Source organism: Neobacillus sp. YIM B06451 (assembly GCF_032667185.1).
Classification (GTDB): domain Bacteria; phylum Bacillota; class Bacilli; order Bacillales; family Cytobacillaceae; genus Bacillus_D.
In genome coordinates this window covers 1-57,671 of the sequence record NZ_JAVFKJ010000007.1, presented here as the reverse complement: position 1 = coordinate 57,671, position 57,671 = coordinate 1, and the positions used below count along the sequence as shown (strand labels likewise).

Sequence of the window (57,671 nt, the reverse complement as noted above, 5' to 3'; positions counted from 1 at the left end):
GTAGTCCGTGGCAAAATAAAGGTCTGCCCTCCACATCGCCTCTCACGTATGGATGGCAGCGCGCTTGATAACTTTTAAGGGCAGCCAATGGCTGCCCTTCCGCCATTCTTGAAGGCTAAAATTATTTACTATAGTATAGTGTTAGGGGAAGTTATAGATATACAGGGGATTTTTTATTACCGGAGGTCATTATGAAGAAAAAAGTACTAGTTGTGGACGATGAACAATCGATTGTAACGCTGCTTAAATACAATCTGGAGCAAGGGGGATACGAAGTCATCACGGCGATGGATGGAGAGGAAGGCAGGGAGCGGGCGATAAATGAACGCCCCGACATGATTATCCTTGACCTTATGCTCCCCCGGATCGATGGCATTGAAGTTTGCAAGCAGCTCCGCCTGCAAAAGGTGATGATCCCTATCCTCATGCTAACGGCTAAAGATGACGAACTTGATAAAATACTTGGCCTCGAGCTTGGCGCGGATGATTATATGGTTAAGCCTTTCAGCCCGCGTGAAGTTTTGGCGCGGGTAAAAGCTATTCTCCGCAGGACAGAGCAATACCAGGAAAAACAGCAGGAAGAACCCGAAGAGGAAGAGGCGATTCTAATTGGGGACCTGAAAATTTTTCCTGAAAGGTTCGAAGCTTTTTTCAAAGAGGAGCTTCTTGCCCTGACCTTAAAGGAATTTGAGCTTTTGAATTGCCTGGCGCAAAATAAAAACAAAGTCCTGACAAGGGACCAGCTGCTAAGCACGGTATGGAATTATGATTTCGCCGGGGATACAAGAATTGTGGATGTACATATTTCCCATCTGCGGGAAAAAATTGAGGTTGATTCCAAAAAGCCCGACTATATCAAAACAATCAGGGGATTGGGCTATAAAATGGAGGAACCGAAGGGCGAATGACAAAATATAGGACGAGGCTTTTAACCGCAATGGTCCTCCTGACAGTCGCGGTCCTTTTAGGGCTTGGCACCCTCTTGGGCCAGCTTCTTAAAAATTATTATCTTGATTCATTTTACGAGAGGCTTGAAAAGGAAAGCAGTATGCTCCGAATGTATATCGAGGATTACGGAGGAATTCTCGGCGCCGATAGGACTGAATTAGAAAAATTCGGAGACAAGCTTGGCGCAGGCATCCTTTTGGTGGACAAGGAAGGGACCATCCTTTACAACAGCCAGGAAAACGTGGCTGCTCCCCGTGATTTAATATTGGAAATTGTTTTGGGTGAAAACAAAAAAACAAGATTCTTCAAATTAAAGGACAACCAGGAAGTCCATTACCATTGGACGGAACTGAAAAAGGGGCAGGAAACGGAAGGATACTTGTTTTTGAGTCTGGCTTCGAGCGAGCTAAAGAATGCGTATAAGCATATTTGGTGGTTCATCTCCATTAGCCTTAGCCTTGCCCTTGCAATTATCGTGCTTTTGGGGATGAGGATTACACGTAAATACGCGAGGCCAATAGAATCGGCCGCAAATGTGGCAATGGAGCTTGCAAAGGGGAATTACAGGGCAAGGACCTATGTAGAGGACAGAACCGATGAGACCGGGCTGTTGAGTTCTTCCATTAACGTCCTAGCACGAAACCTTGAGGATATGGCCAAAACCCGGGACATGCAGCAGGAGAGGCTGATGACCCTGATCGAAAATATTGGCAGCGGCCTTGTCCTAATCGACAGCAGGGGAACAATCAATCTTATTAACCGGGGTTACAGGGAATTATTTGAAGTGGAGCCTGCCGATTTATTATATAGGCCATACTACGAAGCCATCCCTTTTCGGGAAATTCGTGAAATGATTGAAGACATTTTCATGACGGAACAAAAACAGCGCAGGCAGTTTATTTTGCCAGTCTTGATTGAACGTAAGTATTTCGACGTATCCGCTTTGCCCATCATCGGAACGAACAATGTCTGGAAAGGTGTACTGCTTGTATTTCACGATATAACGGAACTGAAAAAGTTGGAACAAATGAGAAAGGACTTTGTCGCGAATGTCTCGCATGAGCTGAAGACGCCCGTTACTTCAATCAAGGGCTTTGCCGAGACACTGCTTGATGGGGCGATGAAGGATGAAAAGGCGCTCCAGGAGTTCCTGTCAATTATCCTAAAGGAGGGTGACCGGCTCCAAAGGCTGATCGAGGAACTTCTTGAACTTTCAAAATTGGAACAGCATAATTTCAGGCTTGATATCTCCGTATTTAGCCTCGATACAATGGTTAAGGAAATTGTGGCGATTCTTGAAGGTAAAGCAAGTGAAAAAAATATCAACCTTGTTGTCCATCCTGTTCCTGCCGAATTTCAAATGGAAGGCGATCCTTTCAGGATGAAGCAGGTATTAATCAACCTCATCTCGAATGCAATCAATTATACTCCGGCTGGAGGGAAGGTTGAACTCACTATTCGTGAATCCGGAAATGATGTCGTGATTTCTGTCAAGGATACGGGCCTAGGGATAGAGAAAAAAGAGATACCCCGGATTTTTGAACGCTTTTACAGGGTAGACAGGGCGAGAAGCAGAAATTCAGGAGGAACAGGCCTTGGGCTCGCGATTGTAAAGCATATCGTTGAAGCCCACAAAGGAAGGATTTCAGTAAAAAGCAAACCGGGGAAAGGGAGCGAATTTATCCTTGAATTCCGCAAGCTGGCCCGGGGAAAATAACCAAGGAAAAAAGGCTCCTGAATTGTAAAAGGAAGTTTTAACCATCAGGGCCGGTTTTGCAAAGGAACAGGAGGAAAAAATTTGGAAAAAAAGAAGCTCGTTTTAATTGATGGAAACAGCATTGCCTACCGTGCTTTCTTTGCTTTGCCTCTCCTCAATAACGATAAGGGCATCCATACGAATGCCGTCTATGGTTTCACGATGATGCTGATGAGGATTCTCGAGGATGAAAAACCGACACATATGCTCGTGGCATTCGATGCCGGAAAAACGACATTCCGGCACGCTACATTCAGCGAATACAAAGGCGGAAGGCAAAAGACTCCGCCTGAGCTGTCCGAGCAATTTCCGTTTATCCGCGAATTATTGGATGCTTATCAGATACCTAGATATGAGCTCGAAAATTATGAGGCAGATGACATTATTGGCACCCTTTCGCTCGAGGCCGAAAAAGAAGGCTTTGAAGTAAGGGTCATATCGGGGGATAAGGACCTTACACAGCTGTCATCCGATAAAACGACCGTCGGCATTACAAGGAAGGGCATTACAGATATTGAGGAATATACTCCGGAACATATTAAAGAAAAGTATGGCCTTGAACCATGGCAAATCATTGATATGAAAGGCTTGATGGGGGATTCCTCGGACAACATCCCAGGGGTTCCCGGAGTCGGTGAAAAAACGGCAATCAAGCTTTTGAAGGAATATGAAACACTGGAAAATCTCCTTCAGTCCACAGACAAGGTGAGCGGGCAGAAGCTGAGGGAAAAGCTTGAGGAATTCAAGGAACAGGCAGTAATGAGCAAGGAGCTTGCGACCATTACGAGGGAGGCACCCGTAGAAGTAAACCTATCCGAGATTTCCTATGAAGGCTTTGATAGGGAGAAAGTCCTTTCCATTTTTAAAGAACTTGGCTTCAACTCGCTGCTGGATAAGCTTGGGGAAGATACCGGAGAAAATGAAAGTGGGGCGGAGTTGGCAGAAGTCGATTTCGAAAAGCCTGCTGAAATCAGTGTAGAAATGTTTGCTGACGAAACCGCCTTTTTTATTGAAATCCTTGAGGATAATTACCATTATGCAGAAATCATTGGGATGTCCGTAGCAAGTGAAAAGGGCCGGTTTTATTTTTCAGAAGAAAAAGCCCTTCAGTCATCCGCCTTCAAGCAATGGGCTGAGGATGAAACGAAAAAGAAAATTGTGTATGACGCAAAAGCGACCGAGGTGGCATTAAGAAGACGCGGAATCCACCTTAAAGGGATTGTATTCGATGTGTTTATTGCTTCCTATATCATCGACCCGTCCGCGAATATTGATGACCTTTCCACGATTGAAAAAAGATATGGATTCAGGAATGTCCAGGCTGATGATGCTTTTTACGGAAGGGGAGCCAAACGGAAGGTACCCGGTGAGGATGAAGTGGCCGGGCATCTTGTCAGAAAGGCAATTTCGATAGCGGAGCTAAAACCACTTTTGGAAAAAGGCCTGCGTGAAAACAGCCAGTATGAATTATTCACCGAGCTTGAAATGCCGTTGACCCTTGTCCTCGCTGATATGGAATCAACGGGAATAAAGGTGGATCTTGCCCGGCTCAAGGCAATGGGCAGTGAAATACATGATAAATTGGAGGTCATCGAAGAAAAGATTCATGAGATGGCCGGTGAAAAATTCAATATCAATTCGCCTAAACAGCTTGGAGCGATTTTATTTGAAAAGTTGGGCCTTCCTTCCGGCAAGAAAACAAAAACGGGATATTCGACTTCCGCCGATGTACTTGAGAAGCTGGCTGAGGACCATGAAATCATCAGGCTGATCCTTGATTACCGGCAGCTAGGGAAACTGCAGTCCACTTACATTGAAGGGCTCCTGAAGGTTGTCGACCCTAACACGGATAAGGTCCACACCCGATTCAATCAGGCTCTTACTGCAACAGGCAGGCTTAGCTCAACGGACCCGAACCTGCAGAACATCCCAATCCGCCTAGAAGAAGGCCGAAAAATCCGCCAGGCGTTCATCCCATCCGAGGAAGGCTGGGTTATTTTCGCGGCGGACTATTCCCAGATTGAATTAAGGGTGCTCGCCCATATCGCAAATGATGAAAAGCTTATAGAGGCATTCCAACAGGGAGAGGACATTCACACGAAGACGGCAATGGCGGTATTCCATGTTGAAGCGGATGAGGTAACTTCGAATATGCGCCGCCACGCCAAGGCGGTTAATTTCGGAATCGTCTACGGAATCAGCGATTTTGGCCTTTCCCAAAGCCTGGGCATTACGAGGAAGGAAGCTGGCCAGTTCATAGATCGGTATCTTCAAAGTTATCCGGGAGTCCATGATTACATGGAGGATATTGTAAAAGTGGCCAAGCAAACTGGATTTGTCACAACACTAATGCACAGGAGAAGATACATTCCCGAAATCACCAGCAGGAATTTTAACCTAAGGAGCTTTGCAGAGAGGACTGCCATGAACACGCCAATCCAGGGAAGCGCGGCTGATATTATCAAAAAAGCGATGATTGACATGGCTGATGCGCTGAAGGAAAAGGGCCTTAAAGCTCGCCTTCTTCTTCAGGTTCATGATGAATTGATTTTTGAAGCACCGCGTGAGGAAATTGAGACGCTCGAGAAACTTGTTCCTGAGATTATGGAAAACGCCCTTGAACTGAAAGTCCCTCTCAAGGTGGATTACTCGTACGGGCCTACCTGGTACGATGCAAAATAGGCGTGAACAGTTATTTGGATAGGAGGGCTGTGAATGCCGGAACTGCCGGAAGTAGAAACCGTCAGGAAGACACTTGAACAGCTTGTGGTCGGAAAAACAATTAGCAATGTATCGATTTTTTGGCCGAAAATGGTCAAAAACCCGGAGGACACAGTCCAATTCACCGATGCCTTAAGGGGGCAGAGCTTTCTTGAAATCGGCAGGCGGGGGAAATTCCTGATTTTTTATACCGAAGACTATGCCCTTATTTCCCACTTGCGGATGGAGGGTAAATATTCATTGGAAAAAGCCGGAGACCCGGTGGATAAGCATACGCATGCAATTTTCTTTTTTGAGGATGGTACTGAGCTAAGATATAGGGACGTACGGAAATTCGGGACACTTCACTTGTTCCTGAAAGGAACGGAATTCAACCAGCCTCCTCTTTTCGGATTGGGGCCAGAGCCTTTTTCAGAGGAATTTACGGTAGAGCATTTGGCTGGCAAACTCGGCAAAACAAACCGGAAAGTAAAGACCGCCCTGCTAGACCAGAAGATTCTAGTTGGCCTTGGGAATATTTATGTGGATGAGGCGCTCTTCAGGGCGGGCATCCATCCGGAGAGGATTGCTAACACTCTCGATGGGGAGGAAATAATAAGGTTGTATGATGAGATTGTCGCTACGCTTGGGGAAGCGGTCGAAAAGGGCGGCAGCACAATCCGTTCCTATGTGAATTCCCAGGGAGAAATGGGAATGTTCCAGCTTGACCTTCTCGTTTACGGACGAAAAGGAGAAGCTTGTAAAAACTGCGGAACACCGCTTTCTAAAGGTGTTGTCGGCGGCAGGGGAACCCATTACTGCCCGAATTGCCAAAAGCTTTAACCGTTTACGGGTTGGCGTATCTTTTTGGACTCGCAAAATTTATAAATCGGGGTAATCATTATGGCATTGACAATCGGCTTGACCGGCGGAATCGCCAGTGGAAAAAGTACCGTGGCAAACATGTGCAGGGAAATGGGCATACCGGTCATTGATGCGGATATCGAGGCTCGCCTCGCTGTCGAACCAGGTGAGCCAGCATACAAGAAAATTGTCGAATCGTTTGGGTCTGGAATCCTGTTGCCGGACGGAGGAATAGACAGGCAGGCTCTTGGGGCACTCATCTTCAACGATGAGCAAAAGAGGCTTTTGCTGAACGGTTTTGTCCATCCGGAAGTACGAAAGAGGATGGCTGAAAAGCGGAAAGAGGCGGAGAAGTCTGGTGCCCCAGTTATTGTCCTCGATATCCCGCTTCTTTTCGAAAGCAAGTTGGCGCATATGGCGGATAAAACACTCGTCGTCTATGTTGACAAGGACACACAGCTTTCACGGCTGATGGCAAGGAATTCTTTTTCAAAGGAAGAGGCGGAAGCCAGGATCCGCTCGCAAATGCCCCTTTCTGAAAAAGCGGACATGGCGGACGCGGTGATTGACAATAATGGAGATATTGGAGAAACAAATCGGCAGCTCCTTGAAATACTCGGGCGATGGCGGAATGAAAAAGGCGTCTAGCCATTTATAGGATACAGGCATACCCATTGGATGGGAGCCTGTATTTTTTATGTCTTTTATTTTAAAAAAACAATTGAAAAAGGTGAAAAAATAAGCACATTAATCATCACATTTCGATTTAATTATGTTATACTAATTATGCGAATTAGCAGATATAAGTATAACATAGTGTGGAAGGAGCCGAATAATGAAGGCGAGAATTGCGATCAATGGGTTTGGGAGAATTGGAAGGATGGTTTTCCGGAAAGCCATCGTGGAAGAAAATATTGATGTGGTTGCTATTAATGCAAGCTATCCCGCTGAAACACTTGCACATTTACTCAAATATGATACGACACATGGCCCTTTCAATGGTGAAGTGGTTGCGCTTGAAAATGAACTTATCGTAAATGGAAAGCGTGTACAGCTGCTAAGCAACAGGAATCCTGAGCAGTTACCTTGGAAGGAATTGAAAATAGATATTGCAATCGAAGCAACCGGAAAGTTCAATTCGCGTGAAAAGGCGGCCCTCCATCTTGAAGCAGGGGCAAAGAAAGTAATCATTACCGCTCCTGGAAAAGATGAGGACATTACAATTGTAATGGGCGTAAATGAAAGCGCATTAAATATTGATGAGCATAATCTCATTTCAAATGCGTCCTGTACGACAAATTGCCTGGCTCCGGTCGCGAAATTGCTTGATGAGAAATTTGGGATTGAAAATGGCCTTATGACAACCATTCATTCCTACACAAACGACCAAAATAACATCGATAATCCACACAAAGATTTAAGGCGCGCGAGGGCATGCGGACAATCGATCATCCCGACAACGACGGGTGCGGCCAAAGCGCTCGCATTGGTGCTGCCGCAGCTTAAGGGGAAACTTCATGGGATGTCGCTCAGGGTTCCGACACCAAATGTATCCCTTGTCGATCTGGTTGTTGACTTGAAAAAGGATGTAACAGTGGAAGAGGTCAATTCAATGTTCATTGAAGCCTCCAGGGGAGAGATGAAAGGCATACTCGATTATACAGACGAGCCGCTAGTTTCTGTAGATTTCAATACAAATTCCCATTCCGCAATTATTGATGGCCTGTCGACAATGGTCATGGGCGGAAGGAAAGTAAAAGTCCTCGCCTGGTATGATAATGAATGGGGTTACTCATCCCGGGTCGTCGATCTGATCCTTTATGTGGCAAAGCAAATTGCATCTAAATCGGAAATAAAAGTAGGATAATATAGAAAAGCCGCCGTTATGGCGGCTTTTTGTGCTTGTTTGGGGTGCAATGAAATTAGCTGTTTTGGAAGTTGGATTGTAATTCATAGCCCGGTTGCTGAGTGACAAAGATTGATCCGATCGTAGAAGGGTTTTACTCAAACCCCCGGTTCGTGACAACCCAAGAGCAGAATTCGGTTTAGTTGTCACGGAAGCCTCCGAATCGTGACAACCCAAGGGCAGAATCCGATTTAGTTGTCACGCAAGCGCCCGAATCGTGACAACCCAAGAGCAGAATTCGGTTTAGTTGTCACGGACGCCTCCGAATCGTGACAACCCAAGAGCAGAATTCGGTTTAGTTGTCACGGACGCCTCCGAATCGTGACAACCCAAGGGCAGAATCCGATTTAGTTGTCACGCACTCCCCCGAATCGTGACAACCCAAGGGCAGAATCCGATTTAGTTGTCACGCAAGCGCCGGATTCGTGACAACCAAAGGGCAGAATCCGGTTTAGTTGTCACGCAAGCCTCCGAATCGTGACAACTAAAGGGCAAAATCCGATTTAGTTGTCACGCACGCCCCCGAATCGTGACAACTCAAGAGCAAAATCCGGTTTATTTGTCACGCACGCCCCCGAATCGTGACAACTCAAGGGCAGAATCCGATTTAGTTGTCACGCAAGCGCTCTAATCGTGACAACTAAAGGGCAAAATCCGGTTTAGTTGTCACGCACTCCCCCGAATCGTGACAAGTCAAGGGCAAAATCCGGTTTAGTTGTCACGCACGCCCCGGATTCGTGACAACCCAAGGGCAGAATCCGGTTTAGTTGTCACGCAAGCGCCCTAATCGTGACAACCCAAGGGGAGAATCCGATTTAGTTGTCACGCAAGCGCCGGATTCGTGACAACCAAAGGGCAGAATCCGGTTTAGTTGTCACGCAAGCCTCCGAATCGTGACAACTAAAGGGCAAAATCCGATTTAGTTGTCACGCACGCCCCCGAATCGTGACAACTCAAGAGCAAAATCCGGTTTATTTGTCACGCACGCCCCCGAATCGTGACAACTCAAGGGCAGAATCCGATTTAGTTGTCACGCAAGCGCTCTAATCGTGACAACCAAAGGGCAAAATCCGGTTTAGTTGTCACGCACGCCCCGGAGTCGTGACAACCAAAGGGCAGAATCCGGTTTAGTTGTCACGCAAGCCTCCGAATCGTGACAACTAATGGGCAAAATCCGCTTTAGTTGTCACGCACGCCCCCGAATCGTGACAACTCAAGAGCAAAATCCGGTTTATTTGTCACGCCCGCCCCCGAATCGTGACAACTCAAGGGCAGAATCCGATTTAGTTGTCACGCAAGCGCTCTAATCGTGACAACCAAAGGGCAAAATCCGGTTTAGTTGTCACGCACGCCCCGGATTCGTGACAACCAAAGGGCAGAATCCGGTTTAGTTGTCACGCAAGCGCCTTAATCGTGACAATCAAGTGCCAAATTCCAGTATTGAAGTCACTCAAATCAGTATGAGTGACAATGTCCGGCCATAACCCGGTTAATAGGCACCAGTTTTTTTACCAACAAAAGCATTTCCCCCACTTAAAAACGTGTAGCTACAGCATTCGGAAACCCATTAGAACCGACCAAAACCACCCTGAAAAAAAGCAATATCTTCCCTTTTAAAATTTTCATTTTCATAGGTTGCAAAAAGGGTATAAACAAAGTATACTAGTCATCGTGAACTTCTTGAAATTAGGTAGCGATTAATTACTTAAAGGGTTAGGACCTCTCTGGACTAACTTTCCCCCGTGGTAATTACCGGTTACCGTCAATTGTATGGTTTCAGGAATGCAGCAAAAATGTTTGAGGGGGATAATTTAATATGGAAACTATGGGACGACACGTGATCTCCGAACTGTGGGGATGCGACTTTGAAAAGCTGAATGACATGGATTTTATTGAAAGAACTTTTGTAGAAGCTGCTCTAAAATCAGGAGCCGAAATCCGGGAAGTGGCATTTCACAAATTTGCGCCACAGGGAGTTAGCGGGGTAGTCATTATTTCCGAATCCCACCTGACAATCCACAGCTTTCCTGAACATGGATATGCCAGCATCGACGTTTATACGTGCGGCGATTTGAACCCAAATGTCGCAGCGGATTATATCGCTGAAGCGTTGAATGCACAGACACGCGAGAATATTGAACTTCCTCGCGGCATGGGCCCTGTACAGGTAAACCAGGCGAAAGCCCTGTAATTTCATACTGACGAATCCAAAGAGGCGTAATTGCGCCTCTTTTTATATTTTTCCCGGACCATTTAGGGGAACTCCCGAATTTATTGGGAGATACCCCAAGGCGCTTGTTGATTTTTTTATTCCCCGAAATGTTGTACACTTGGTATAGAAGGTCCAACCTGCAGTAAACAACTCGAAGGCAGGAAAAAATGCGGTGGAGGAAGGAATTGTGCTTAAGAATGTAATGCAGCGTTTTTCAAATGTTTGTGCAACTAGCGAAGGCAACCCCGATGGAGGGCTACGGACGCATTATTACCGTTCCGGTAAAGACCCGCTGTTCACAAGCCTGGAAGAGATTTTTGGCAAACGGCCGGGATGCAGGATTGTGGAATCGTCAAAAGATCGTGGGGAAATTGCCTGTGAGCTATCCGAACCTTTACCCTGCTTCCTCATTGCGACAATTGTTAATGTAAGGCCGTTTGAAACAGCGGTGGATTTCCATCTATCAACGGACTGCCCCGCGATAATGGCGAATTACGGGAAACTAAGGGGAATCGCCCTTGATTTATACAAGGCTTTGGACAAGGCGCATACATATATTGGTTCTGGAAAAAACAGCGAATAATCCTTGTGAAAAACCCCTCTTTTCTATAAGATTAAAGATGACGGAATACAATTTCAACCCGGTTGCATAGTGCATAATCCCGGAAACAATTGGAGTTGATTAAATGAAATGCCCAGCTTGCCAAAATAGCGGTACACGCGTGCTTGACTCGAGGCCCGTCGATGAAGGGCGTTCCACAAGAAGAAGGCGGGAATGCGAGGAGTGCAGCTACCGTTTTACGACATTTGAAAAAGTGGAAGAAATTCCGTTGATTGTAGTAAAAAAAGAAGGCACCCGTGAAGAATTCAGCCGTGATAAAATATTGCGCGGACTGATTAAGGCATGCGAAAAGCGTCCGGTCGCCCTCAAGCAGCTTGAGGAAATTACGAGTGATGTGGAAAAGGAATTACGCAGCCAGGGAACTTCCGAAATTAACAGTGAAGTGATCGGTGAAATGGTGATGGACAGGCTTGCGTTGGTCGATGAGGTTGCCTATGTACGTTTTGCTTCCGTTTACCGTCAGTTTAAGGATATTAATGTATTTATAGAAGAACTGAAGGAATTAATAAAAAAGGAAAAGAGTTAATGGCAAGTGAATGGAACTCCATTACATATGCCCGAGCTTAAGGCATTCGCTAAACAGGAGCGGATGCCTCATTTTTCTAAAAAAGAGAAAAGGGGTTAAGGTTATGGCCCAGCACTGGCAGGAACTTGTTCCGGTTGACAGATACATAGTCGCCTCGAATGGGCTGCTCCATGAGTATGATAGAAAAATACTTTCTCTTCTCTATCAGCCCCTGATTGGGCCTGATTGCTTCAGTGTGTATATGACATTGTGGAGCGAGCTTGAGGAAAACCGTTTATGGTCCGAGGCGTCTTCCCATCATTTTTTAATGAACCTTTCAGGCCTGAACCTGAAAAGGATATATGAGGCGAGGCTCAAGCTGGAAGGGATTGGCTTGTTAAAAACGTATGTCAAGAACGAGGATGACATCCGGTCATTCATCTACGAACTGCAGCCACCGCTAAGCCCAGAGCAATTTTTTGTGGATGGGATGCTCAACGTTTATTTATATAGGAAAATTGGCAAAAATCATTTCCTCCGGCTGAAGCGTTTCTTTTGTGACCGCGAAATGCCAGAGCAGGAGGGTTACGAGGAAGTTACTAAGCCCTTCCAGGATATATTTGTTTCCGCTCCATCGAACACTCTTCAATATGTGCAGGACCATTCGGAAGAGCTCGATGTTGAAAAAGGCCAGCAGTTCATTGGCAAGCAATCTGCCAATCCTATTCAGCTTCCGCACGATACGTTCAATTTTGACCTTCTTGTTTCAGGTTTGGGAGATTCCCTTGTTCCAAAAAGATCGCTTACCCCAAAGGTGAAAGATGCCATCTGCAACCTGGCCTTTTTGTACAATATCGATGCGCTTCAAATGAAAAACATCGTTCTCAGCGCCGTGAACGAAAAGGATGAGATAGACATAGAAGAACTACGGAAGGCGGCCAGGGACTGGTACCAGTTCGAAAATTATGACAAGCTGCCCGCACTAGTCGAACGAGTCCATCCGATTGCCGACAGGGTCCAGCTTGAGGAGCCGAAAACCCAGGAAGAAAAGCTGATCAGGTATTTGGAGACAGCTTCCCCCCTTCAGGTCATGAAAGACTTATCGGGCGGGGCAGAACCTTCTAGTGCTGATTTGCAAGTGATTGAAGGGGTCCTGCTCAATCAGCAGCTTCTTCCCGGGGTTGTCAATGTTCTGATCCAGTTTGCCATGCTGAAAACCGACATGAAGCTGACGAAGGGCTATGTTGAACGGTTAGCGGGCCATTGGGCGAGAAAACAAATACGGACGGTTAAAGAGGCGATGGATCTGTCAAGGCAGGAACATGCTAAATATATTGAATGGAGTTCGGGCAGCGCGAAATCGCCTGCAGGGAAAAAACAGTCAAAGCAAAAGCCGATCCGGACGGAAATGCTGCCTGATTGGTTCGATAAAAAAGAAACCACTTCTGCCGGGAATAACAGTGGTTCCAAGGAAATTGAAGCTAGGAAAAAAGAAGTTGAAGAAATGCTTAAAGCTTTTAGAGATTAGAAAGGAGGGAACTGAATGGAGCGGATTAACCAAACCCTTAAGAGGCTTGCTTCCAATGAAGATTTCATGAAACGATATGAACAAATGAAAAGCCAAATTATGAATGATCGGGATGTCAGGGACTTTCTTCAAAAAAATCGGGACAGCATTACTGAAAGCATGATTGAAAAAAGCATGGTCAAGCTATACGAATATACGAATCAAAGCAAGCATTGCCAGTATTGTGAAAGCCTTGATAAGTGCGGAAATATTATGCAAGGGTTTCATCCAGAACTGGTTTTGCAGCCGAATTCAATCGATGTTCAATATGAGCGGTGCCCGCGTAAAATAATGGCCGATGAAAAGAAGAAAAATGAACGGCTAATCAAGAGCCTGCATGTCCCAAGGGAAATCCTCAATGCTTCATTTGCATCCCTTGATGTTGATGGCCAGCCGGGAAGACTGGATGCAATGCAGAAGGCTATCTCATTCGTCATCGATTACCAGGCTGAGAAAAGGCCAAAAGGGCTTTATTTATACGGTGAATTTGGAGTCGGGAAATCGTATTTGCTCGGTGCGCTTGCAAATGAGCTTGCAAAGAAACAAATATCATCAATGATTGTATATGTCCCCGAGCTCCTAAGGGAAATGAAAAGTGCGATAGGTGACCACACCCTTAATGAAAAAATTGATGCATTGAAAAGGGAACCTGTCCTGATGCTAGACGATATCGGTGCTGAAGCAGTGTCGAGCTGGACGAGGGATGAGGTGATTGGGCCGATTCTCCAGTTCAGGATGCTTGAAAATCTGCCAACATTCTTTACCTCCAATTTCAATTTCAAGCAGCTGGAACACCATCTAACGTACAGCCAGCGCGGGGAAGAAGAAAAAATGAAAGCGCGTAGGATTATGGAACGCATCAAGTATTTGAGTGAGCCTGTCATGCTTGATGGCCCCAACCGCCGCCAATAAAATAAAAAACCTTTCAGGAAGCCCCCTTCACAAGGAGGCTTCTTTTGTTTTTCAAAAAGCGGCGGGATTCTAATCCCCCGTTGTCCCCCATATATATGAATATAGGAATCAGCGGGACAGGGAGGGATATGGTTGGGAGAAATTATCTTCGAGAACGGGCCGGACGCCATTTGCTTCTATACTCAAGTGCAAAAGTATTTGCAGGAGGCCGGGCACGGAATCGAAATTCAGGTTATTGAAGACCGCCATTGCACTAAAATACTATTTGAATCTCTAGATGGGGATTCAATTGATAAATTCGCGCAGGCTTTCTGGGGATACCTTACTGGGGCCAAATGGGACGAGTGGTTCAGGGGGATTTTGCAGGATGCGTATTATTTCAGCGACCCAGCAGAACAGCAGCAAATTATTGATATTATGCACGCCATCCTTGAAGGAGATAGGAGCGACCTATTCATTTTCCTTGGAAAAAATGGGCCGGAGCGGTATGTCAAGGAATCGATTGGGCAGATGTTAAAGGAAGGTACAAGTTTTTCTTTCGATTCTTTTGTAAAATTTAGGCTGCGCCCTTTTTTTGACTATATGGAGGAAGTGGCGGCCCTTTCGATCGATGAGTATAAAATGGAGCAAGAATACTTGATTTTCATAGAGTCATTAAGGGAGTTCGTCCAGGGGCGCCCCGCCCGGATGGAGCTGCTTCATGTACTAACGGGGGAGGAAATTACATTTTATGATGATAAATTAGCCGAAGTTAAGAGGGCAGATCTGGCAAAAATGATTGACAGGAAACTATTGATTAACCATCCGGTGTATGTAGATTCCTATTCAATTGCCCCGCTGCTATCGATTGCCCCTTCGACAATCCACTTATACACGGAGGAACCGGAAATGCCCCTTATCCGGACGATCATAAACATCTTCGAAGAAAGGGTTGAACTCCATAAACCGGCTGAATTTCCGGCCAAAGCTTAGGGCTGGCCGAAATGGGATTGCCAGCTTGATTTTTTTGCTGCAACTACTTATAATAACGTACATAGCAACTATCGAAGCAAAAGTGATGATAAGGACATGGGCGTTTCTTTACGGCTTGCAGAGAGGGAAGGATTGGTGAAAACTTCCCAGCACGAATGGAATGCTTACCCCCTTTAAACTCCAGCCGTGAAAATGGAAATGAGTAATTGCTGGCGGCCGCAGCCGTTATCTGTTCAGAGTCATTTTTTCAAATGGGCTGGTGTGCCTGTTTAAATGAAAAATTGGGTGGAACCACGTGCATAACAGCTCGTCCCTTTTCCAGGGGCGGGCTTTTTTATTTTTAAAAAAACAAAAACAGGCGGATTTTCGTCCTGGTTATCAATAAAAGGAGGAAAAAGACATGGCAGATTTGAAAATTACGTTTCCTGACGGAAATGTGAAAGAATTTGAGAAAGGCACATCAACAGAAGATATCGCGGCTTCCATCAGCCCCGGATTGAAGAAAAAATCCATCGCGGGTAAGGTTAATGGGAAAATGTACGACTTGAGGAGGCCGATTGAAGAAGATGCTTCCTTAGAAATCATCACCCAGGATTCACCGGAAGCGCTCGAGGTGCTCCGCCATAGTACCGCCCACTTGATGGCCCAGGCAATCAAGCGCCTGTATCCTGAGGCGAAGTTTGGAGTCGGTCCTGTTATTGAGGGCGGGTTCTACTATGACGTTGACCTTCCTGAATCCTTGACTCCGGAAGACTTGCCGGCAATTGAAAAGGAAATGGCCAAAATTGTAAATGAAAATGTTGAAGTTGTCCGAAGGGAGGTCAGCCGTGATGAAGCGGTTGCTTTCTTTAAGAAAATCGGAGATGAATACAAGCTTGAGCTCATTGAAGCCATTCCTGCCGATGAAACTGTCACAATTTACGACCAAGGCGAATTTTCAGATCTTTGCCGCGGTGTCCATGTCCCGTCAACAGGAAAAATCAAGGAATTCAAGCTACTGAGCATTGCGGGCGCTTATTGGCGTGGAGACAGCGACAATAAAATGCTGCAGCGCATTTACGGTACTGCATTTTTCAAAAAAGAGGACCTTGCTGAACATCTTCGCTTGCTGGAAGAAGCGAAGGAGCGTGACCATAGGAAAATCGGCAAGGAGCTAAACCTGTTCACAAACTCGCAAAAAGTTGGCCAGGGGCTTCCAATCTGGCTTCCAAAAGGCGCGACAATCCGCCGGATCATCGAGCGCTATATCGTTGATAAGGAAACAAAGCTTGGCTATGATCATGTATATACTCCAGTAATGGGAAGCGTTGATCTGTACAAGACATCGGGCCACTGGGATCACTATCAGGAAGATATGTTCCCGGTAATGGAAATGGACAATGAGCAGCTCGTCCTCCGCCCGATGAATTGCCCGCATCATATGATGGTGTACAAAAATTCGATGCATAGCTACCGTGAGCTGCCAATCCGGATCGCGGAACTCGGGCTGATGCACCGCTATGAAATGTCTGGAGCCCTTTCCGGTTTGCAAAGGGTACGCGGGATGACATTGAATGATGCCCACATCTTCGTCCGTCCCGACCAGATTAAAGAGGAATTCAAGCGGGTAGTGAATTTGGTTCTTGATGTTTATAAGGATTTCGACATCAATGACTATTCGTTCAGGCTTTCCTACCGTGACCCTGAAAATACGGAAAAGTATTTCGATGATGATGAAATGTGGGAAAAAGCGCAGGCAATGCTGAAGGAGACAATGGATGAGCTTGGCCTTGAGTATTTCGAGGCTGAAGGCGAGGCCGCTTTCTACGGTCCGAAGCTAGATGTCCAGGTTAAGACAGCGCTTGGAAAGGATGAAACTTTGTCGACTGTCCAGCTTGACTTCCTTCTCCCGGAAAGATTCGACCTTACTTATGTCGGTGAGGATGGCAAGCAGCATCGCCCGGTTGTTATCCACCGCGGAGTTGTTTCTACGATGGAACGTTTTGTTGCGTTCTTAATCGAGGAATACAAAGGAGCATTCCCGGCTTGGCTCGCCCCGGTCCAGGTTCAGGTTATCCCTGTATCCCCGGCAGCCCATTATGAGTATGCGCGCAAGGTCCAGGAGCAGCTTCAGATGGAAGGGTTCCGGGTTGAAATGGATAACCGTGATGAAAAGATCGGTTATAAAATACGTGAAGCGCAAATGCAGAAAATTCCTTACATGCTTGTCGTTGGCGATAAAGAAGTTGAGGAAGGCGCAGTCAATGTCCGCAAATACGGCGAACAAAAGTCGGAAACGATGCCATTTGAGGACTTCGCCTCAATTTTGAATGAAGTTGTAAAACGATAAAAAAACAGCTGCCGGCATATGCCCGGCAGCTATTTTTGTTAGAGTCGATCGGTGCGGTCGTTGTCCAACACATCTCGTTTTTTATCAAAATCGGTGTTTCCCTCTGATTCGATATGCGCCTCTTCACGCTTGACGTTTTCGACAACCTTTTCGGTCGACTGGACTTCCTTTTTGCCGATAACGAGTTCTTCCGTTACGACAGGCCTTTTTGTGACTTCCACTTTTTCTTCAACGATCGGAACGCGGATCGTTTCATCGTCACCAATTTCCCCGGCGTCGGCACTGTAACCGTCGACCTCGCGCCGTTCAACGTAGACCTCTTCGCGGGATACAGGGACATTGACGGACTCCTGTTCCTCGACTACGTCCTTGTGAACCTTCACTTCTCCGGTCTGGACACGATCCTTTTGGACGTCGAGCTGCTCTTCACGAAGCCTTAACGTGCGTTCATCCTCCGCATCGAGCCTGTCGATATCCACCCCGCTCCGGGAAAATCCAGAGACGTCTTGGCCCGTATACCCTAACCGTGTTTCCCCTTCTACAACCTGTCCGGAAACTCCGGTATCCTCGAACAGGACAATCCGGCCTGCTTCCAAATCTCCCGCATATTCCCGTGCTTCGCTTTCCCGAAGTCCGAAACCGACGAGGCGGTCGTAATAGGAAGCTTCCCCATTGTCGTCAGTCCCATCAAAAGCGGATGCCAGGCTTTTAAAAAATCCTTTGTTGTCCGTCGTCGCATCTTCGTTCAATGTTTCCTCCCGTAAGCCCGTCAAATTTCCAAGATGCTCCATCGCTCCGTCTGTTTTTCCGAATACGGACAGGTTGCTAAGTGTATTGCCTTCCTTTTGGTAACGGTCAATTGCTTCTATAAGTTCCTCTTCACTGTTGTAAACTCCAACTACTCGTTTATCCATTTTCAATCACCCTCCAAAATTTTTTTGGACGGCCCTCAAAAGAGGGCGTATGTGCCGTTTTCCCGTTATACGGCGATGGAAAACAAACAAACGGTGGTAATAGCGGGTTTTTTTGGAAATAGTTTTCGACATTTCTAAAATTCATTGTTGAATTTTGTTAAATGGTCTGGTACAATAACTAACGTTGCCTTTATTAAACAGCGTGTTTGACACCTTCGTTGGTGTGTGATATAGTTACAAAGGTGAAAGTGAATACGAAATTTTGGGAAAGAAGAAGCACCCGCTTCTCACCTGGCTGACGCCTAGGCAGTTGGCAGGTTTTACGTAACTGGTTTTTTTAAACCTTATTTGTTCGTAAAAGTGTGGGTGTGTGCATCCACGCTTTTTTTATTGCAAAAAACCTGTCCGGCCTAGAGCTGGAAGCCCTTTGCCCCGGACAACGTATTCGTTATTAAACCTTGGAGGTGGCTAACTATTAGCAAAGACCAAATGTTGTTGAACGAAGGAATTCGCGCCCGGGAGGTTCGCCTGATTGACCAGAACGGCGAGCAGCTTGGTATCAAAACGAAATTTGAAGCCCTGGAAATTGCAGGCCGTGTGAATCTTGATTTGGTGCTTGTTGCACCGAATGCAAAACCTCCGGTAGCCCGGATCATGGATTACGGCAAATTCAAATTCGAGCAGCAAAAGAAAGAAAAAGAAGCGCGCAAGAACCAGAAAATCATCACAACGAAAGAGGTACGCCTCAGCCCGACCATTGATGAGCACGACTTTAACACCAAGCTTCGCAATGCGATCAAATTCCTTGAAAAAGGCGATAAAGTAAAAGCATCGATCCGCTTTAAGGGCCGTGCAATCACCCATAAGGAAATCGGCCAGCGCGTGCTGGACCGTTTTGCCCAAGCGTGCAAGGACGTTGCGACGATCGAATCCCATCCAAAAATGGATGGCCGGAGCATGTTCCTGGTTTTAGCACCTAAAAACGAAAAGTAACAAGGAGGACTTCCCAATGCCAAAAATGAAAACTCACCGCGGCGCTGCCAAGCGTTTCAAAAAGACCGGATCTGGTAAACTGAAGCGTGGCCACGCATATACAAGCCACTTGTTCGCGAACAAGTCCACAAAAGCAAAGCGTAAGCTTCGTAAATCAGCAATGGTTTCTAAAGGTGACTTCAAGCGCATTCGCCAATTGTTGGACAATCTTAAGTAATATCGAGCGATCGATTCATATAGGAGGGAAAATACATGCCACGTGTAAAAGGCGGTACTGTTACGCGCAAGCGTCGTAAAAAAGTTCTTAAATTAGCAAAAGGTTATTTCGGTTCAAAACATACATTATACAAAGTTGCAAACCAGCAGGTTATGAAATCCCTGATGTACGCATACCGCGACCGTCGCCAGAAGAAGCGCGACTTCCGCAAACTTTGGATTACTCGTATCAACGCAGCTGCACGCATCAACGGCCTATCCTACAGCCGTTTAATGCATGGCCTGAAGCTTGCAGGCATCGAAGTAAACCGCAAAATGCTTGCTGAGCTTGCTGTCAGCGACGCAGCAGCATTTGCAGAACTTGCAAACGCTGCTAAGAAGCAATTTGAAAAATAAGAACAACTGTAAAGCCATTTCCTAAAAACGGGAATGGCTTTTCTGCTATATTATTTAGTTGTGGTGTTAGTAAATTCAATTTACCATCTATTGGGGGGAGGATATGGATTTGGTATTTGTATATCTCTTAATTATAAATATAATCGCTTTTGCGATGATGGGAATTGATAAAAAAAGGGCCAGGAACGGTGAATTCAGGATTAGTGAGCGGACCCTTTGGCTTGCGGCGCTTGCCGGGGGAGCCGCGGGGGCAGTATTGGGCATGAATTATTTCCGGCATAAAACAAAGCACGCAGCCTTTAGATACGGATTTCCTTTTTTGGCGCTTATGGACATCAGCCTGATTGTGTACCTAGAGTTTTTTCAATGAGAAATGGACATGAGTTTGCGCAAATGATCCTTGACGGAGGCATTCCATTCTATTGAAGCATGAGGATACGATTTCGCCAATTCGCTTTTGATAAACAGGAAATCATCATGTGTCATGCCTTCAAGCTTATCCGCATTTTTCGGCCATAGTGAAATTGAAATGACAGAAAACGAGTCGCCTGTAATCCCAAGATATTTTTCCCCTTCAAACACCGCTCCTTTATATGTAAGAAGGAAATTCTTTCTAGGGTTTGACTTATCATCGAGGAGGAAAAAACGCTTCTGGTTTTTAGCGTATTCCAGCTTTCTCGTTTTATTGAAAATGATGTGTGCAATTCTTATAACAATAGAGGTTAACAAAACCAGTATTGTTACACGTAATACCATGATCAAATTAACGCCCTCCTGGCCTTAAAGCTTTTTGTTCCAATTTATATTTATCCATAGCGCGTCTTCCCAGGTTCGGGCAAGCCTTTTGGGAAACAAGGTGTGATGTCCTAGAATGGGACAGGAAATGTCCCTGGATTCGCACGGATAAAGCACCCACGCGGCGCTATTTTTAGTTTCAAAACCATTGTTGTATCCTATACATACGAAGCACAAGAAAAAAGGTTCCCATTTTAGAAGGCCCGTTTATTAACTAGCAAGACCTTCGTGAATGGAAGTACCAATTTTAAAAGACCATCAAGACCGTTTCGTCGGGAAAGATTCCTCAAAACGGTCTTGATTCTAAATAATCAACACTCTTGTTCAGCTAAAACAACAGGGAGGATAGATATGAATCTCGAAAAATTATTTGATATGCAAAGAGCCCTTGATTCCTACATTGAGAGAAACAACGGGCTGGAGAATGAGGATTTGTTTGACAAGAAGGTCTTGGCCTTGCTTGTCGAAGTCGGGGAATTGGCCAATGAGACGCGCTGTTTTAAGTTCTGGAGCAAGAAGCCATCGTCGCCCCGGGAAACCGTCCTGGAGGAATTTGTTGACGGCATCCATTTCATTCTATCGCTTGGAATCGAATCCGGATTGACTTCGGATATTGAATTTACTGGCGAACCTAAACGGAATGTGACTGAACAATTCAACGATGTTTTCAGGGCGATTTCTTCTTTTCAAATAAGCAGGTCGGAAAGCGATTATCGAACCCTGTTCCGTTCGTTTATGAGCCTTGCAAACCTTCTTGGCTTTACAGGGGCTGAAATTGAGGAAGCATACCGCGTGAAAAATGAAGTAAATTATGAAAGACAGCAAAACGGCTATTAGCAGAAAATTTTTACAAATATCCCGCCGTTTTGTATAATGGACTGGTCAAATACATAAAAAAAGGGAGTCATAGGTATGGCACAACTGGATGAAACATTGCAAATGCTTAAAGCGCTCACGGATGCAAATGGAATTCCGGGAAATGAGCGGGAAGTACGCGAAGTCATGAAAGAGTATATTACTCCCTATGCCGACGAAATTACAACCGACGGCCTGGGCAGCCTAATTGCCAAGAAAACCGGCAAGGAAGGCGGCCCTAAAATCATGGTAGCCGGCCACCTTGATGAGGTTGGTTTCATGGTAACGCAAATCGATGAAAAGGGCTTTATTCGCTTCCAGCCTGTTGGCGGTTGGTGGAACCAGGTCATGCTCGCTCAGCGCGTTACGATCGTTACACGTAAAGGCGATGTAACTGGGGTAATCGGATCGAAACCTCCTCATATCTTGACAGCCGAACAACGGAAAAAGCCGGTCGAGATTAAGGATATGTTCATCGATATCGGTGCAACGAGCAGGGAAGAAGCTTCCGAGTGGGGAGTTCGCCCAGGTGACATGATTGTTCCTTACTTTGAGTTCACAGTGATGAAAAATGAGAAAATGCTGCTTGCAAAGGCATGGGATAACCGAATCGGCTGTGCGATTGCCATTGATGTCCTGAAACAGCTTAAGGATGCGGACCATCCAAACGTCGTTTACGGCGTCGGCACTATCCAGGAAGAAGTTGGCCTGCGGGGCGCAAGGACAGCCGCTGCAAAAATCCAGCCTGATATCGGTTTTGGCGTAGACGTCGGGATAGCCGGCGATACTCCAGGGGTAACTGAAAAAGAAGCGCTTGGAAAAATGGGCAATGGCCCGCAAATCATCCTTTATGACGCGTCGATGGTCTCCCATAAAGGATTGCGCGATTTCATCACCGATACAGCGGACGAACTAAATATTCCTTATCAATTTGATACAGTTCCAGGCGGCGGAACCGATGCTGGCGCCATCCATTTGTCCCATAATGGCGTTCCATCTTTGGCGATCACGATTGCGACCCGCTACATCCATTCACATGCGGCGATGCTGCACCGCGATGATTACGAAAATGCGGTTAAGCTTATTGTCGAAGTCATTAAACGCCTCGACAAGGAAACAGTCGAGAAAATTAAATTGGGTTAAAAACAAAGCTCCCCTGACAACTGTCACGGGGAGCTTGCAGACTGTAGACAAACTCGGAGATATCCAGGTTTGCCTACAGTCTTTTTTAATTTAAAATATAAATTAAAATAACAGTGCGTCTAGATTTCCACTCCGGGTGGACGCTTTCCGCGGGCGGGGCCGAGCCGCTTCCCTCGCTACACTCAGTCCAGGGTCTCGACTATCCCGCTATTCCCGCAGGAGTCGCCACCCTCCGTTCCAATCAACAAAATTCCCTTTATATAAAGAAACACTATGTATGAGGTGACCTGCCTTGATGACTAAAAATCAAGCCAATGAACGTGAACAATTTGAAATGCTGACCATCGATCAATTAGTTCCTGAAAATCATTTAGTGCGCAAGCTGGAATCCGCCATTGATTTTTCATTCATCTATCCCTTGGTTGAACATTTGTATTCCGGACTGGGCCGGCCCAGCATTGACCCAGTTGTTCTCTTTAAAATAACTTTCATACAATACATATTTGGCATACGCTCCATGCGTCAAACCATTAAAGAGATTGAGACCAACATGGCTTATCGGTGGTTTTTAGGGTTTGGTTTCTACACCGAAGTCCCGCACTTTTCTACCTTCGGTAAAAATTACGAGCGCCGTTTTTATGATTCTGATGTGTTTGAACAGATTTTCTATCGAATCTTGAAGGAGATTATGGATAAAGGGTTGTTGTCTCCTGAACATGTATTTGTGGATTCCACACATGTAAAAGCGAGTGCCAATAAACGCAAGTACGACAAGAAACTCGTTCGAAAGGAAACCCGCGCCTATGAAGAAAAGCTTCATTTGGAGCTTAATTTAGATCGGGAGAAACACGGAAAAAAGCCATTTCCTCCCGAGAAATTTGAAAAAGAAGAGTGGAAGGAAATCAAGGAAAGTACGACAGACCCTGAGAGTGGCTATTATGTAAAGGATGAGCGAACGAAACAGTTTGCCTATTCATTTCATGCTGCCACAGATGAAAAAGGGTTTGTGTTAGGGACCATCGTCACTCCGGGCAATATACATGACAGCCATATCCTTCAGCCACTCGTCGAGAAGATAATTGAAAAGGTGAAGAAGCCACTTGCCGTCGCAGCCGATGCAGCCTATAAAACACCCTCGATTGCGAATTTTCTATTAGAGAATCAGATGTTGCCTGTTCTTCCTTACACCCGTCCAAAAACGAAAGACGGGTTCTTCCGAAAGCATGACTATGTTTATGATGAGTATTACAATTGCTATCTCTGCCCGCAAGGGCAGGAATTAAAGTATACGACAACAACGAAGGAAGGCTATCGCCAGTATAAGTCAGACCCAGCGATTTGCGCTTCCTGTCCATTCCTATCAAAGTGTACAGAAAGTAAAAACCATCAAAAACTCATTCAGCGTCATATTTGGGAGCCATACCTGGAAGAGGCAGAACATTTACGACACTCGGATGAGATAAAACAGATATACGCCAAACGGAAAGAAACGATTGAACGTGTCTTTGCAGATGCGAAAGAAAAGCATGGTATGCGGTGGACAACCTTACGAGGCCTTAAAAAATTGTCCATGCAGGCGATGCTTACTTTTGCTGCAATGAATTTGAAGAAACTGGCCAATTGGACATGGCAAGTTGCATAAGAATACTCGAAGAGTAAGATCCTGGGGATAATTATCTTCGGATTAACCTTATAAATTTTCACGAAAATGAAAAAAGGCCGGGAGAGGGTGCCCTCTCCCGGCCTTTTGTCGACAATCTGGGAGCTTGTTTTTAAGATTTCTTTAAACCGCCTTCAAGTGCCTGGAGCATTTCTTTTTTCTCGTCTTCCGAAGAATTGTTCCAGATGATTTCAAATAGAACGCCAAGCCCCGGAAGCATTTTTTCCTCGCCATTCTGGATGGCGTCGACAATTGTGTCCTCAAGTTCCTGCTGGGTATTGTCGTGAATGTTATGGATAACAGCCGCGCGCAAATTAAGGTTCATTGTTTCATCCTCCTTTTCAGATTTCATTCAATCCTATCTTTTTCTATTTCAGGTTTTAATATGTACGGGCGTTAAGCTATAATAGGAAAATGAGTGATGAAGAAAGGGGGGGCAGCTGTGAAACATATTCAATCCGCCCAAAACCCTCAGGTGAAGCAATGGAAGAAGTTGTCGATGAAAAAAGAGCGGGACCGGTCCGGCCTGTTTTTGGCTGAAGGATTCCACCTTGTTGAAGAAGCAATCAAAAGCCCGGGGACAATTGCTGAGTTGATTATCTCCGAGGGAATTGACATCCCTCCTCGGATCGATTATAAGGATATTCCCGTAACTAATGTAACAAAGGATATTTTTAAAAGCCTATCAGAAACAGAAACACCGCAAGGGATCATGGCGGTATGCAGGCAGCAGCACAGCCTTGCTGCCGTTGAAACCGCGGAAACGTTCCTTTTGCTTGATGCCGTCCAGGACCCAGGCAATCTTGGGACGATGATCAGGACCGCGGACGCTGCGGGAATTGATGTTGTCATAGCGGGAACAGGGTCCGTTGATATTTACAACCCGAAAGTGCTCCGTTCGGCCCAGGGAAGCCACTTTCATCTTCCAGTCCTGACAGGAAGGCTTGAAGAATGGATCCCAAAGCTGACTGAAAAAGGCATTGCCGTATACGGTACCGCGCTTGAAGGGGCCAGGAATTATACGGAAGCCTCTCCAGAGGAACGGTTCGCGCTTCTGGTCGGAAATGAAGGGAATGGCGTTTCGAAAGATCTTTTGAAAAAAACGACCCAAAACCTGTATGTCCCGATTTATGGAAAAAGCGAGTCGCTGAACGTCGCTGTCGCGGCCGGGGTGCTGTTATATTATTTGCGGTCGAATAAGGGCCAATAAAAGAGGGGTAACCAGCAAAGTTTTGGCAGCATAGATTACTTAACCAAAACTGTTTGAAACAAAAGCGAAAATACGCTATAATAGCAACTAAATTTATACAAGAAAAACAATGACGGAGAAAAGTAACTTGACCGTAGCCTTTTAGGGAAAAAGTGCCCTGGACTGAAAGCACTTTTAGGCAAAAGCAAGCGAAGTTCACCTCCTGAGTTGGCACCGGGACCATCCAAAATGGATGTAAAGGTGCGCCGGCAGAAGCCGTTATCTCAATGAAGCGAACACGAATGTTCTATACATACGTGTTTACAAGGGTGGTACCGCGAACACAAGCCTCGTCCCTTATTTGGGATAGGGCTTTTTTTGTTGCCTGAAAGTGCACCGTACTGAGCCCGGATTGATAAAAGGAGGAATATATCCATGCAGGAAAGATTGACGGAATTGCAAAAGGAAGCCATTGAAAAAGTGGCCCAGGCGTCGAGCCTCAAAGAATTGAATGATGTCCGCGTCGCCTATCTCGGCAAAAAAGGGCCGATCACAGAAGTTTTGCGCGGAATGGGCAAGCTGTCCGCGGAAGAACGCCCGAAAATGGGGGCGCTTGTCAACGAGGTGCGCGAAGCGATTGAAGCGGAAATTTCCGCAAAGCAGCATCAGCTTGAAGAAGCGGCGGTCAATGAGCGTTTGGCTTCAGAAACAATTGATGTGACATTGCCAGGAAGGCCGGCCAGAACCGGAAGCCACCACCCATTAACGAAAATTATCGAAGAAATTGAAGACCTGTTTATCGGGATGGGCTACCAAATCGCCGAAGGGCCTGAGGTTGAAAAGGATTATTATAACTTTGAAGCCCTTAACCTGCCAAAAGGCCACCCAGCGCGTGATATGCAAGATTCCTTCTATATTACTGAAGAAACATTGCTTCGCACCCATACTTCGCCTGTCCAGGCAAGAACGATGGAAAAACAGGGCGGGAAAGGCCCAATCCGGATCATTTGCCCAGGAAAGGTATACAGGCGCGACAACGACGATGCGACCCATTCACACCAATTCATGCAAATTGAGGGCCTTGTTGTCGGCGAAAACATCCGGATGAGCGATTTGAAAGGGACGCTTGCCGAGTTTGCGAAAAAAATGTTCGGTGAGGATCGTGAAATCAGGCTCCGCCCAAGCTTCTTCCCGTTCACAGAACCATCTGTCGAAATGGACATTTCCTGCAAAATTTGCGGCGGCCACGGCTGCAGCGTCTGCAAGGGAACCGGGTGGATTGAAATCCTCGGTGCCGGAATGGTGCATCCGAACGTCCTTGAAATGGCCGGTTACGATTCGAAAAAATATACAGGATTTGCTTTCGGGATGGGCCCTGAGCGGATTGCGATGCTGAAATACGGAATTGATGACATTCGCCATTTCTATACGAACGATATCCGGTTCCTGAAACAGTTTTCGAGGCAGGAATAGACTCAATTTTTGAAAATGGGAGGCTTTAAACATGTTTGTTTCATATAAATGGCTTCAGGATTATGTCGATTTATCCGGCGTAACGGCTGAAGAGCTTGCGGAAAAAATTACGAAGAGCGGAATAGAGGTTGAAGGGGTCGAAACCCTTAACGAAGGAATCACAGGTGTCGTAATCGGGCATGTCCTAGAGCGCGAACAGCATCCAAACGCGGATAAGCTAAGCAAATGCCTTGTTGATGTTGGCGAAGAAGCACCAGTCCAAATCATTTGCGGCGCGCCCAACGTTGCTAAGGGGCAGAAGGTAGCAGTCGCAAAAACGGGTGCGGTCCTGCCGGGGAATTTCAAAATTAAAAGGGCAAAACTTCGTGGCGAAGAGTCGAACGGAATGATTTGCTCGCTGCAGGAACTTGGTATGGAAGGCAAGATTGTCCCAAAGGAATACGCGGAAGGTATCTTCGTTTTCCCAGAAAGCGTGACGCCTGGTGAAGACGCAATCGCTACGCTTAACAGGGATGACAAGGTTCTTGAACTCGGACTTACTCCGAATAGGGCCGATTGCCTAAGCATGCTTGGGGTTGCCTATGAAGTTGGCGCGATTTTGGGTAGGGAAGTAAAGTTCCCTGAAATCAAGCTGGACGAAGCCGGCGAAAAAGCTTCCGATTACATTAAAGTAACGGTCGAAGCGGAAGAAGACAATCCGTTGTACGCGGCGAAAGTAATCAAGAATGTCAAAATCGGGCCGTCACCGCTTTGGATGCAGACGCGCCTCATGGCGGCGGGGATTCGCCCGCACAACAATGTTGTCGATATAACAAACTATATTTTGCTTGAATACGGCCAGCCGCTCCATGCGTTCGACTATGATAAGCTTGGCTCGAAGGAAATCCTTGTCCGCCGCGCTCATGATGGCGAAACGATAGTGACGCTGGACGATGCAAAGAGGACGCTCACTACCGACCATCTTGTTATCACAAATGGAACAGAGCCGGTCGCGCTTGCAGGCGTGATGGGCGGAGCGAATTCGGAAGTGAGTTCATCTACAACGACCGTCCTGCTTGAGGCGGCATATTTTACAGGAAGCACGATCAGGAAGTCTTCGAAGGACCACGGCCTTCGCAGCGAAGCAAGCTCCAGGTACGAAAAGGGCGTTGATCCAAACAGGGTGCGTGAAGCGGGTGAAAGGGCCGCGGCGCTCATGGCCGAGTACGCGGGCGGCGAGGTACTTGAAGGCACTGTCATAGCGGATGCACTTAGTGTGGAACCGGCGGTCGTTTCAATTACGATGGAAAAACTGAACTCCGTCCTTGGAATGCAGCTTTCAATCGATGAAGTGACAGACATCTTGGCAAGGCTGAAGTTCGACGTGTCCGTTGAAGGTGAAACCGTCACGGTGATCGTGCCGACACGCCGCGGGGATATTACGATTGAAGAGGACTTGATTGAGGAAGTTGCCCGCCTTTACGGCTACGACAATATCCCGAAAACCCTTCCGGCTGGAGAGCAATCTGCTGGGAAACTGACTCCTTACCAGGCGAAACGCCGTGTGGTACGCCGCTATCTTGAGGGAGCTGGGCTATATCAAGCGGTTACCTACTCTTTAACTAGTGAAGAAAAGGTTGCCCAATACGCACTTGAAAAAACAGATGCAATCAAGTTGGCAATGCCGATGAGTGAAGAGCGGAGCCAGCTTCGCCTGAGCATCGTGCCACAGCTTCTGGAAGTATTGAAATACAATGGAGCGCGCCAGGCGGATAGCCTCGCCGTTTATGAAATAGGAGCAGTGTTCCTTTCAAAAGGCGAAGAGCTTCCGGTCGAAGAAGAACACCTCGCAGCCGCTGTAACAGGGCTTTGGGTTTCAAACCCATGGCAGGGCGAAAAGAAGCCTGTAGATTTCTTCGTGCTGAAAGGAATCCTTGAAGGGCTTTCTGAAAAGCTTGGCCTTGATGGCCGGGTTGAGTTTGCGCAGGCGCAGCTTGACGGCATGCACCCTGGAAGGACTGCCGACATTTTGCTCGATGGTAAACGGATCGGCTTTATCGGCCAAATCCATCCGACCGCGCAAAAAGAGCTTGATCTAAAGGATACTTATGTATTCGAATTGAAGCTAGGCGAATTACTGGAAGCCGGAACGGAGCCTCTGCATTACGAGCCGATTCCAAGGTTCCCGTCCATTACTAGGGATATCGCGCTTGTCGCGGATAAGGAAACCCCGGCTGGAAAACTCCGCAGCATCATCCTTGAGGCGGGCAATCCGCTATTGAAGGAAGCATCCGTGTTCGACCTTTACGAAGGAGCGAATATGGAAGCCGGCAAAAAATCAATTGCCTTCTCATTGAAGTATGCGAACCCTGAACGGACGCTTACGGATGAAGAAGTAACAAAGGTACATGAAAAGGTACTTGCTGCTCTGAAGGAACAGGCTGGTGCCGTCCTGAGGGGATAATTTTAAAAAGTAAATGATAAATAGTTGAACAAAAAGAGCCGTTACCCGCGTGGGTTCGGCTCTTTTTTATCAAAAAAAATATTAATCAAACTGCAAAGAACCTATCACTTTTCCTGTTCCAACAATGTTTGCTCCTTCAAAAATTTCAAATTCTATTCCATCACACAATTTGTCATATGGCACTTGGGGATAGTATAGTAGTGAAACTTTGGCATTAACTTTTTCTTTAGGTCTAATTAGTCCTTCTGGCCCACTGAGAAACTGTATCCCAAGGTATTCTGTTTCGCCGATGATACGAAAATGTGGTCTATATCCATTTAGATATCTATCCCCATATAGATAATCTCCAAGACGTACTGCGTTCTTCCCGCCCTCATTCACAGGATGGAATTCAACTAAAACATTCAACCAAGGTTTCATAAAAACCCTCCAACTTAATCGAATCTCCAAGAATTTTAAAATTTGCCCCTTCTCTTGGCAACCAGTGCCATGGCTTTTTGTGTATTTGCAAAATGAAGTTTGACGAAATGGGGCAGGGAGGATTGCCCTTTGGCCAAAATGAGTTTTGCGGCCGCTTCGTCCACTTTTGCTCCAGCTCCCTTTGGAATGGTGAACCCAGCCTCTTCGCCGAGCTTTTCAAAGTGCCGTATGAACGCATACCTCGCAAGAATCGACGCCGCTGCTACAGAAAGATGAAGCCCCTCCGCTTTTGTGCTGAAAAAGACATTTTCCCTGACAACTTTTTTCTGCCCTCTAAGGTGGGCGTAGTAAATTTCAGGTTGGGCAAATTGGTCGACGAGGATTGCTTCCGGTTTTTCAGGAGCAATTTTCCCAAGAAGATGGATCAGTGCCTGATTATGTAGGATAGCTTTCATTTTCCCCTGGGTCATTCCCGATTGCTGCAGCTCGTTGTACTTTTCGTTGTGGAGGGTGAGCAGGCTGAATGGAATGACGTTCTTTATGTCCTTTGCGATGGAAATGATCTTCTCATCGTTCAAATCTTTGGAATCCCGGACCCCAAGCTCCTTCAGAAGGGGAAGGTCCTGTTGCCTCGCATAGGCCGCTACCACGGTAATGGGGCCGAAGAAATCGCCTGTTCCCACTTCATCCGAACCGATGACAGACAAATGGCCGAAATTGGGAGGCAAATGCGAACCGGGTGCCGGCTTCGTTGCAATGGGTTTTTTACCCACTGCCGACTCAGAAGGCTGGAGTCCATTCCATCGCGCCGCTTCGCTCTCAGCCGCGGCTCCCTGGAAAAGGACCTTGCCGGATTTGTAGGCTGTAATCGTGCAGGAAGGCGTTTTTGCCGAAAACACGCTGCCGGTGGGGAGTTTATCAAGTAAAAATTGAGAATAATGTTCTTTTAATTTTGCTATTTCAGTTTGTGTCGCGATAATGACAGCGTGGCCCAAAACGTAGCACCCCTTTGGAAGATTCAACTTTATCAGCTTATTTTACCACACTTTCGCGGGCCGTTAATGGGAGGCATTTATCGACAATCCCCGCAGGCATATCATCAGGCGGGACAGCTTCTATTTCGCTTTTCCAGTAAAGCTTGTTCATGGTATGATAGGGAGTAGGATTCTTTGAATGGAGGCAACTACGTGTCGAATATGAATAAAAACCGGACAACGGTCGATATATATGGGCAGCAATATGTCATAATTGGACCGGAAAGCTCGAGCCATGTCAGGCTTGTCGCATCGCTCGTGGACGATAAAATGCGGGAAATCGGTTCCAAGAATCCTTCTCTCGACGTGAACAAGCTGGCTGTCCTTACCGCAGTAAATGCCGTAAATGATTTTATCAAGCTGAAGGACCAGCTTGAACGGCTGAAATCAGAACTGGAAAGGGAACACGAATAGAAATGCTTGATTTAGCACTTATTATTATTTTTATTTTTGGCTTTTTAATAGGCCTTAAACGGGGTTTTATCCTGCAGCTGTTTCACCTGGCGGGTTTCGTCGGCGCCTACATCGTCGCTTATTTGTATTACGACAGCCTTGCCCCGAAACTAAAGCTGTGGATTCCCTATCCGACACTTGGCGATTCTTCGCCTCTTTCACTTTTCGCATCTTCCAACGGTATGGAAGAAGCCTATTATCGCGCGTTTGCCTTCATCGCGATTTTCATTGCGGTAAAGGTGCTTGTACAAATCATTGGCTCAATGTTAGACTTCATCGCGCATCTACCAATCCTGAGGACGCTGAATGTTTGGGCTGGAGGATTGCTTGGAGTTGCGGAAGTGTATTTAATTGTCCTGTTGCTCCTCTATATTGCTGCGCTGGTTCCAATGGATGCAATTCAGAAACCGCTTGAAGAATCGGCCATTGCGGAAGCGATCATCAAGCATACGCCCATCATTTCGCAGCAATTGAAGGAATTGTGGATAGAATATGTAGCTGCTTGAACTTCTCTGACAGCAGGGGAGTTCTTTATTCTTTTTGGAACTTAAACCACGTAAGTTCGTACAACGTATAAGGCAGGTGCTAATTGGGATGGAAAAAAATAAAAAAGATGTCATTGCGCTTTTAGAAACAATCGCGATTTACCTTGAGCTTAAGGGAGAAAACCCGTTCAAGGTTTCGGCATTCCGGAAAGCCGCTTTCGCCCTTGAAACGGATAACAGGAGCCTCTCGGGGATTACGGACTTTACCGCCATTTCCGGGATTGGGAAGGGGACGGCCGCGGTCATTGAGGAATACATTCAGGAAGGCAGCTCCTCCGTTTTAAAAGAATTGCAGGAAGAGGTTCCCGCAGGGCTTGTCCCCCTGTTGAAGCTGCCTGGGCTCGGAGGCAAAAAGCTGGCCAAGCTGCATGAAATGCTCGGGATTGAAGATATTGCCGATCTGGAGGAAGCGTGCCGGATGCATAAAATATCCGAACTCCCCGGCTTCGGGAAAAAATCGGAAGAAAAGATTCTTGCCGCAATTGAAAAGGGTGGTGAACGCCCGGAAAGGCTTCCGCTCGCGTATATGCTTCCGATTGCCGCAAAAATCGAGTCGCAATTGGCCGAGATGGACGGAATTAAGAAGTTTTCAAAAGCTGGCAGCATCAGACGCTGGTCCGAAACAGTCAAGGATCTTGATTTCATCATCGCAACAAGCAGCCCTGAATCGGTCAGGGAACAAATCCTCTCGCTTCCCGATATTAAGGAAGTCATCGGTGCGGGAGATACAAAAGTATCGGTCACGTTCGGCTTCGATTATGATATATCCGCGGATTTCCGTATGGTCGGAAGCGAAGAGTTCGCAACCGCGCTTCATCACTTCACAGGTTCAAAGGACCACAATGTGCGAATGAGGCAGCTTGCAAAGGAGCGCGGCGAAAAAATCAGCGAGTATGGGGTCGAGACGGAGGACGGGATCAAAACCTTTGCCTCGGAAAATGACTTTTACGCCCATTTCGGGCTTCCTTTCATTCCTCCGGAAATAAGGGAAGACGGGCGTGAGGTAGAAAGCTATTCACCAGATATCGGACTTGTGGACATACTAGACATAAAATCCGACCTTCATATGCACTCGACATGGAGCGATGGCGCCCATACGATTGAGGAAATGGCGGAAGCCTGCAGGGCAATGGGTTATTCACATATCGCCATCACAGACCATTCCCAGTTTTTGAGGGTGGCAAACGGCCTGACTCCGGAACGCGTCCGTGAACAAATCGAGGAAATTAAACGCCTGAATGAAAGATATTCCGATTTTAAAATCCTGACGGGAATCGAGATGGATATTCTTCCGGATGGGACGCTTGACTACGATGATGACTTGTTGAAAGAACTTGATATTGTCATTGCGTCGATCCACTCCGCTTTTTCACAGCCTCGGGAAAAAATCATGATGAGGCTGAGGACGGCGCTTGAAAATCCTAATGTTGATATCATCGCCCACCCAACCGGCCGGCTGATCGGCCGCAGGGACGGTTATGATGTGGATATCGACTTGCTGATCGACCTTGCAAAAGAAACGAATACCGCGCTGGAATTGAATGCGAATCCCCACCGGCTCGACCTCTCCTACGTCCATTTGAAAAAGGCGGAGGAGGCCGGGGTAAAGATTGCGATCAATACGGACGCCCATAAAACCGCGATGTTGAGCCATATGGGTATCGGCGTCGCGGCGGCCAGGAAAGGCTGGATCAAAAGCAGCTCTGTACTGAATACTTATAAATTGGACGATTTGCTCCAATTTTTGCACCACAGAAGCTGACAACACACTTAGGCAAAAAGGAGAGGTTTCTCCATGCAGGAAAGAACATTAAAAGTCCTTGAGTTTTTCAAAGTCAGGGAGCAGCTGATGGGCCATGCGTCTTCACCGCTTGGCCGCGATAAAATCTCCAGGCTTGTCCCGTCATCGGATTTTGAAGAAGTTCAAAGGCTCCAGGAGGAAACGGATGAGGCAGCCACAGCGCTCCGCCTGAAAGGCAATGTGCCACTATCCGGCATCCATGATATACGCGCCCATATCAAAAGGGTGGAAATTGGCGGGACGCTAAGCCCGGCCGAACTCGTCCAAATCGCTAGCACGATTTCGGCAAGCAGGCAAATCAAACGGTTTATTGAATACCTCCATGAAGACAACACCAATGTCCCGCATTTGCTGGACTACACAAATAGAATAATTCCGCTTGCGGAACTAGAACAGGCAATCAAAATAGCGATAGATGAGAGCGGGGAAGTGCTCGATACAGCGAGTGACACATTAAGGGCGCTTCGCCAGCAGCTCAGATCGAATGAATCCAGGGTCCGTGAAAAGCTTGAAAGCATGATCCGTTCATCGAATGCACAGAAAATGCTGTCGGACGCCATCATCACCATTCGAAACGACCGATTCGTCATCCCGGTCAAGCAGGAATACAGGGGCCATTATGGCGGCATCATCCATGACCAAAGCTCCTCCGGCCAAACGCTGTTCATAGAGCCTCAGTCGATCGTCCAGTTGAACAACCAGGTTCAGGAAATCCGGGTAAAAGAGCAGCTTGAAATTGAGCGGATCCTTTCGGAACTTTCCGCAAAGGCTGCGGAATATAGCGCTGAATTAAGGGTCATTTCCGATGTGCTTGGCGAGCTTGACTTCATTTTTGCCAAAGCGCGCTATGGCCGGACGATTAAAGGATCGAAGCCAACAATGAACAATGAGGGCAGGATTGCGCTGTACAAAGCGCGCCACCCATTGATTCCGATGGATGAAGTCGTTCCGAATGATATTATGCTTGGCAAAGAGTTTACGACAATTGTCATTACCGGGCCGAACACTGGCGGTAAGACGGTAACGCTGAAAACAGTCGGACTTTGCACACTGATGGCGCAGTCTGGCCTGCAAATACCTGCGCTGGACGGATCAGAGCTTGCTGTTTTCAACGCGGTTTATGCAGACATTGGCGATGAGCAATCAATCGAGCAGAGCTTGAGTACGTTCTCTTCCCATATGGTCAATATTGTCGATATTCTCAATAATGCGGATTATAACAGCTTTGTCCTGTTCGATGAGCTTGGAGCAGGAACTGACCCGCAGGAAGGGGCCGCGCTCGCAATTTCGATATTGGATGAAGTCTACAAGCGGGGAGCGAGGGTGATCGCCACTACCCACTACCCGGAATTGAAAGCGTACGGGTACAACCGGGAAGGCGTCATGAATGCAAGTGTCGAATTTGACATCGAGACGCTAAGCCCAACGTACAGGCTTCTTCTTGGTGTGCCAGGGCGGAGCAATGCTTTCGAGATTTCCCGCCGCCTAGGATTGGATGAACGCGTCATCGCAAATGCCAAATCACAGGTTAGCGAAGACAGCTCGCAAATCGATAATATGATTTCGAAGCTTGAATCGAGCAGGCGCGATGCCGAAAACGAGCTTGCGGAAGCCCACGAATTACGGAAACAGGCAGAAAAGCTCCATGCCGATTTGCAGAAACAGGTTATCGAGTTCTATGAACAGCGGGACGCCATGATGGAAAAAGCCGCCGAAAAAGCTGGCAAGCTTGTTGAAAAAGCCGCCGAAGAAGCGGAAGAAATCATTGGTGATCTTAGAAGGATGAGGCTTGAGAAGAATGCAGAGATCAAGGAGCATGAGTTGATTGAAGCAAGGCAGCGGCTCGCAGGGGCTGCCCCAAAGGTCAAAAAGACAGAAAAGCCCGGAGCCAAAAAAGCCGTCCAGCATTCTTTCTCACCTGGTGACGAGGTCAAAGTGATCACCTTTGACCAAAAGGGAACCCTTCTCGAAAAAACATCCGATAATGAATGGAATGTACAAATCGGTATTCTAAAAATGAAGGTTGCCGAAAAAGACCTTGAGTACATCAATACGCCCAAACAAAAGGAAGTTAAGCCGATGGCTATCGTCAGAGGCAGGGACGCCCATGTCCCGCTTGAGTTGGATTTGCGCGGCGAGCGATACGAAGATGCGCTCTTCAAAGTCGAAAAGTACATTGATGACGCGCTACTTGCAGGGTATCCGCGAGTATCCATCATCCACGGGAAAGGCACCGGTGCATTGAGGCAGGGAGTGCAGGAATACTTGCGGAACCACCGGTCGGTCAAGAAAATACGGTTTGGCGACGCAGGTGAAGGCGGGACCGGGGTTACAATCGCCGAGTTTAAATAACGGTTGGGGAGCTAAATGGTATGGAAAGCTTTTGGCAAAATGAATTTATCCTGATTGCAGCCTACTATAGCCTTGTAATTCTTTGTCTTGTCCTCTTTCTGGCTGCATTTGAGCTCGTTACGAAGTACAACAACTGGGAGGAAATCAAAAAAGGAAATTTGGCCGTAGCCATGGCAACCGGGGGGAAAATGTTCGGAATCGCGAATATTTTCAGGCATGCGATTGAGGAACATACTTCGGTCCTGGCGATGATTGGCTGGGGTGTATATGGTTTCGCCCTCCTGATTACCGGCTATTTCATTTTTGAATTTCTAACCCCGAAATTCAATGTTGATGAAGAAATTGAAAAAGACAACCGTGCCGTCGGGTTTATATCAATGGTGATTTCAATCGGATTATCGTATATAGTCGGAGCTGGAATCTAAATGGAGGAAACAAAGTGGAAACACTTGCGAAAGTATTACTGGGCCTTTGCGGCTTGTTTGTGTTAATAGGCATCATTTATATGGCGTTTATCGCCTGAGAAAGGGACCGCTGGTATTCGCAGCGGTCCTAATTTTTTGGAAGCATTACTGTATATATTTTTAGAACGAAGTATCTTGTTTGTGGATTTATCTGGAATGGATTATAATGGAATGAATAGATAGAATTTTCAAAAATTTCTTTCGCAAGGAGGTTACCCATGATTGAGATAAAGCCTTGGCTCAAGCATTATCCGGAAGAAATCCCCCCAACCATTGAGTATCCGGAAAAATCTCTGCAGAGCTTCCTGGTCAAATCCGCTGAAGAATTCCCCGATAAAGCCGCCATTCACTTTATGGGGAAAGAGCTTACGTTCCGGGAAGTAAGGGAAAGCGCGGAAAAGCTGGCTGCCTATTTGCAAAATCTCGGGATTAAAAAGGGCGACAGGGTTGCTGTTATGCTGCCGAATACTCCCCAAGCAGTCATTGGGTTCTATGGAATCCTGCTAGCGGGCGGGGTGGTCGTCCCAACAAACCCTCTTTACATGGAGCGCGAACTGGAATACCAAATGAAGGATTCCGGGGCACTTGCAATCATTACCCTCGATATATTGTATCCGCGTGTTTCAAAAATTGCCCATAACACTGATTTGAAACACATTATTATAACTGCTATCAAAGACTTTCTCCCATTCCCGAAAAACCTTGTGTATCCTTTCATCCAGAAAAAACAATACGGAATAGTTGTAAAGGTAAAGCATGAGGGAAGCAATCATTTACTAACAGAGATTTTGAATAGACCGGCGAGTCGGATTGAGGAATATCCATTTAATTTCGAGGAGGATCTTGCCCTCCTCCAATATACCGGGGGCACGACGGGTTTTCCGAAAGGAGTCATGATTTCCCATAAAAATTTAGCCGCTAATGTGTTGATGTGCAACAAATGGCTGTACAAATGCCGGCGCGGCGAAGAACGGGTCCTTGGCATTCTTCCATTTTTCCATGTATATGGAATGATGGCAGTGATGGTCATTTCAATCATCCAGGGGTATAAAATGATCCTACTGCCTAAATTCGATCCCGAAACAACACTGAAGACGATTCAAAAACAGAAGCCAACCTTATTTCCCGGAGCACCGACCATTTATATCGGCCTTCTGAACCATCCAGACTTGAAAAAATATGATATGTCATCCATTGATTCGTGCATCAGCGGCTCCGCCCCGCTCCCTGCCGAGGTTCAGCAAGAATTCGAGGAAGTGACCGGAGGAAAGCTGGTGGAAGGATATGGCCTGACGGAATCTTCTCCGGTAACCCATTCGAATTTCCTTTGGGATCGGCCAAGGATAAAAGGAAGCATAGGGGTTCCATGGCCGGATACCGATTCCGCAATTCTTTCTCTTGAAACTGGCGAACGTTTGCCGCCCGGGGAAATAGGTGAAATAGCCGTCAAAGGCCCACAGGTAATGAAAGGATATTGGAACCGGCCCGAAGATACGGCCATGACCCTCAGGGATGGCTGGCTTTTGACCGGTGATTTGGGCTACATGGATGAGGAAGGCTACTTCTATGTAGTCGACAGGAAAAAGGATATGATTATCGCGGGTGGCTTTAATATCTATCCAAGGGAAATTGAAGAGGTGCTTTATGAGCATCCCGCCATACAGGAAATGGTCGTCGCGGGAGTGCCCGACGCGTACAGGGGTGAAACCGTCAAGGCTTATATTGTTCTTAAGGAAGGAGCCCATACGACCGAGGAGGAGCTGGACGAATTTGCCCGGAAACATCTTGCTTCCTACAAAGTCCCAAGGATTTATGAGTTCAGGAAGGAGCTTCCGAAGACCGCTGTCGGAAAAATACTCAGGCGCGCACTCATAGATGAAGAACGGAAAAAGCTCCAGGAGGAAGAGCAAAAGCACGCATAGAAGGGGAGCCGCCTACAGGCTTCTCTTTTTTTGTTGTATCGGAGTTTCCCTTTTATGGGCGTTCATAATATGATAGAAGTGACTGCGTCAAAATGCTGGAGCTTACCACCCGCTTGACAGAGAAACCGGGGCAGTTTTATTATTGAATTATGAATGATTGTTCATTCATTTCGTGTGTTGCTTTCTTCGAGGGAGGGTATAGAGGTGAAGAAAAACAGGCCAAAATACATGCAAATCATAGATGCCGCCGTATCAGTCATCGCCGAAAACGGCTACCACCAGGCACAGGTTTCGCGTATTGCCAAGCAGGCGGGAGTGGCGGACGGAACGATTTACCTGTATTTTAAAAACAAGGACGATATCCTCATTTCTTTATTCGAAGAAAAGATGGGGTCCTTTATTGAAAAAATCGAGCCTGTTATTGCAGGAAAAGTGTCGGCGGCAGAGAAGTTATTACTGTTGATCGATTCCCATTTCCGGATGCTTTCCGGGGACCGGAGCCTGGCGATTGTCACACAGCTGGAGTTGAGGCAGTCGAACAAGGAATTGCGGCATAGAATCAATGAGGTTCTTAAAGGGTACCTGAAGCTCATTGATGAAATCCTTCTAGAGGGCAAAAAAAATGGGGAATTTTCTTCTTCGCTCGATATCCGCCTCGCAAGGCAGATGATTTTCGGTACGATAGATGAAACGGTCACCACATGGATTATGAATGAGCAAAAGTACGATTTGCAATCATTGAGTGCTCCTGTCCATGAACTGCTGCTGAATGGGTGCGGAGCAGGCACATCCGGGCCTTCTGAAAGACAAGTTGAATGAGGGGGGATTTGGTTGGAATTTTTAAAATGGTCAAATGAGGGTGGCATTGCGGAAATTGTGATCCAGCGGCCGCCGGCAAACGCACTTTCGTCACTAGTTTTGAAGGAACTTTCATCCATCCTGGACGAAATAGAAACGGATAGGGAAATTAAAGTGCTCCTGCTTCGCGGAGAAGGAAGGTTTTTTTCCGCGGGGGCTGACATTAAAGAATTTACGACCATTACGTCCGCGGAGGAATTTTCGGATCTTGCGCGCCTCGGTCAAGACTTGTTTGACAGGATGGAAAAATTTCCGAAGCCGATAATCGCTGCCATACATGGGGCCGCGCTCGGTGGAGGGCTTGAATTGGCCATGGCCTGCCATTTCCGCCTTGTTACCGAAACAGCCAAGCTTGGGCTTCCTGAACTTCAACTGGGGCTTATTCCCGGTTTTGCGGGTTCCCAAAGGCTCCCGAAATTTGTTGGTACCGCGAGGGCCGCTGAAATGCTGTTCACTTCCGAGCCGATTACAGGGTTGGAGGCAGTGCAGTATGGACTGGCAAATCACGCCTATCCAGAAGAAGAGCTTTTGGACCATGCCTTTGCAATGGCCAAAAAGATTGCGAAAAAAAGCACTGGCTCGCTAAAAGCAGCCATTGAGCTATTGAACTATTCAAAGACCGAAAAATTTTATAAAGGCGTTGACAGGGAAGCGGAGTTGTTTGGCGAGGTTTTCATGTCGCAGGACGGCCAGGAAGGCATCCAGGCGTTCATCGAAAAACGCGAACCGGAATTCAAAGGGGAATAACATCCTAAAAACCGGGATCATCACCCGGTTTTAAACTGGTTCTTTTTGAAAGCGTTTTATTTTTGTAATCATCCAATCTATTAAGCTTGTTTTTTGTTGAACTGAACTTTGGGAGGGGAAAGCAGTATGAATATTTTTGTGCTGATGAAAAGGACATTTGATACGGAAGAAAAAATTTCGTTGTCGGGCGGGAAAATCAATGAGGATGGCGCGGAATTCATTATTAACCCTTATGACGAATATGCCATCGAGGAAGCGATCCAGGTAAGGGATGCACATGGCGGAGAGGTGACTGTCGTGACAGTTGGAGCCGAAGAGGCCGAAAAGCAGCTGCGGACCGCATTGGCAATGGGGGCTGATAAAGCCGTTCTGATCAACACGGAGGATGATATCGAGTACGGCGACCAATTTACGACAGCGAAAATCCTTGCCGAATTTTTAAAGGACAAAGAAGCAGACTTGGTCCTTTCCGGAAACGTGGCCATCGATGGCGGCTCTGGCCAGGTTGGCCCCCGGGTTGCGGAACTTCTCGGAATCCCGTATGTAACGACTATTACCAAGCTTGAAATTGAAGGCGGGATGGCAAAGCTCGTCCGCGATATCGAAGGGGATTCGGAAGTTGTAGAAGCTTCACTGCCGCTGCTCGTAACCGCCCAGCAAGGATTGAACGAGCCCCGTTATCCATCGCTTCCGGGAATCATGAAGGCCAAAAAGAAGCCCCTTGATGAACTGGAACTGGATGACCTTGATCTTGAGGAAGATGACGTCGAAGCGAAAACCAAAACAATTGAAATCTTTTTGCCTCCAAAGAAAGAAGCGGGAAGGGTCCTTCAAGGCGATTTGCAGGAGCAGGTAAAAGAGCTTGTCCAGCTGCTCCATTCGGAAGCAAAAGTCATTTAAATCGCACCTTCTTTCACCCAGGGGAAATAAAGCATGAAAATGAAATTGACAACCAAAGCAAGATTGAAAATGTGCAGGAGGTAGTGGATATGGCGAGAAAAGTGTTGGTTTTGGGAGAAGTACGCGATGGTTCGCTCAGGAACGTTTCATTTGAAGCAATTGCGGCGGCGAAAACGATTGCCGAGGGCGGGGAAGTTGTCGGCGTCTTGATTGGCGATGCTGTAAGCGCTTTAGGGAATGAGCTTTATCAATATGGAGCTGACAAAGTTCTGGCAGTAGAAGACGAAAAGCTGAAGAACTATACACCGGACGGTTATTCCCAGGCACTCTTGGCGGTTCTGGATTCCGAAAAACCGGAAGGCCTTATCTTGGGCCATACAGCCATGGGTAAGGACCTGGCTCCGAAAATCGCCGCGAAACTTGGCAGTGGGCTCATTTCCGATGTGACTGCAGTCGAGGCCGCAGGCGGAAACATTGTATTCACAAGGCCGATTTATTCAGGTAAGGCTTTTGAAAAGAAAATCATTACCGACGGCCTGATGTTTGCGACAATCCGGCCGAACAATATTGCTCCACTTGAGAAAAATGACGCGGCAAGCGGAACAGTAGCGGCTGTCACAGTGGAAATCAAGGATTTGCGCACTATTGTAAAAGAAGTTGTCCGGAAGGCAAGCGAGGGAGTCGACCTTTCTGAGGCGAAGGTTGTTATCGCTGGAGGACGTGGCGTAAAAAGTGCTGAAGGATTTGAACCGCTGAATGAGCTGGCGAAGGTCCTGGGCGGTGCGGTTGGAGCCTCACGGGGCGCGTGTGACGCGGACTATTGCGACTATTCGCTCCAAATCGGCCAGACGGGCAAGGTCGTTACACCTGACCTTTATATTGCCTGTGGCATTTCAGGGGCAATCCAGCACTTGGCAGGCATGTCGAACTCGAAGGTAATTGTGGCCATCAACAAGGACCCGGAAGCAAACATTTTCAAAATTGCCGATTATGGGATTGTCGGCGACTTGTTCGAGGTCGTTCCTCTTTTGACCGAGGAATTTAAAAAGCTGAAAATCCATTCCTAAACATGAGCTTAAAAAGGGCGGAACCAATCCGCTCTTTTTTTCATAAACAACCACATGCCGCGGGAATAGCCAAGGCGTGGCGAGGGCAGGATAAGGCAGAAACATATTATTAGCGTGCCCCCCTGAATGGTGGTATACTTTCGTTAGATTTCAGTATCAATTTAGGAGGCTATTTTTATGGCAATTTCAAATGTAACAGACCAGAATTTTGCTGGTGAAATCGGTTCAGGCCTTGTTCTTGTAGATTTTTGGGCGCCTTGGTGCGGGCCTTGCAAAATGATTGCTCCAGTCCTCGAGGAAGTCGATTCCGAAATGGGCGACAAAGTGAAAATCGTCAAGCTCGATGTTGACGAAAACCCTGAAACATCCGCAAAATACGGCGTGATGAGCATCCCGACTTTGCTTGTTTTCAAAGACGGTGAACAGGTTGACAAAGTTGTTGGCTACCAGCCAAAGGAAAACCTTGTAAGCCTTCTCGAAAACCATCTGTAAAAACCATCCCCTGGCCAGTCATGGCCGGGGGTTTTTTTGCAAAAAATACATCTTCCGGGTTAGGATTTAGTATCTCCAAGTTCGAAACTTCCATGGAAAATAGTTGCCCACAATGTATTTTGTACGATTCGGGGATATATGAAGATTAATCGATTCAGTAGACGGTAAAAGTGGCCGTGGATTCATTGAGCAGAGGGTAGACATCCATGGTAAAATTGAAGAGGTGGGTAAGCTCCATTGAACCCCGCTGTTTGAGCAAGTTTACAGTGCATATCACTTTAAATAAATGAAAAAAGCAATGAGAGGAGGTGGCCACATAATGAATGAAATCATCAGGCAGAAACTCGCGCTGCTTCCAGACCAGCCTGGATGTTATTTGATGAAGGACAGGCAAGGGACGATCATCTATGTTGGCAAGGCAAAGGTTTTGAAAAACAGGGTGCGCTCCTATTTCTCCGGTTCGCACGATGCGAAGACACAGCGGCTGGTCGGAGAAATCGAGGACTTTGAATATATTGTTACCTCTTCGAATATTGAAGCGCTCATCCTTGAGCTGAATTTGATCAAAAAACACGATCCCAAATACAATATTATGCTGAAGGACGACAAGACTTACCCTTTCATCAAGCTGACAGCCGAGCGCCATCCGAAACTGATCATTACAAGGAAAGTGAAGCGTGACAAAGGGAAGTATTTCGGCCCCTACCCAAACGTCCAGGCGGCGAATGAAACGAAAAAGCTGCTGGACAGGATTTATCCTCTCAGGAAATGCGCGACGCTTCCCGACCGCATCTGCCTTTATTATCACCTCGGGCAGTGCTTGGCACCATGCATAAAGCAGGTGCCTGAGTCGGAGTACAAACGGATGACCGATGAAATTACAAGGTTCCTCAATGGCGGCTACAAGGAAATCAAAAAAGAGCTTACCGAAAAAATGACTCAGGCCGCGGAGCAGCTTGATTTCGAGCGGGCAAAGGAGTTTCGTGACAAGATTGCCCATATCGAAGCGACGATGGAAAAACAGAAAATGACGACGACCGATTTTACCGATCGTGACGTTTTTGGGTATGCAGTCGACAAGGGCTGGATGTGTGTCCAAGTGTTTTTTGTGCGGCAAGGAAAGCTCATTGAGCGAGATGTTTCCCTTTTTCCGGTTTACGGCGAGCCGGAGGAAGAAATGCTGACGTTCCTTGGCCAGTTTTACTCGAAGGCAAACCACATCAAGCCGCGGGAAGTGCTCATCCAGGACAGCGTGGACTGCCAGATGGCGGAGCAGCTGCTGGAAGTAAAGGTGCTCCAGCCGCAGCGAGGACCAAAAAAGGACCTCGTCAAGCTGGCCGTAAAAAATGCACAAATTGCCCTGAATGAAAAGTTTTCACTTATTGAACGGGATGAAAACAGAACGATTAAGGCAGTCGACAATCTCGGGGCCCTGCTCGGCATCCATACACCGAACCGGATCGAGGCGTTCGACAACTCGAACATCCAGGGAACCGACCCGGTATCTGCGATGGTTGTGTTCATGGACGGAAAGCCATATAAAAAGGAATACCGCAAATACAAAATCAAATCGGTTAAAGGCCCGGATGATTATGAATCGATGAGGGAAGTGGCGAGAAGAAGATACTCCCGCGCCTTGAAGGAAGGCCTTCCGCTTCCGGACATGATTATCATCGATGGCGGGAAGGGACATGTCGAGGCAGTAAGAGACGTGCTTGAGAACGAACTTGGGCTTGATATTCCACTTGCCGGCCTCGTAAAGGATGAAAAGCACAAAACATCCCAGCTTCTGTACGGAAATCCGCTGGAAATCGTACCATTGCCGCGCAACAGCCAGGAATTTTACCTGCTGCAGCGGATCCAGGATGAGGTCCATAGGTTTGCGATCACCTTCCATAGGCAGCTTCGCGGGAAGAGCGCCTTCCAATCTATATTGGATTCAATTCCGGGGATTGGTGAAAAGCGTAAGAAGCTCCTTCTTAAAAATTTTGGGTCGGTGAAAAAAATGAAGGAAGCTACCCCGGAGGAAATCACACGCATAGGCATACCAGGGCCTATCGCCGAAGAACTTTTGAAAAAATTGAACTCTTAGGGTTGGCGAATAAAAAACCGCTGTGCTATAATGATGGATAATTTCATATACTATCACTTTGAATTCTAAAGTGAAGGTAGAGGCGCGGGCTTCAAGAGTAAAAATCCGGAGAAGAATGGATTCCATGAAGGATTTTGAAAGGGGAGACCGCCGAAGCGGCGAATGGATCCATTCCGGACGCTTGCTGGTCCTGCATTGAATAAGTGCAGGATTGTCAGGGTTTACTAATCCTGGAGGGCTATCTCACATAGATGCGTAGATTATTCACGTATCCGGGCAATGAGATGTCTCTCATTGCCCTTTTGATTTGTGCAGATACTAACTAAAAAGGAAACCAGCAAAGGAAAGTAGGGGAAACAGTGGCGATTATTGTACAGAAATTCGGCGGCACCTCGGTTGGGACGCCCGAACGGATCATGAATGTAGCAAGGCGTGTAATCGAAGAATGCGAACAAGGCAACAGTGTTACGGTCGTCGTTTCAGCGATGGGAAAAACAACGGATGAACTTGTGGGGCTCGCAAAGCAAATTACCCCATCCCCTTCAAAAAGGGAAATGGATATGCTCCTTACAACAGGGGAGCAGGTGACCATCTCGCTCCTTGCAATGGCCCTGAACGCTCTTGGCAAGGAGGCCGTTTCTTTTACAGGCTGGCAAGCCGGGGTTAAGACTGAAGATGTTCACGGCAACGCCCGAATTAAGGATGTCGAACCGCACCGGGTGCTCAATGCTCTTGAGGAAGGAAAAGTGGCGATCGTCGCTGGTTTCCAGGGAGTTACAGGCCAGTGGGAAATTACGACACTTGGACGCGGCGGTTCGGATACGACAGCCGTGGCCCTTGCTGCGGCCCTTAAAGCAAGCCGCTGTGATATTTATACGGATGTAACCGGAGTATTCACGACAGACCCTAGGATTGTGAAAAGCGCGAGAAAGCTACTCTCGATTTCTTATGATGAGATGCTTGAGCTTGCCAACCTTGGCGCCGGTGTCCTGCATCCAAGGGCGGTCGAATTTGCAAAGAATTACGGCATCCCGCTTGTAGTGCGGTCTAGCATGGTAAAAGAAGAAGGGACAATGATTGAGGAGGAAGTATCCATGGAAGAAAATTTAATTGTTCGCGGAGTCGCATTTGAAGATCAAATTACACGGGTTTCGGTAATGGGGCTGGCCGAATCGCTGAATGGCCTGCCAGCAATCTTTGCTTCGCTAGCCAAAAATGGCATTAACGTAGATATCATCATTCAAAATATTACTGGTGACGGAACGGCCAACCTTTCCTTCTCCATCAAAACGGAAGATCTTGAGAAAACGATCGAAGTCCTTGAAGCGAGCCGAAAAGCATTGGGCTATGGGAAAATTGAAACGGAAACAGGCCTCTCGAAAGTTTCGATTGTCGGCTCGGGGATGGTATCAAATCCGGGCGTCGCCGCGCAAATGTTTGGAGTTTTGGCGGATAAAGGCATCCGGATAAAAATGGTCAGCACATCGGAAATCAAGGTTTCCGCTGTAATTGAAGATACATTCATGGTACCCGCGGTTGAAGCGCTCCATGACGCGTTTGCCCTTTCAGGCACCGGAATCCATGCGTAGATTTCAATGGAAAAAGCCCCCTTTTCATACGTGAAGGGGGCTTTTCAAAGTTATGAACGTATGAAAATTTGTCTAGCTCCAGCGCCCAGCGCCTAGTGTACTTCGGTCCCCTCGCTACGATAAGTCAACATCGATTCGCTTAGGCTCATCGTGTTTCCTTTATCTCCATCGGGGCCCTCCAGTCCATACGGCGCTTAACGGGCGCTTACGCTTTTCTTACACTGGGTCCTTGCTATCCCACTTAACAGTGAAGACAGCGATTTTAGATTGTTTGACCGGATGCTCAAAGGCTTCGGCTGTTACGCCTTTTTGAAATTCGATTTGCTGGGCGAGGAATCCGGCCTCGAGCTGGAAATATGACTCGGCTTTGGAGGATACCCGGGAAGGAAGGAGAACAGCGCCCAATACGAATTCCATTTCATTTTTCGATTCTTTACGGATGTCCAAATGGCCCCATGATGCCCGGGCAAAAAAAGTTTTAAGCTCATCAAGTGTCTTCAACGGATATTTCCTGGCAAGCAGTTTTCCTGCCCAATAAAGGAGCTCCGGGGCATGCTTGCCAAGAAGTTCTGGCAAAAGGATTTCCCTAATCAATTCATAGCCAAATTTGGTCACAGTTTCAGTCGATTGCAAATCTGAAGTGGTTTGTTCTTTCAAAAGACTCCCTCTCTTTCTATCACTCTATTATTATATACACTTTTTCTGTTTATAAGCGTAAAAATATTAACAATCCAACATTTTTTGGACGGCCAAGCCTATTTTATTTTACCCAACAAAGGCGCCCTGCAAGGGTTTTTGTCACAATTTTTCAACGTTATATCAGTATATTTCTAACATTTCGTAAATAGAAGAAATTATGTATCCGTTTCCTTGACGCTCTCTTCCAGTGGGAGTAAAATGAACATGTCACAGGAATGTAACTAAAGCTACATAACTTTTTCACAATGATGATAGGTTTATATTCTCAAAGGGGAGCCTTCATCGCACTAACTTAGGGGGTATGATTATGGCGGGTAACAGAGAGTTTTTTAACCGCAGGCTTCATTCACTGCTGGGCGTCATCCCGGTCGGGGTTTTCCTTACCCAGCACCTGTTCGTGAACTATTCTGCAACAGGAGGGCCGGAGTCATTCAACAGGGTAGCGGATTTCATGGGGAATCTACCATTCCGTCTTCTCCTGGAAACAGTAATTATTTATCTTCCTTTGCTTTACCATGCAATTTACGGGCTTTATATCGCTTTTACAGCTGACAATAATCCTGGCAGGTATGGGTATTTCCGGAACTGGATGTTTACCCTGCAGCGTGTCACAGGGATTATTACGCTTATTTTTGTGAGCTGGCACGTTTGGGAAACAAGGGTTGCCGCCGCGTTTGGAGCCACTGTAAATTATAACATGATGGCAGACATTTTAAGCTCTCCTTTCATGGTTGTTTTCTACTTTGTAGGGGTTATTTCTACTATTTTTCATTTCGCGAACGGGCTTTGGTCGTTCTTTGTCAGCTGGGGGATTACAGTGACACCACGCTCTCAAAGGATTTCCACCTATTTTACGATAGGCATCTTTTTTGCCCTTTCCTTTGTCGGGATTCGCGCCATACTAGCGTTTATGTAATCTGACTGGCCTGATAGACTTGGAATTAATTAGGGAGTGACTTTAGAATGGCAAAAGGAAAGATTATTGTTGTCGGAGGCGGGCTTGCTGGATTGATGGCGACCATCAAGGCAGCTGAAGCCGGGGCGCAGGTTGAACTGTTTTCACTTGTCCCGGTAAAGCGTTCCCACTCCGTATGTGCACAGGGCGGCATTAACGGCGCCGTCAATACAAAAGGTGAAGGCGACTCCCCATGGGAGCACTTTGACGATACGGTCTATGGTGGCGACTTCCTCGCCAACCAGCCTCCTGTTAAGGCAATGTGCGAGGCTGCGCCTGGTATTATCCATTTGTTTGACCGGATGGGCGTTATGTTCAACAGGACGCCAGAAGGCCTTCTTGATTTCCGCCGCTTTGGTGGAACACAGCATCACCGTACCGCATTTGCCGGAGCCACAACCGGGCAGCAGCTTCTTTATGCGCTGGATGAACAGGTCCGCCGCTATGAGGTGTCCGGCCATGTAACCAAGTATGAGGGATGGGAATTCCTCGGAGCCGTTGTTGATGAAGAAGGGACTTGCCGTGGAATTACGGCGCAAAACCTTACTTCGATGGAAATAAAAGCGTTTTCGGCCGATGCCGTCATTATGGCGACCGGCGGGCCTGGAATCATTTTTGGAAAATCAACAAACTCGATCATCAATACTGGAGCAGCCGCAGCGATTGTGTACCAGCAGGGTGCGTACTATGCGAACGGCGAATTCATCCAGATTCACCCGACAGCAATTCCCGGCGATGACAAGCTCCGCCTGATGAGTGAATCCGCGCGCGGTGAAGGCGGACGTATTTGGACATATAAGGATGGGAAGCCATGGTACTTCCTTGAAGAAAAGTATCCGGCATACGGAAACCTTGTTCCGAGGGATATCGCGACACGTGAAATCTTTGATGTGTGCGTAAACCAAAAGCTCGGCATTAATGGAGAAAACATGGTCTACCTCGACCTGTCCCATAAAGATCCGCACGAACTTGACATCAAGCTCGGGGGAATCATTGAAATCTATGAGAAATTCATGGGTGATGACCCTCGCAAGGTTCCTATGAAAATATTCCCTGCGGTCCACTATTCAATGGGCGGCCTGTGGGTCGATTATGATCAGATGACAAACATTCCAGGCCTGTTTGCGGCTGGTGAATGTGATTATTCCCAGCACGGCGCGAACCGCCTCGGCGCAAACTCGCTCCTTTCTGCGGTTTTTGGAGGGATGGTTGCCGGCCCGAATGCGGTACGCTATATTAACGGCCTTGAAAAGAGCGCGGAAGCGGTTGAAAGCTCTGTCTTCGATAGCCATGTCCGCGAAGAAGAAGCGAAGTGGAATCACATCATGTCGCTTAACGGCTCGGAAAACGCCTATGTCCTCCATAAGGAATTGGGTGAGTGGATGACGGACAACGTAACGGTTGTACGCCATAACGACAAGCTGCGCCAGACGGATGAGAAGATTCAGGAACTTCTTGAAAGATATGAAAATATCGATATCAACGATACAGCAAAATGGAGCAACCAGGGAGCAGTGTTTACCCGCCAGCTTCAAAACATGCTCCAGTTGGCGCGTGTTATCACGATAGGAGCATTGAACCGTGACGAGAGCAGGGGAGCACACTATAAGCCGGATTTCCCTGAACGTGACGATGACAACTTCCTTAAAACGACGATGGCAAAATTTGTTGGCCCGAAATCTGCTCCGGCTTTCCATTATGAAGATGTCGATACTTCGTTGATCAAGCCGCGTAAGCGGGATTATTCGAAAAAGAAAGGGGAGTAGAAACGGATGACTGAAACAATGGCAGCCGAAAAGACTGCAACAGCAGCCAGGACAGTCAAGTTTATCATCACACGCCAGGACACACCGGATTCAGCCCCTTATGAAGAAACGTTTGTCCTGCCTTATAGACCAAATATGAATGTTATTTCCGCATTGATGGAAATCCGCAGGAACCCTGTCAATGCATTCGGGAAGAAGATTACTCCAATCGCTTGGGAAATGAACTGTCTTGAAGAGGTTTGTGGAGCGTGCTCAATGATCATCAACGGGAAGCCGCGCCAATCCTGCACCGCGCTGATTGACAAGCTTGAACAGCCAATCCGCCTTGCGCCGATGAAGACATTCCCTGTTATCCGGGACCTTCAGGTTGACCGAAGCAGAATGTTTGATTCGCTTAAAAAAGTAAAAGCGTGGATTCCGATTGACGGAACGTATGATTTGGGCCCTGGCCCACGCATGCCTGAAACAAAACGCCAGTGGGCATATGAGTTGTCCAAGTGCATGACGTGCGGCGTTTGCCTTGAGGCTTGTCCGAATGTAAACAGCAAGTCCGATTTCATCGGGCCTGCCCCGCTATCCCAGGTTCGCCTGTTCAATGCCCATCCAACGGGCGAAATGAACAAAGCGGAAAGGCTGAATGCCATAATGGGTGAAGGTGGGCTTGCCAGCTGCGGAAACTCGCAGAACTGCGTCCAATCCTGTCCGAAAGGCATTCCGCTAACGACTTCGATTGCCGCGCTTAACCGCGAAACGACATTCCAGTCATTCCGCAACTTCTTCGGAAGCGACCATGCGTAACAGAATTATACTTTTAAAAGCTGTCCCAACAATTGGGGCAGCTTTTTTGTCATTCAGATGGGAGGCCCGGAGCAGGTTTAAAAGCCGTATACCGATTATGCAGGATTTTGCTATAATTATAGGAAGGAGTTTAAGCGGAATGGAGGGGAAGCATTGAAAGGAAAGACGATTTTGCCATTGATCTTTATTTTCACAGGCATTGCGGTTCTTGCGGCCGGAGGCTTTCAACTTGTAGAGACGAAGGTGAAAAGCGGGCAAACGCTTGAGGAAGCTAGAAAGCTCGTTAAAAGTCAACCGAATACAGTCAAGGCCGAAGAATCCAAAAAAGAGGAGGCTGAGCAATCCATCAAACCCGGATTTGGCGAAGTTGTCGGCCTTCTGGAAATACCCGCTATTCGTTCTGAATTGGCGATTGTGGAAGGGACCGACCCTGATGACCTGAAAAAAGGCGTCGGCCATTATCAAGGCTCTTATTTTCCTGGTGAAGGTGGCCAGATTGTCCTATCCGGACATCGGGATACGGTATTCAGACGCCTCGGCGAGTTGAAGGCCGGGGACATATTAACTATCCGGATGCCAAAAACGGACACGCACTATGAAATTACTGACACAAAAATCGTCGACGCGGAAGACCGGACCATTATTACCCTTCAGAAGGAGAAGGAGGAATTGATCGTCACCACGTGCTATCCGTTCAGTTATGTGGGAAACGCACCTGAAAGATATATCATCTATGCGAAACCGGTTAAGAGCGAGTAAAGAACAATGCATTGGAAGCTGTCATTGGAAAAAGCTATTCTATCAAAAGTCCTTGATGAAAGTTATAATAAAATGAATGGATATTCATTCATTTAAAAAGGGGGATGGATGTGACGAGAATTGGTTATATTCCCTCCATGGAGGAATGGGAACGGGAATTCACTTTTTATTATCCTGTAAAAGTTCGGTTTTCGGAAACAGACATGTATGGGCATTTGAATAACACAGTTCCTTTCACTTATTTTGAACTGGCGAGGATTGAATTTTTTAAAGAAATCGGCTTCATGGGGGACTGGCTGAAACCGGGAAATCCCTACATTCCGGTTGTCGCCGATCTGCAGTGCGATTTTTTGAAACAGGTCTTTTTCGACGAAGAATTAAGGATTTACGTGAAGGCGGACAAAGTTGGCACTTCTTCCGTCGACCTCCACTATATGGGGAAAAATGCGTCGGGAGAAATATGTTTCACCGGCCGGGGGACAATGGTCCAGATAGCGAGGGAAACCGGCAAGAGCGCACCGTGGACGGACGAAATGAGAAACCTTCTCTTCAATCAAGGAAACCGCTAATCTTCAAGTAAAATCAGTCACTTATAATGTGGTTATTACATACTATATCCTGACTAAATATATACCCATCCCACGGTTCACAACTGGCGAAGGCAAGGAGGGTTACAATACTTGAAGGATAACGGATTCAGCCATAAACCATTACTCACCAAACGGGAAAGAGAAGTTTTCGAGCTGTTGGTACAAGACAAAACAACAAAGGAAATCGCTGGTGATCTATATATAAGCGAGAAAACGGTTCGGAACCATATATCTAACGCTATGCAAAAGCTTGGTGTAAAAGGGCGTTCCCAGGCAGTTGTAGAGCTCCTACGAATGGGAGAACTTGAACTGTGATCATGACCGGCTATCCGTCCTGGAGGCCGGTCTCAATTTTGAAAAGTGCAGTTTCCCTTGAATTTTTGCCGGAAAAAGTAGAAAATAAATACAACCAGGGGACCGAATTGTATTGATTCTGCCCCAAGGTTCCAGGATGGGAGTGGTTAAAGATGAAACAGGCTGAAACGGAAAAGCTTGATATGGATATAGTTGCAAGCATCGAGAAGGACCTTCGTTACATAGCGGGCATCATAAAGCAAAAGGGCCGGGAAATGCTCAGTAATTACACAATTACCCCGCCCCAGTTCGTCGCGCTTCAATGGCTTCGTGAACATGGCGATATGACAATTGGCGAGCTGTCGAACAAAATGTACCTTGCCTTCAGCACGACAACCGACCTTGTCGACAGGATGGAGAAAAACAGCCTCGTGATGAGGGTAAAAGATCCTAAGGACCGCAGGGTGGTTAGGATCCACCTTCTTGAAGAAGGCGAAAGAATTATTGATGAAGTTATTAAAAAACGCCAGGAGTACTTGCAGGATATTTTAAAGGACTTTACATCAGAAGAAATTCAGCTTTTACACGGCAACATGAATAAATTGCATCATGAAATGCGAGGAAAATGAGGCGAGAGGATTGGAACAGCCAATAGGGATCATTGATTCGGGGGTAGGCGGCCTGACAGTCGCCAGGGAAGTGATGCGCCAGCTTCCAAAAGAAAAAATCATATACCTCGGAGATACGAAAAGATGCCCCTATGGACCCCGACCGGTCCACGAGGTAAAAAAATTCACGTGGCAATTGACGCGTTTTTTGCTTAAAAAAAATATTAAAATGCTGGTCATTGCCTGCAATACCGCAACAGCGGCTGTCCTGGATGATATCCGCCGGGAACTCGACATCCCTGTTGTTGGCGTTATTTATCCGGGAGCAAGGGCGGCTATTAAGAATACTGATAACTACCATATTGGAGTTATCGGGACGATTGGCACAGTAAAGAGCGGGGCGTATGAAAAAGCGCTAAAGTCGCTGGTTAGCAGGGTATCAGTCCAAAGCCTTGCCTGCCCGAAATTCGTACCGCTTGTCGAGAGTGGCGAAGTGGACGGGGAACTAGCCAGTAGGGTTGTATCCGAGACGCTTCAGCCTTTGGTTGGGGAAAAGCTTGATACACTCATTCTAGGATGCACCCATTATCCTTTGCTGGAGCCTCTTATTAAGGAAGTAATGGGCACCGGCGTGAAGGTAATCAGTTCCGGGGATGAGACAGCCCGCGAGGTCAGCACGATCCTGGATTACCGGGGAATGCTTGAAACGGGTGAGGGAAATCCTGATCATGAATTTTATACAACCGGTTCAAATTTAATCTTTGCACGGATTGCTTCCGATTGGCTTGGTTATGAAGTGAAAAATGTAAGGACAATTGGATTGGATTAGCGGACGAGCCTCCAGGATATGGGGGCTTTTTTCTATTTTTATGCCTTTCAGTAACTATTTTAGGATAATAACCGAGAGCAATTCCTTAACGTTAAAGGGACAAAACGGAGAATTGCTTTTGTTAATAGATATCTGAATGAGTGCTCGGCAACTCGCCGATAACAAGTTCAGCCGTCCCAATGCCCTGAATAAGTGAAAGTAAATCGCCGAAATCCCGATTAGTTGTACCTCACCCCAATTCGCAGAGTTTTTTTTTACTTGGACATGATTTTCTTTTCGGGCCTGGTCTATTTTTAGCAAGGGCTCGTATACATGTAGTACAAACTGTCTCAGGAGGGATTCTCATGTCCAATAATAAAAAAACAGTCCTGGTATCGGCTGTTCTCGTTTCTTCAATCGTTTTGTCGGGGTGCGGGCTGTTTGGAGCGGAAACGGTGAAAAAAATTGACCCGCCAAAAAGTACGGCGTACACAAAGGACAGCGGACTGGCTAGCTCGATTAAGGACAATGCAGCTCCTGAAACCGAGGAAACAGTCAAAACGGAACTTTATCTCATTGATAAAAATGGCTATGTCGTATCCCAAACACTAAACCTTCCGAAGACAACAGCAGTGGCTACCCAGGCAGTAAAATATCTAGTCGAAAACGGGCCGGTATCAGAAATGCTGCCCAATGGATTCAGGGCGGTCCTTCCAGCCGATACAGAAGTTTCGGTAGACATTTCGAAGGATGGGGTAGCGACAGTCGATCTTTCGAAGGAGTTCAAAAACTATCAGCCTGAAGATGAACAGAAAATCCTTCAGTCACTGACATGGACGCTCACGCAGTTCGACTCTGTCAAAAAGGTAAAATTAAAAATGAACGGCCATGAATTGAACGAAATGCCAGTCAATGGGACCCCGATCATCGACACTCTTTCACGTGAATCAGGTATAAACATTGACACGTCCGGCGTATCGGATTTAATGAATACACGGCCGGTCACTGTTTACTATATCGGCGGGGAAGAGGGCTCCTACTATTATGTACCGGTGACACGCCGCGTCAGCAATACTGTGGCCAATTCAATTGAAGCAGCGGTGATGGAACTGGCGAAAGGCCCATCCTCTTCCAACTTAAATAGCCTATTCATGACTGATGTCAAACTTGTCGAAAAACCAAAAGTCGAGAACGGCAAGGTTACTCTGAACTTCAATGATGCAGTATACGGCGGCTTCGATACGAAAATCATTTCCCAGCATCTCCTTGATGCCCTGGTCCTGTCGCTGACGGAACAGGAAGGAATCAAAGAGGTGGCAGTACAGGTTAACGGAAAGGCGGAGCTTGTCAGGGAGGATGGCAAAAAACTCGCCGAGCCGGTTACGCGTCCTGAAAAAGTGAACACTGGCAGTTTTTAAATCATGAAATTTGTTATACTATATAATGAAATGAGAGAGGTTGGCCCGAAAAGCCGCCTCTTCTTTATTGATGCAACATAAACCGGATATGCAGGGAGGAAAAAGAATGCGTTTTGATGGCAGAGAGCCACTGCAATTAAGGCCGATACATATTGACACAAATTTTTTAAAACACCCAGAAGGGTCTGTATTGATTTCGGTTGGGGATACGAGAGTCATCTGCACAGCCAGCATCGAAGAAAGGGTTCCTCCCTTTATGAGGGGCGAGGGAAAGGGCTGGATCACAGCCGAATATTCCATGCTGCCACGGGCAACTGAAACGCGCAACATCAGGGAATCTTCCAAGGGAAAGGTTTCCGGGCGGACGATGGAAATCCAGAGGCTGATCGGCAGGGCACTTCGGGCGGTTGTCGACCTCGATGCGATTGGCGAAAGGACCGTCTGGATCGATTGCGATGTCATCCAGGCTGACGGTGGAACGAGGACGGCCTCCATTACAGGAGCCTTTGTTGCTATGGCGATCGCATTGAATGGTTTGGTCGAAAAACGAGCGCTGGCCCGTTTTCCAATTACGGATTTTCTTGCGGCAACAAGTGTTGGCATTCTTGCCGATGGCCAGCCTGTTCTCGATTTGAATTATGTCGAGGACTCAAGCGCTTCGGTGGACATGAATGTCGTTATGACAGGAAATGGAGAATTCGTCGAACTTCAGGGTACGGGTGAAGAAGCGACCTTCTCGCGCTCCCAGCTCGCACAAATGCTTGAGGCTGCGGAATCTGGCATGCTCGAACTGTTCGAAATGCAAAGAACTGCGCTTGGCGAGACGATTTCAGGTAAAATAGACAGCAACAAGATGAAGTAGGCAGGAGGAGACAAACGTTGGAAGAAATACTGATTGCGACAAAAAATGCCGGTAAGGCAAAGGAATTTGAAGCTATTTTTACTGCAAGAGGGGTAAAGGTCCTGACGCTGCTTGACTTCCCGGACTCCCCGGATGTCGAGGAAACAGGAACGACCTTTGCGGAAAATGCGATCCTGAAGGCTGAAACCATTTCGAAAAAGCTAGGGAAGCCGGTCATTGGGGATGACTCAGGCCTGATTGTCGATGCTCTTGATGGCCGTCCCGGCATTTTTTCAGCAAGGTATGCGGGAGAACAAAAAAACGACGACGCTAATATCGATAAGGTGCTTTCCGAACTAAAGGGGGTCCCAGATGAAAAGCGAACCGCAAGATTCTTCTGCGCGCTTGCCATGGCCGTACCAGGAAAAGAAACGATTACCGTCGAAGGGACGTGTGAAGGACGGATATTGGAAGAACGCCGGGGCACAAATGGATTCGGCTATGATCCAGTCTTTTACGTTACTGAATTAGGCCGTGCAATGGCCGAACTTTCAAAGGATGAAAAGAATGCGATAAGCCATCGCGCCAATGCAATGAAGGCTCTTGAACGCGTTCTTGATTCTGCGGAGGCAGTGGAAAGGTAATGAAGAAGGTTCTTGTTGTAAGCGATAGCCACGGGTTGAAGGATCCGCTTACGGCCATCAAGGAGAGGCACCCCGATGTGGATGTATTCATCCATTGCGGTGATTCGGAACTGCCGAAAAATGACGAAGTACTGGAAGGCTATATCACGGTAGGTGGAAATTGCGATTTTCATCCCGGATATCCGGAAGAAGAGCTGATTGAAGTGGGAGGCATCAAAATTTTCGTCACCCACGGACATCTTTACTCGGTAAAATCCACGCTAATGAACATCCAGTACCGCGCCCGTGAGCTTGGTGCGAATGTTGTCTGCTTCGGCCACTCCCATCTGCTTGGAGCCGAGATGTCAGGCGGGATGCTGTTCCTGAATCCGGGAAGCATCAGGCTCCCAAGGGGAAGGAAAGAGCGGACTTATCTTATCCTTGGAATTGACGGGAACAATGTCGAATTATCCGTCTATGACTACGAGCGTGGGGAGCTGCCAGATCTCCATCGGGTATTCTCTCTCGAACCATAAAGAGAAGGGGCAAAAATCATGCCCCTTTTCCTTTAAAAACTCATTGACAATCAATTGCTTGCCTACTATAATAATAAATGTTGTCGCACTTGCCTGGTTGTTCAGTGAAGATTGAGTGCGATTAGAGCATTAATGATTTCAGATGTCGCAGTAGCTTAGCAAGCTGATATACTTTATAGAAAAGCATCATTGCACCTTCCAAGCCATGCCTTGCATATACTACCTAAGGCAGGGACGGGATTATGCAATCCGTTTGAAAGACAAAAATTATATATTTTTATTATCATGTCCCAGTAGCTCAGCAGGATAGAGCAACGGCCTTCAAGAAATAGGAGCCTCTATAGGGAAAGAGAAACCTATAGAGTGGACGACACTATATCGGTGAAGCCTTAACAGATTATGCTGATGGTAATACCGAGGAAACTTGCGCCTTTACGAAAAGGCAATGAAACCCTGAAGGATTGACTTTTTCAAGGGTAGGGGTTTTAAAAATAATTTTATAATTATTGCAAGGTTCCGTAGAGACTACACGTGTCGCACCTGAAATGGTGAAGATATAGTCCAGACCACAAACAAATTGTTTGGTGGCGAAAGCCATAGTGGTAAGCTAAGCCGTCGGTCGGGAGTTCGAATCTCTCCTGGGACGCTATAAACCGGAAAACCGGCCATCTCATTTCGAGGTGGCCGGTTTTTTTGTAAGCTTGCCAACCAAATCCAGATGAGTGACTTTGTTTGGACTAAATCCTGAAAGGATGTCACTCAAATCCAGATGAGTGACTTTGTTTGGGCAAAATCCGAAAAGGAAGTCACTCAAACCAGGATGAATGACTTTGTATGGGCAGAACTCGGAAAGGAAGTCACTCAAATCGG

General features: G+C 46.9%; 56 protein-coding genes, 1 riboswitch and 3 other annotated features (1 of these 60 running past the window's edge). Of the genes, 49 read left to right on the top strand and 7 right to left on the bottom strand.

All coding sequences use genetic code 11. The annotated features are described in order from the left end of the window. The 14 genes from RB160_RS13400 to thrS form a co-directional block, all read left to right on the top strand. On the top strand, positions 1-78 hold the final stretch of the coding sequence (locus RB160_RS13400; protein WP_316571066.1) for a MaoC/PaaZ C-terminal domain-containing protein. It extends 399 nt beyond the left edge of the window; only the last 78 of its 477 coding nucleotides appear in the window; the start codon falls outside the window, past its left edge; it ends in the stop codon at positions 76-78. A gap of 113 nt (positions 79-191) precedes the next feature. Beyond that, positions 192-908, top strand: a complete 717-nt coding sequence (locus tag RB160_RS13395) for a response regulator transcription factor (protein ID WP_316570937.1) — start codon at positions 192-194, stop codon at positions 906-908. Further along, positions 905-2,665: a two-component system histidine kinase PnpS gene (gene pnpS, locus RB160_RS13390; protein WP_316570936.1), complete on the top strand. Its 1,761-nt coding sequence runs from the start codon at positions 905-907 to the stop codon at positions 2,663-2,665. Before RB160_RS13395 ends, pnpS begins: the two co-directional genes overlap by 4 nt. 81 nt (positions 2,666-2,746) lie before the next feature. Beyond that, positions 2,747-5,386, top strand: a complete 2,640-nt coding sequence (polA, locus tag RB160_RS13385; protein WP_316570935.1) for a DNA polymerase I — start codon at positions 2,747-2,749, stop codon at positions 5,384-5,386. 33 nt (positions 5,387-5,419) lie between these two features. Next, a complete protein-coding gene (gene mutM / locus RB160_RS13380; RefSeq protein WP_316570934.1) occupies positions 5,420-6,247 on the top strand; it encodes a DNA-formamidopyrimidine glycosylase in 828 nt (275 codons plus the stop codon). Between the two features lie 60 nt (positions 6,248-6,307). Continuing rightward, positions 6,308-6,916, top strand: coding sequence for a dephospho-CoA kinase (gene coaE / locus RB160_RS13375; RefSeq protein WP_316570933.1), 609 nt, complete (start codon positions 6,308-6,310; stop codon positions 6,914-6,916). A gap of 187 nt (positions 6,917-7,103) precedes the next feature. Continuing rightward, positions 7,104-8,135 carry a glyceraldehyde-3-phosphate dehydrogenase gene (locus RB160_RS13370; protein ID WP_316570932.1) on the top strand — a complete coding sequence of 344 codons (1,032 nt, stop codon included), beginning with the start codon at positions 7,104-7,106 and terminating at the stop codon, positions 8,133-8,135. Positions 8,136-9,990: 1,855 nt separating this feature from the next. Next, a complete protein-coding gene (speD, locus tag RB160_RS13365; RefSeq protein WP_316570931.1) occupies positions 9,991-10,365 on the top strand; it encodes an adenosylmethionine decarboxylase in 375 nt (124 codons plus the stop codon). Between the two features lie 208 nt (positions 10,366-10,573). Continuing rightward, a complete protein-coding gene (locus RB160_RS13360; RefSeq protein ID WP_316570930.1) occupies positions 10,574-10,969 on the top strand; it encodes a cytosolic protein in 396 nt (131 codons plus the stop codon). A gap of 103 nt (positions 10,970-11,072) precedes the next feature. After that, positions 11,073-11,534 (top strand): transcriptional regulator NrdR, encoded by a 462-nt coding sequence (nrdR, locus tag RB160_RS13355; RefSeq protein WP_316570929.1) that lies wholly within the window; start codon positions 11,073-11,075, stop codon positions 11,532-11,534. 103 nt (positions 11,535-11,637) lie between these two features. Further along, positions 11,638-13,041, top strand: a complete 1,404-nt coding sequence (locus RB160_RS13350) for a replication initiation and membrane attachment family protein (RefSeq protein ID WP_316570928.1) — start codon at positions 11,638-11,640, stop codon at positions 13,039-13,041. Positions 13,042-13,056: 15 nt separating this feature from the next. Then, positions 13,057-13,992: a primosomal protein DnaI gene (gene dnaI, locus RB160_RS13345; protein ID WP_316570927.1), complete on the top strand. Its 936-nt coding sequence runs from the start codon at positions 13,057-13,059 to the stop codon at positions 13,990-13,992. Positions 13,993-14,124: 132 nt separating this feature from the next. Continuing rightward, positions 14,125-14,964: a sporulation protein YtxC gene (gene ytxC / locus RB160_RS13340; RefSeq protein ID WP_316570926.1), complete on the top strand. Its 840-nt coding sequence runs from the start codon at positions 14,125-14,127 to the stop codon at positions 14,962-14,964. A 76-nt stretch (positions 14,965-15,040) separates the two neighbouring features. Next, positions 15,041-15,282, top strand: a binding site (T-box leader). A gap of 82 nt (positions 15,283-15,364) precedes the next feature. Further along, positions 15,365-17,293, top strand: a complete 1,929-nt coding sequence (gene thrS / locus RB160_RS13335; RefSeq protein ID WP_316570925.1) for a threonine--tRNA ligase — start codon at positions 15,365-15,367, stop codon at positions 17,291-17,293. A 38-nt stretch (positions 17,294-17,331) separates the two neighbouring features. Here the strand turns inward: thrS and RB160_RS13330 are convergent, their stop codons facing one another. Next, a complete protein-coding gene (locus RB160_RS13330; RefSeq protein WP_316570924.1) occupies positions 17,332-18,207 on the bottom strand; it encodes a YsnF/AvaK domain-containing protein in 876 nt (291 codons plus the stop codon). A 262-nt stretch (positions 18,208-18,469) separates the two neighbouring features. Next, positions 18,470-18,601: a sequence feature (ribosomal protein L20 leader region), on the top strand. Positions 18,602-18,696: 95 nt separating this feature from the next. On the opposite strand from RB160_RS13330, the gene infC reads away from it, so the two are divergent. The 4 genes from infC to RB160_RS13310 all read left to right on the top strand — a co-directional run bounded on the left by infC (position 18,697) and on the right by RB160_RS13310 (position 20,182). After that, positions 18,697-19,200 carry a translation initiation factor IF-3 gene (gene infC, locus RB160_RS13325; protein WP_316570923.1) on the top strand — a complete coding sequence of 168 codons (504 nt, stop codon included), beginning with the start codon at positions 18,697-18,699 and terminating at the stop codon, positions 19,198-19,200. A gap of 16 nt (positions 19,201-19,216) precedes the next feature. Then, the gene (rpmI, locus tag RB160_RS13320; protein ID WP_316570922.1) at positions 19,217-19,417 is read left to right on the top strand and encodes a 50S ribosomal protein L35; all 201 of its coding nucleotides are present in this window, start codon (positions 19,217-19,219) and stop codon (positions 19,415-19,417) included. Positions 19,418-19,452: 35 nt separating this feature from the next. After that, positions 19,453-19,812 (top strand): 50S ribosomal protein L20, encoded by a 360-nt coding sequence (rplT, locus tag RB160_RS13315; protein ID WP_316570921.1) that lies wholly within the window; start codon positions 19,453-19,455, stop codon positions 19,810-19,812. 103 nt (positions 19,813-19,915) lie between these two features. Further along, positions 19,916-20,182: a DUF1294 domain-containing protein gene (locus tag RB160_RS13310; RefSeq protein WP_316570920.1), complete on the top strand. Its 267-nt coding sequence runs from the start codon at positions 19,916-19,918 to the stop codon at positions 20,180-20,182. Here RB160_RS13310 and RB160_RS13305 read toward each other — a convergent pair. Then, a complete protein-coding gene (locus RB160_RS13305; protein ID WP_316571065.1) occupies positions 20,176-20,568 on the bottom strand; it encodes a sigma-w pathway protein ysdB in 393 nt (130 codons plus the stop codon). The two genes, RB160_RS13310 and RB160_RS13305, sit on opposite strands and share 7 nt — an antisense overlap. A 390-nt stretch (positions 20,569-20,958) precedes the next feature. Here RB160_RS13305 and RB160_RS13300 point away from each other — a divergent pair, with 390 nt between their 5' ends. From RB160_RS13300 to RB160_RS13290, 3 genes are all read left to right on the top strand, one after another. Further along, positions 20,959-21,444 (top strand): dUTP diphosphatase, encoded by a 486-nt coding sequence (locus RB160_RS13300; RefSeq protein WP_316570919.1) that lies wholly within the window; start codon positions 20,959-20,961, stop codon positions 21,442-21,444. 75 nt (positions 21,445-21,519) lie between these two features. Next, entirely contained in the window at positions 21,520-22,605 is a 1,086-nt protein-coding gene (locus tag RB160_RS13295; RefSeq protein ID WP_316570918.1) for a M42 family metallopeptidase, read from the top strand. A 292-nt stretch (positions 22,606-22,897) separates the two neighbouring features. Then, a complete protein-coding gene (locus RB160_RS13290; protein WP_316570917.1) occupies positions 22,898-24,247 on the top strand; it encodes an IS1182 family transposase in 1,350 nt (449 codons plus the stop codon). Between the two features lie 130 nt (positions 24,248-24,377). On the opposite strand, the gene sspI is transcribed toward RB160_RS13290, so the two are convergent. Beyond that, positions 24,378-24,590 (bottom strand): small acid-soluble spore protein SspI, encoded by a 213-nt coding sequence (gene sspI / locus RB160_RS13285; RefSeq protein WP_316570916.1) that lies wholly within the window; start codon positions 24,588-24,590, stop codon positions 24,378-24,380. Between the two features lie 117 nt (positions 24,591-24,707). Here sspI and RB160_RS13280 point away from each other — a divergent pair, with 117 nt between their 5' ends. The 3 genes from RB160_RS13280 (at position 24,708) to pheT (ending at position 29,370) form a co-directional block, all read left to right on the top strand. After that, positions 24,708-25,475 carry a TrmH family RNA methyltransferase gene (locus RB160_RS13280; RefSeq protein WP_316570915.1) on the top strand — a complete coding sequence of 256 codons (768 nt, stop codon included), beginning with the start codon at positions 24,708-24,710 and terminating at the stop codon, positions 25,473-25,475. 100 nt (positions 25,476-25,575) lie between these two features. Then, positions 25,576-25,815: a binding site (T-box leader), on the top strand. A gap of 74 nt (positions 25,816-25,889) precedes the next feature. Beyond that, positions 25,890-26,927, top strand: a complete 1,038-nt coding sequence (gene pheS / locus RB160_RS13275) for a phenylalanine--tRNA ligase subunit alpha (protein WP_316570914.1) — start codon at positions 25,890-25,892, stop codon at positions 26,925-26,927. Between the two features lie 31 nt (positions 26,928-26,958). Further along, positions 26,959-29,370 (top strand): phenylalanine--tRNA ligase subunit beta, encoded by a 2,412-nt coding sequence (pheT, locus tag RB160_RS13270; RefSeq protein ID WP_316570913.1) that lies wholly within the window; start codon positions 26,959-26,961, stop codon positions 29,368-29,370. An 81-nt stretch (positions 29,371-29,451) separates the two neighbouring features. Here pheT and RB160_RS13265 read toward each other — a convergent pair whose 3' ends face one another. Further along, positions 29,452-29,790, bottom strand: a complete 339-nt coding sequence (locus RB160_RS13265; protein WP_316570912.1) for a hypothetical protein — start codon at positions 29,788-29,790, stop codon at positions 29,452-29,454. Between the two features lie 35 nt (positions 29,791-29,825). Beyond that, entirely contained in the window at positions 29,826-30,785 is a 960-nt protein-coding gene (rnhC, locus tag RB160_RS13260) for a ribonuclease HIII (protein ID WP_316570911.1), read from the bottom strand. A 192-nt stretch (positions 30,786-30,977) separates the two neighbouring features. On the opposite strand from rnhC, the gene zapA reads away from it, so the two are divergent. The 13 genes from zapA to RB160_RS13195 all read left to right on the top strand — a co-directional run bounded on the left by zapA (position 30,978) and on the right by RB160_RS13195 (position 46,106). Further along, on the top strand, positions 30,978-31,238 hold the full coding sequence (zapA, locus tag RB160_RS13255) for a cell division protein ZapA (RefSeq protein WP_316570910.1): 261 nt from the start codon (positions 30,978-30,980) through the stop codon (positions 31,236-31,238). Between the two features lie 2 nt (positions 31,239-31,240). Further along, complete coding sequence (locus RB160_RS13250) at positions 31,241-31,783, top strand: CvpA family protein (RefSeq protein ID WP_316570909.1); 543 nt, start codon at positions 31,241-31,243, stop codon at positions 31,781-31,783. 88 nt (positions 31,784-31,871) lie between these two features. Next, the gene (gene polX / locus RB160_RS13245; protein WP_316570908.1) at positions 31,872-33,584 is read left to right on the top strand and encodes a DNA polymerase/3'-5' exonuclease PolX; all 1,713 of its coding nucleotides are present in this window, start codon (positions 31,872-31,874) and stop codon (positions 33,582-33,584) included. 33 nt (positions 33,585-33,617) lie between these two features. After that, positions 33,618-35,975 carry an endonuclease MutS2 gene (locus RB160_RS13240; protein WP_316570907.1) on the top strand — a complete coding sequence of 786 codons (2,358 nt, stop codon included), beginning with the start codon at positions 33,618-33,620 and terminating at the stop codon, positions 35,973-35,975. Between the two features lie 20 nt (positions 35,976-35,995). Then, positions 35,996-36,400, top strand: a complete 405-nt coding sequence (locus RB160_RS13235; protein WP_316570906.1) for a DUF350 domain-containing protein — start codon at positions 35,996-35,998, stop codon at positions 36,398-36,400. 257 nt (positions 36,401-36,657) lie between these two features. Further along, positions 36,658-38,361, top strand: a complete 1,704-nt coding sequence (locus RB160_RS13230) for a long-chain-fatty-acid--CoA ligase (protein WP_316570905.1) — start codon at positions 36,658-36,660, stop codon at positions 38,359-38,361. A gap of 204 nt (positions 38,362-38,565) precedes the next feature. Further along, positions 38,566-39,180 carry a fatty acid metabolism transcriptional regulator FadR gene (locus RB160_RS13225; protein WP_316570904.1) on the top strand — a complete coding sequence of 205 codons (615 nt, stop codon included), beginning with the start codon at positions 38,566-38,568 and terminating at the stop codon, positions 39,178-39,180. A 12-nt stretch (positions 39,181-39,192) separates the two neighbouring features. Continuing rightward, on the top strand, positions 39,193-39,966 hold the full coding sequence (locus RB160_RS13220) for an enoyl-CoA hydratase (protein WP_316570903.1): 774 nt from the start codon (positions 39,193-39,195) through the stop codon (positions 39,964-39,966). A gap of 126 nt (positions 39,967-40,092) precedes the next feature. Next, complete coding sequence (locus tag RB160_RS13215; RefSeq protein WP_316570902.1) at positions 40,093-40,866, top strand: electron transfer flavoprotein subunit beta/FixA family protein; 774 nt, start codon at positions 40,093-40,095, stop codon at positions 40,864-40,866. 89 nt (positions 40,867-40,955) lie between these two features. Further along, a complete protein-coding gene (locus RB160_RS13210; protein WP_316570901.1) occupies positions 40,956-41,933 on the top strand; it encodes an electron transfer flavoprotein subunit alpha/FixB family protein in 978 nt (325 codons plus the stop codon). 177 nt (positions 41,934-42,110) lie between these two features. Beyond that, positions 42,111-42,425: a thioredoxin gene (gene trxA / locus RB160_RS13205; RefSeq protein ID WP_316570900.1), complete on the top strand. Its 315-nt coding sequence runs from the start codon at positions 42,111-42,113 to the stop codon at positions 42,423-42,425. A 319-nt stretch (positions 42,426-42,744) separates the two neighbouring features. Beyond that, entirely contained in the window at positions 42,745-44,517 is a 1,773-nt protein-coding gene (gene uvrC, locus RB160_RS13200) for an excinuclease ABC subunit UvrC (protein ID WP_316570899.1), read from the top strand. Positions 44,518-44,586: 69 nt separating this feature from the next. Further along, positions 44,587-44,766: riboswitch (Lysine riboswitch) on the top strand. 110 nt (positions 44,767-44,876) lie between these two features. Next, complete coding sequence (locus tag RB160_RS13195; RefSeq protein WP_316570898.1) at positions 44,877-46,106, top strand: aspartate kinase; 1,230 nt, start codon at positions 44,877-44,879, stop codon at positions 46,104-46,106. 216 nt (positions 46,107-46,322) lie between these two features. Here RB160_RS13195 and RB160_RS13190 read toward each other — a convergent pair whose 3' ends face one another. After that, positions 46,323-46,763 carry a YslB family protein gene (locus RB160_RS13190; RefSeq protein ID WP_316570897.1) on the bottom strand — a complete coding sequence of 147 codons (441 nt, stop codon included), beginning with the start codon at positions 46,761-46,763 and terminating at the stop codon, positions 46,323-46,325. A gap of 349 nt (positions 46,764-47,112) precedes the next feature. Between RB160_RS13190 and RB160_RS13185 the strand changes: the two genes are divergently transcribed. The 12 genes from RB160_RS13185 to RB160_RS13130 all read left to right on the top strand — a co-directional run bounded on the left by RB160_RS13185 (position 47,113) and on the right by RB160_RS13130 (position 56,801). Further along, on the top strand, positions 47,113-47,721 hold the full coding sequence (locus tag RB160_RS13185; RefSeq protein ID WP_316570896.1) for a succinate dehydrogenase cytochrome b558 subunit: 609 nt from the start codon (positions 47,113-47,115) through the stop codon (positions 47,719-47,721). 47 nt (positions 47,722-47,768) lie between these two features. Continuing rightward, entirely contained in the window at positions 47,769-49,526 is a 1,758-nt protein-coding gene (sdhA, locus tag RB160_RS13180; protein WP_316570895.1) for a succinate dehydrogenase flavoprotein subunit, read from the top strand. Positions 49,527-49,532: 6 nt separating this feature from the next. Next, positions 49,533-50,324: a succinate dehydrogenase iron-sulfur subunit gene (gene sdhB, locus RB160_RS13175; RefSeq protein ID WP_316570894.1), complete on the top strand. Its 792-nt coding sequence runs from the start codon at positions 49,533-49,535 to the stop codon at positions 50,322-50,324. A gap of 153 nt (positions 50,325-50,477) precedes the next feature. Beyond that, positions 50,478-51,083, top strand: coding sequence for a class D sortase (locus tag RB160_RS13170; RefSeq protein ID WP_316570893.1), 606 nt, complete (start codon positions 50,478-50,480; stop codon positions 51,081-51,083). 104 nt (positions 51,084-51,187) lie between these two features. Next, positions 51,188-51,652, top strand: coding sequence for an acyl-CoA thioesterase (locus tag RB160_RS13165; protein ID WP_316570892.1), 465 nt, complete (start codon positions 51,188-51,190; stop codon positions 51,650-51,652). A gap of 111 nt (positions 51,653-51,763) precedes the next feature. Continuing rightward, positions 51,764-51,988, top strand: coding sequence for a helix-turn-helix domain-containing protein (locus RB160_RS13160; RefSeq protein WP_048825928.1), 225 nt, complete (start codon positions 51,764-51,766; stop codon positions 51,986-51,988). 152 nt (positions 51,989-52,140) lie between these two features. Then, complete coding sequence (locus RB160_RS13155) at positions 52,141-52,596, top strand: MarR family winged helix-turn-helix transcriptional regulator (protein ID WP_316570891.1); 456 nt, start codon at positions 52,141-52,143, stop codon at positions 52,594-52,596. Between the two features lie 10 nt (positions 52,597-52,606). After that, complete coding sequence (gene racE, locus RB160_RS13150; RefSeq protein WP_316570890.1) at positions 52,607-53,404, top strand: glutamate racemase; 798 nt, start codon at positions 52,607-52,609, stop codon at positions 53,402-53,404. 344 nt (positions 53,405-53,748) lie between these two features. Further along, on the top strand, positions 53,749-54,801 hold the full coding sequence (locus RB160_RS13145) for a GerMN domain-containing protein (RefSeq protein WP_316570889.1): 1,053 nt from the start codon (positions 53,749-53,751) through the stop codon (positions 54,799-54,801). Positions 54,802-54,907: 106 nt separating this feature from the next. After that, positions 54,908-55,663 (top strand): ribonuclease PH, encoded by a 756-nt coding sequence (gene rph, locus RB160_RS13140; RefSeq protein WP_316570888.1) that lies wholly within the window; start codon positions 54,908-54,910, stop codon positions 55,661-55,663. 17 nt (positions 55,664-55,680) lie between these two features. Continuing rightward, positions 55,681-56,286 (top strand): XTP/dITP diphosphatase, encoded by a 606-nt coding sequence (locus RB160_RS13135; protein ID WP_316570887.1) that lies wholly within the window; start codon positions 55,681-55,683, stop codon positions 56,284-56,286. Continuing rightward, entirely contained in the window at positions 56,286-56,801 is a 516-nt protein-coding gene (locus RB160_RS13130) for a metallophosphoesterase (protein ID WP_316570886.1), read from the top strand. Before RB160_RS13135 ends, RB160_RS13130 begins: the two co-directional genes overlap by 1 nt. A gap of 670 nt (positions 56,802-57,471) precedes the next feature. On the opposite strand, the gene RB160_RS13125 is transcribed toward RB160_RS13130, so the two are convergent. Continuing rightward, a partial coding sequence (locus RB160_RS13125) for a hypothetical protein (RefSeq protein WP_316570885.1) occupies positions 57,472-57,671 on the bottom strand: 200 nt, incomplete at its 5' end.

Coding starts and splice junctions, on each gene's coding strand:
- RB160_RS13240 (WP_316570907.1), top strand. CDS start 33,618: ATGCAGGAAAGAACATTAAAAGTCCTTGAGTTTTTCAAAGTCAGGGAG.
- RB160_RS13305 (WP_316571065.1), bottom strand. CDS start 20,568: ATGGTATTACGTGTAACAATACTGGTTTTGTTAACCTCTATTGTTATA.
- RB160_RS13145 (WP_316570889.1), top strand. CDS start 53,749: ATGTCCAATAATAAAAAAACAGTCCTGGTATCGGCTGTTCTCGTTTCT.
- pheS (WP_316570914.1), top strand. CDS start 25,890: ATGCAGGAAAGATTGACGGAATTGCAAAAGGAAGCCATTGAAAAAGTG.
- nrdR (WP_316570929.1), top strand. CDS start 11,073: ATGAAATGCCCAGCTTGCCAAAATAGCGGTACACGCGTGCTTGACTCG.
- RB160_RS13235 (WP_316570906.1), top strand. CDS start 35,996: ATGGAAAGCTTTTGGCAAAATGAATTTATCCTGATTGCAGCCTACTAT.
- RB160_RS13165 (WP_316570892.1), top strand. CDS start 51,188: ATGGATGTGACGAGAATTGGTTATATTCCCTCCATGGAGGAATGGGAA.
- RB160_RS13300 (WP_316570919.1), top strand. CDS start 20,959: ATGAATCTCGAAAAATTATTTGATATGCAAAGAGCCCTTGATTCCTAC.
- RB160_RS13130 (WP_316570886.1), top strand. CDS start 56,286: ATGAAGAAGGTTCTTGTTGTAAGCGATAGCCACGGGTTGAAGGATCCG.
- mutM (WP_316570934.1), top strand. CDS start 5,420: ATGCCGGAACTGCCGGAAGTAGAAACCGTCAGGAAGACACTTGAACAG.
- trxA (WP_316570900.1), top strand. CDS start 42,111: ATGGCAATTTCAAATGTAACAGACCAGAATTTTGCTGGTGAAATCGGT.
- RB160_RS13215 (WP_316570902.1), top strand. CDS start 40,093: ATGAATATTTTTGTGCTGATGAAAAGGACATTTGATACGGAAGAAAAA.
- RB160_RS13370 (WP_316570932.1), top strand. CDS start 7,104: ATGAAGGCGAGAATTGCGATCAATGGGTTTGGGAGAATTGGAAGGATG.
- RB160_RS13350 (WP_316570928.1), top strand. CDS start 11,638: ATGGCCCAGCACTGGCAGGAACTTGTTCCGGTTGACAGATACATAGTC.
- sdhB (WP_316570894.1), top strand. CDS start 49,533: ATGACTGAAACAATGGCAGCCGAAAAGACTGCAACAGCAGCCAGGACA.
- RB160_RS13250 (WP_316570909.1), top strand. CDS start 31,241: ATGCTTGATTTAGCACTTATTATTATTTTTATTTTTGGCTTTTTAATA.
- thrS (WP_316570925.1), top strand. CDS start 15,365: ATGGCAGATTTGAAAATTACGTTTCCTGACGGAAATGTGAAAGAATTT.
- speD (WP_316570931.1), top strand. CDS start 9,991: ATGGAAACTATGGGACGACACGTGATCTCCGAACTGTGGGGATGCGAC.
- RB160_RS13185 (WP_316570896.1), top strand. CDS start 47,113: ATGGCGGGTAACAGAGAGTTTTTTAACCGCAGGCTTCATTCACTGCTG.
- uvrC (WP_316570899.1), top strand. CDS start 42,745: ATGAATGAAATCATCAGGCAGAAACTCGCGCTGCTTCCAGACCAGCCT.
- sdhA (WP_316570895.1), top strand. CDS start 47,769: ATGGCAAAAGGAAAGATTATTGTTGTCGGAGGCGGGCTTGCTGGATTG.
- polX (WP_316570908.1), top strand. CDS start 31,872: ATGGAAAAAAATAAAAAAGATGTCATTGCGCTTTTAGAAACAATCGCG.
- rpmI (WP_316570922.1), top strand. CDS start 19,217: ATGCCAAAAATGAAAACTCACCGCGGCGCTGCCAAGCGTTTCAAAAAG.
- RB160_RS13230 (WP_316570905.1), top strand. CDS start 36,658: ATGATTGAGATAAAGCCTTGGCTCAAGCATTATCCGGAAGAAATCCCC.
- RB160_RS13330 (WP_316570924.1), bottom strand. CDS start 18,207: ATGGATAAACGAGTAGTTGGAGTTTACAACAGTGAAGAGGAACTTATA.
- RB160_RS13265 (WP_316570912.1), bottom strand. CDS start 29,790: ATGAAACCTTGGTTGAATGTTTTAGTTGAATTCCATCCTGTGAATGAG.
- infC (WP_316570923.1), top strand. CDS start 18,697: ATGTTGTTGAACGAAGGAATTCGCGCCCGGGAGGTTCGCCTGATTGAC.
- pheT (WP_316570913.1), top strand. CDS start 26,959: ATGTTTGTTTCATATAAATGGCTTCAGGATTATGTCGATTTATCCGGC.
- RB160_RS13210 (WP_316570901.1), top strand. CDS start 40,956: ATGGCGAGAAAAGTGTTGGTTTTGGGAGAAGTACGCGATGGTTCGCTC.
- coaE (WP_316570933.1), top strand. CDS start 6,308: ATGGCATTGACAATCGGCTTGACCGGCGGAATCGCCAGTGGAAAAAGT.
- RB160_RS13395 (WP_316570937.1), top strand. CDS start 192: ATGAAGAAAAAAGTACTAGTTGTGGACGATGAACAATCGATTGTAACG.
- pnpS (WP_316570936.1), top strand. CDS start 905: ATGACAAAATATAGGACGAGGCTTTTAACCGCAATGGTCCTCCTGACA.
- RB160_RS13155 (WP_316570891.1), top strand. CDS start 52,141: ATGAAACAGGCTGAAACGGAAAAGCTTGATATGGATATAGTTGCAAGC.
- RB160_RS13310 (WP_316570920.1), top strand. CDS start 19,916: ATGGATTTGGTATTTGTATATCTCTTAATTATAAATATAATCGCTTTT.
- sspI (WP_316570916.1), bottom strand. CDS start 24,590: ATGAACCTTAATTTGCGCGCGGCTGTTATCCATAACATTCACGACAAT.
- dnaI (WP_316570927.1), top strand. CDS start 13,057: ATGGAGCGGATTAACCAAACCCTTAAGAGGCTTGCTTCCAATGAAGAT.
- rph (WP_316570888.1), top strand. CDS start 54,908: ATGCGTTTTGATGGCAGAGAGCCACTGCAATTAAGGCCGATACATATT.
- RB160_RS13295 (WP_316570918.1), top strand. CDS start 21,520: ATGGCACAACTGGATGAAACATTGCAAATGCTTAAAGCGCTCACGGAT.
- rplT (WP_316570921.1), top strand. CDS start 19,453: ATGCCACGTGTAAAAGGCGGTACTGTTACGCGCAAGCGTCGTAAAAAA.